General features: G+C 75.5%; 48 protein-coding genes, 1 tRNA gene, 1 other RNA gene and 1 pseudogene (1 of these 51 running past the window's edge). 33 read left to right on the forward strand and 18 right to left on the reverse strand.

Going from position 1 to position 57,671, the window contains the following annotated elements; all coding sequences use genetic code 11:
* Positions 1-370 (reverse strand): hypothetical protein (locus CUD01_RS06735; protein WP_141319741.1); only part of this gene is annotated, 370 nt, incomplete at its 3' end.
* Between the two features lie 219 nt (positions 371-589).
* On the opposite strand from CUD01_RS06735, the gene CUD01_RS06740 reads away from it, so the two are divergent.
* The 18 genes from CUD01_RS06740 to CUD01_RS06825 all read left to right on the forward strand — a co-directional run bounded on the left by CUD01_RS06740 (position 590) and on the right by CUD01_RS06825 (position 26,428).
* Entirely contained in the window at positions 590-1,738 is a 1,149-nt protein-coding gene (locus CUD01_RS06740) for an AI-2E family transporter (protein WP_141319743.1), read from the forward strand.
* Between the two features lie 185 nt (positions 1,739-1,923).
* Positions 1,924-3,618, forward strand: coding sequence for a hypothetical protein (locus CUD01_RS06745; RefSeq protein ID WP_141319745.1), 1,695 nt, complete (start codon positions 1,924-1,926; stop codon positions 3,616-3,618).
* A 10-nt stretch (positions 3,619-3,628) separates the two neighbouring features.
* A complete protein-coding gene (locus CUD01_RS06750; protein WP_094180266.1) occupies positions 3,629-4,009 on the forward strand; it encodes a hypothetical protein in 381 nt (126 codons plus the stop codon).
* A 12-nt stretch (positions 4,010-4,021) separates the two neighbouring features.
* Entirely contained in the window at positions 4,022-5,389 is a 1,368-nt protein-coding gene (locus CUD01_RS06755) for a hypothetical protein (RefSeq protein WP_141319747.1), read from the forward strand.
* Positions 5,386-6,090 (forward strand): hypothetical protein, encoded by a 705-nt coding sequence (locus tag CUD01_RS16465; RefSeq protein WP_166771987.1) that lies wholly within the window; start codon positions 5,386-5,388, stop codon positions 6,088-6,090. Before CUD01_RS06755 ends, CUD01_RS16465 begins: the two co-directional genes overlap by 4 nt.
* On the forward strand, positions 6,087-7,097 hold the full coding sequence (locus CUD01_RS06765; protein WP_141319749.1) for a hypothetical protein: 1,011 nt from the start codon (positions 6,087-6,089) through the stop codon (positions 7,095-7,097). The genes CUD01_RS16465 and CUD01_RS06765 overlap by 4 nt, the downstream gene beginning before the upstream one ends.
* Positions 7,094-7,744, forward strand: a complete 651-nt coding sequence (locus CUD01_RS06770) for a phage baseplate assembly protein V (protein WP_141319751.1) — start codon at positions 7,094-7,096, stop codon at positions 7,742-7,744. The genes CUD01_RS06765 and CUD01_RS06770 overlap by 4 nt, the downstream gene beginning before the upstream one ends.
* Complete coding sequence (locus tag CUD01_RS06775) at positions 7,744-8,145, forward strand: PAAR domain-containing protein (RefSeq protein WP_094180270.1); 402 nt, start codon at positions 7,744-7,746, stop codon at positions 8,143-8,145. The genes CUD01_RS06770 and CUD01_RS06775 overlap by 1 nt, the downstream gene beginning before the upstream one ends.
* The gene (locus tag CUD01_RS06780) at positions 8,142-8,594 is read left to right on the forward strand and encodes a DUF2634 domain-containing protein (RefSeq protein WP_141319753.1); all 453 of its coding nucleotides are present in this window, start codon (positions 8,142-8,144) and stop codon (positions 8,592-8,594) included. The genes CUD01_RS06775 and CUD01_RS06780 overlap by 4 nt, the downstream gene beginning before the upstream one ends.
* On the forward strand, positions 8,591-10,378 hold the full coding sequence (locus tag CUD01_RS06785; RefSeq protein WP_141319755.1) for a baseplate J/gp47 family protein: 1,788 nt from the start codon (positions 8,591-8,593) through the stop codon (positions 10,376-10,378). The genes CUD01_RS06780 and CUD01_RS06785 overlap by 4 nt, the downstream gene beginning before the upstream one ends.
* Positions 10,375-11,649, forward strand: coding sequence for a hypothetical protein (locus CUD01_RS06790; RefSeq protein WP_141319757.1), 1,275 nt, complete (start codon positions 10,375-10,377; stop codon positions 11,647-11,649). The genes CUD01_RS06785 and CUD01_RS06790 overlap by 4 nt, the downstream gene beginning before the upstream one ends.
* Before the next feature lie 9 nt (positions 11,650-11,658).
* Positions 11,659-12,156, forward strand: coding sequence for a hypothetical protein (locus CUD01_RS06795; protein WP_141319759.1), 498 nt, complete (start codon positions 11,659-11,661; stop codon positions 12,154-12,156).
* 17 nt (positions 12,157-12,173) lie between these two features.
* A complete protein-coding gene (locus tag CUD01_RS06800; protein ID WP_141319761.1) occupies positions 12,174-13,121 on the forward strand; it encodes a hypothetical protein in 948 nt (315 codons plus the stop codon).
* 27 nt (positions 13,122-13,148) lie between these two features.
* Positions 13,149-14,831: a hypothetical protein gene (locus CUD01_RS06805; RefSeq protein ID WP_094180275.1), complete on the forward strand. Its 1,683-nt coding sequence runs from the start codon at positions 13,149-13,151 to the stop codon at positions 14,829-14,831.
* Between the two features lie 3 nt (positions 14,832-14,834).
* Positions 14,835-15,728: a hypothetical protein gene (locus CUD01_RS06810; RefSeq protein WP_141319763.1), complete on the forward strand. Its 894-nt coding sequence runs from the start codon at positions 14,835-14,837 to the stop codon at positions 15,726-15,728.
* Positions 15,725-17,215, forward strand: coding sequence for a hypothetical protein (locus tag CUD01_RS06815; protein ID WP_141319765.1), 1,491 nt, complete (start codon positions 15,725-15,727; stop codon positions 17,213-17,215). Before CUD01_RS06810 ends, CUD01_RS06815 begins: the two co-directional genes overlap by 4 nt.
* 19 nt (positions 17,216-17,234) lie before the next feature.
* Positions 17,235-20,468, forward strand: coding sequence for a hypothetical protein (locus CUD01_RS16470; RefSeq protein WP_166771986.1), 3,234 nt, complete (start codon positions 17,235-17,237; stop codon positions 20,466-20,468).
* A 5-nt stretch (positions 20,469-20,473) separates the two neighbouring features.
* Positions 20,474-26,428: a DUF4157 domain-containing protein gene (locus CUD01_RS06825; protein ID WP_141319767.1), complete on the forward strand. Its 5,955-nt coding sequence runs from the start codon at positions 20,474-20,476 to the stop codon at positions 26,426-26,428.
* Here CUD01_RS06825 and CUD01_RS06830 read toward each other — a convergent pair.
* The 3 genes from CUD01_RS06830 to CUD01_RS06840 all read right to left on the reverse strand — a co-directional run bounded on the left by CUD01_RS06830 (position 26,421) and on the right by CUD01_RS06840 (position 31,755).
* Positions 26,421-27,191 (reverse strand): AfsR/SARP family transcriptional regulator, encoded by a 771-nt coding sequence (locus tag CUD01_RS06830; protein WP_141319769.1) that lies wholly within the window; start codon positions 27,189-27,191, stop codon positions 26,421-26,423. The genes CUD01_RS06825 and CUD01_RS06830 overlap by 8 nt on opposite strands.
* Before the next feature lie 173 nt (positions 27,192-27,364).
* Entirely contained in the window at positions 27,365-30,412 is a 3,048-nt protein-coding gene (locus CUD01_RS06835) for a bifunctional [glutamine synthetase] adenylyltransferase/[glutamine synthetase]-adenylyl-L-tyrosine phosphorylase (protein ID WP_141319771.1), read from the reverse strand.
* A 5-nt stretch (positions 30,413-30,417) separates the two neighbouring features.
* Complete coding sequence (locus CUD01_RS06840) at positions 30,418-31,755, reverse strand: glutamine synthetase family protein (RefSeq protein WP_094180281.1); 1,338 nt, start codon at positions 31,753-31,755, stop codon at positions 30,418-30,420.
* A 270-nt stretch (positions 31,756-32,025) separates the two neighbouring features.
* On the opposite strand from CUD01_RS06840, the gene CUD01_RS06845 reads away from it, so the two are divergent.
* Positions 32,026-33,678, forward strand: coding sequence for an NAD+ synthase (locus CUD01_RS06845; RefSeq protein WP_141319773.1), 1,653 nt, complete (start codon positions 32,026-32,028; stop codon positions 33,676-33,678).
* A 65-nt stretch (positions 33,679-33,743) separates the two neighbouring features.
* A complete protein-coding gene (gene panB / locus CUD01_RS06850; RefSeq protein ID WP_094182210.1) occupies positions 33,744-34,556 on the forward strand; it encodes a 3-methyl-2-oxobutanoate hydroxymethyltransferase in 813 nt (270 codons plus the stop codon).
* Between the two features lie 57 nt (positions 34,557-34,613).
* Here panB and CUD01_RS06855 read toward each other — a convergent pair whose 3' ends face one another.
* A complete protein-coding gene (locus CUD01_RS06855) occupies positions 34,614-34,790 on the reverse strand; it encodes an SPOR domain-containing protein (RefSeq protein WP_141319775.1) in 177 nt (58 codons plus the stop codon).
* Positions 34,791-34,882: 92 nt separating this feature from the next.
* On the opposite strand from CUD01_RS06855, the gene map reads away from it, so the two are divergent.
* The 4 genes from map to CUD01_RS06875 all read left to right on the forward strand — a co-directional run bounded on the left by map (position 34,883) and on the right by CUD01_RS06875 (position 38,513).
* Complete coding sequence (gene map / locus CUD01_RS06860) at positions 34,883-35,746, forward strand: type I methionyl aminopeptidase (RefSeq protein WP_094180283.1); 864 nt, start codon at positions 34,883-34,885, stop codon at positions 35,744-35,746.
* A complete protein-coding gene (gene ppgK / locus CUD01_RS06865; protein ID WP_141319777.1) occupies positions 35,743-36,498 on the forward strand; it encodes a polyphosphate--glucose phosphotransferase in 756 nt (251 codons plus the stop codon). Before map ends, ppgK begins: the two co-directional genes overlap by 4 nt.
* 31 nt (positions 36,499-36,529) lie before the next feature.
* Positions 36,530-37,339 (forward strand): MBL fold metallo-hydrolase, encoded by an 810-nt coding sequence (locus CUD01_RS06870; protein WP_166771985.1) that lies wholly within the window; start codon positions 36,530-36,532, stop codon positions 37,337-37,339.
* A 103-nt stretch (positions 37,340-37,442) separates the two neighbouring features.
* Entirely contained in the window at positions 37,443-38,513 is a 1,071-nt protein-coding gene (locus CUD01_RS06875; protein WP_141319819.1) for a DUF817 domain-containing protein, read from the forward strand.
* 95 nt (positions 38,514-38,608) lie between these two features.
* Here CUD01_RS06875 and CUD01_RS17015 read toward each other — a convergent pair.
* The 3 genes and pseudogenes from CUD01_RS17015 to rnpB all read right to left on the reverse strand — a co-directional run.
* Positions 38,609-39,007: pseudogene (locus CUD01_RS17015) on the reverse strand (copper resistance CopC family protein); the annotation flags it as partial.
* Between the two features lie 77 nt (positions 39,008-39,084).
* Entirely contained in the window at positions 39,085-39,711 is a 627-nt protein-coding gene (locus tag CUD01_RS06885; protein WP_141319784.1) for a hypothetical protein, read from the reverse strand.
* A gap of 78 nt (positions 39,712-39,789) precedes the next feature.
* Positions 39,790-40,188, reverse strand: an RNA gene (gene rnpB / locus CUD01_RS06890) — RNase P RNA component class A.
* 49 nt (positions 40,189-40,237) lie between these two features.
* Between rnpB and CUD01_RS06895 the strand changes: the two genes are divergently transcribed.
* The 3 genes from CUD01_RS06895 to CUD01_RS06905 are packed head-to-tail and all read left to right on the forward strand — an operon-like array spanning position 40,238 to position 42,571.
* Positions 40,238-40,585, forward strand: coding sequence for a DUF6191 domain-containing protein (locus CUD01_RS06895; RefSeq protein ID WP_094180288.1), 348 nt, complete (start codon positions 40,238-40,240; stop codon positions 40,583-40,585).
* 37 nt (positions 40,586-40,622) lie between these two features.
* Positions 40,623-41,402 carry a YaaA family protein gene (locus CUD01_RS06900; protein WP_141319786.1) on the forward strand — a complete coding sequence of 260 codons (780 nt, stop codon included), beginning with the start codon at positions 40,623-40,625 and terminating at the stop codon, positions 41,400-41,402.
* The gene (locus CUD01_RS06905) at positions 41,399-42,571 is read left to right on the forward strand and encodes an SLC13 family permease (protein WP_141319788.1); all 1,173 of its coding nucleotides are present in this window, start codon (positions 41,399-41,401) and stop codon (positions 42,569-42,571) included. Before CUD01_RS06900 ends, CUD01_RS06905 begins: the two co-directional genes overlap by 4 nt.
* Here CUD01_RS06905 and CUD01_RS06910 read toward each other — a convergent pair.
* From CUD01_RS06910 to CUD01_RS06940, 7 genes are all read right to left on the reverse strand, one after another.
* On the reverse strand, positions 42,568-43,716 hold the full coding sequence (locus tag CUD01_RS06910) for a bifunctional RNase H/acid phosphatase (protein WP_141319790.1): 1,149 nt from the start codon (positions 43,714-43,716) through the stop codon (positions 42,568-42,570). The genes CUD01_RS06905 and CUD01_RS06910 overlap by 4 nt on opposite strands.
* Positions 43,716-44,456 carry a zinc ribbon domain-containing protein gene (locus tag CUD01_RS06915; RefSeq protein ID WP_141319792.1) on the reverse strand — a complete coding sequence of 247 codons (741 nt, stop codon included), beginning with the start codon at positions 44,454-44,456 and terminating at the stop codon, positions 43,716-43,718. The genes CUD01_RS06910 and CUD01_RS06915 overlap by 1 nt, the downstream gene beginning before the upstream one ends.
* A 64-nt stretch (positions 44,457-44,520) precedes the next feature.
* Positions 44,521-45,708 carry a Nif3-like dinuclear metal center hexameric protein gene (locus tag CUD01_RS06920; protein WP_141319794.1) on the reverse strand — a complete coding sequence of 396 codons (1,188 nt, stop codon included), beginning with the start codon at positions 45,706-45,708 and terminating at the stop codon, positions 44,521-44,523.
* 27 nt (positions 45,709-45,735) lie between these two features.
* Positions 45,736-46,566 carry an MOSC domain-containing protein gene (locus CUD01_RS06925; protein ID WP_141319796.1) on the reverse strand — a complete coding sequence of 277 codons (831 nt, stop codon included), beginning with the start codon at positions 46,564-46,566 and terminating at the stop codon, positions 45,736-45,738.
* Positions 46,567-46,608: 42 nt separating this feature from the next.
* Positions 46,609-46,685 (reverse strand) — tRNA-Val (locus tag CUD01_RS06930).
* Positions 46,686-46,780: 95 nt separating this feature from the next.
* The gene (locus CUD01_RS06935; RefSeq protein ID WP_141319798.1) at positions 46,781-47,254 is read right to left on the reverse strand and encodes a peroxiredoxin; all 474 of its coding nucleotides are present in this window, start codon (positions 47,252-47,254) and stop codon (positions 46,781-46,783) included.
* Complete coding sequence (locus tag CUD01_RS06940; protein ID WP_094180295.1) at positions 47,251-47,670, reverse strand: DUF3052 domain-containing protein; 420 nt, start codon at positions 47,668-47,670, stop codon at positions 47,251-47,253. Before CUD01_RS06940 ends, CUD01_RS06935 begins: the two co-directional genes overlap by 4 nt.
* Before the next feature lie 352 nt (positions 47,671-48,022).
* Between CUD01_RS06940 and aceE the strand changes: the two genes are divergently transcribed.
* Positions 48,023-50,770 (forward strand): pyruvate dehydrogenase (acetyl-transferring), homodimeric type, encoded by a 2,748-nt coding sequence (gene aceE / locus CUD01_RS06945; RefSeq protein WP_141319800.1) that lies wholly within the window; start codon positions 48,023-48,025, stop codon positions 50,768-50,770.
* Between the two features lie 101 nt (positions 50,771-50,871).
* Here aceE and CUD01_RS06950 read toward each other — a convergent pair whose 3' ends face one another.
* Positions 50,872-51,558, reverse strand: coding sequence for a hypothetical protein (locus CUD01_RS06950; protein WP_243860745.1), 687 nt, complete (start codon positions 51,556-51,558; stop codon positions 50,872-50,874).
* Positions 51,559-51,727: 169 nt separating this feature from the next.
* Here CUD01_RS06950 and CUD01_RS06955 point away from each other — a divergent pair, with 169 nt between their 5' ends.
* From CUD01_RS06955 to CUD01_RS06975, 5 genes are all read left to right on the forward strand, one after another.
* Positions 51,728-52,972 carry a PucR family transcriptional regulator gene (locus tag CUD01_RS06955; protein WP_141319802.1) on the forward strand — a complete coding sequence of 415 codons (1,245 nt, stop codon included), beginning with the start codon at positions 51,728-51,730 and terminating at the stop codon, positions 52,970-52,972.
* A 109-nt stretch (positions 52,973-53,081) separates the two neighbouring features.
* Positions 53,082-54,071: an ACP S-malonyltransferase gene (locus CUD01_RS06960; protein WP_094180298.1), complete on the forward strand. Its 990-nt coding sequence runs from the start codon at positions 53,082-53,084 to the stop codon at positions 54,069-54,071.
* Entirely contained in the window at positions 54,068-55,069 is a 1,002-nt protein-coding gene (locus tag CUD01_RS06965) for a beta-ketoacyl-ACP synthase III (protein WP_141319804.1), read from the forward strand. Before CUD01_RS06960 ends, CUD01_RS06965 begins: the two co-directional genes overlap by 4 nt.
* A 100-nt stretch (positions 55,070-55,169) precedes the next feature.
* A complete protein-coding gene (locus tag CUD01_RS06970; protein ID WP_094180300.1) occupies positions 55,170-55,418 on the forward strand; it encodes an acyl carrier protein in 249 nt (82 codons plus the stop codon).
* Positions 55,419-55,574: 156 nt separating this feature from the next.
* A complete protein-coding gene (locus tag CUD01_RS06975; RefSeq protein ID WP_141319806.1) occupies positions 55,575-56,819 on the forward strand; it encodes a beta-ketoacyl-[acyl-carrier-protein] synthase family protein in 1,245 nt (414 codons plus the stop codon).
* A 63-nt stretch (positions 56,820-56,882) separates the two neighbouring features.
* Here the strand turns inward: CUD01_RS06975 and CUD01_RS06980 are convergent, their stop codons facing one another.
* Together CUD01_RS06980 and def are read right to left on the reverse strand one after the other, a co-directional pair.
* Positions 56,883-57,383 (reverse strand): DUF3145 domain-containing protein, encoded by a 501-nt coding sequence (locus CUD01_RS06980; protein WP_094182214.1) that lies wholly within the window; start codon positions 57,381-57,383, stop codon positions 56,883-56,885.
* Positions 57,384-57,604: 221 nt separating this feature from the next.
* Positions 57,605-57,671, reverse strand: partial view of a peptide deformylase gene (gene def / locus CUD01_RS06985; protein ID WP_094182215.1) — the 3' portion only. It continues 422 nt past the right edge of the window; the window shows 67 of its 489 coding nt (coding positions 423-489); its start codon lies beyond the right edge, outside the window; its stop codon occupies positions 57,605-57,607.

A 57,671-nucleotide genomic window follows, 5' to 3' on the forward strand; every position in this document is an offset into this window, starting at 1 on the left:
CGGCGGGCACGGCAGCACGCGTGCCCGCCGGTCCCGCATCGCACCCGCGGGCCGAGCACCCCGCGGGTGCGGTCTGGCACGCCGCCGGCGCGTCTGCCACGCACGGGACATGAGCGCACCCGACGAGGGGTGGCGGGAACGTCGGGTGCTCGTCGGCGGGCACCGCGTGCTGGTGCGCCAGAGCGACGAGCACCCGGACCGGCTCCCGGTGGTCCACGTGCACGGACCGCCCGAGGTGCCGTCGCTCGCGCGCGACCGCGACGGGCGCGGTCGGTGCCACCGCGCCGGGCGAGGCGCTCAGCCGCTCCCGCAGGCGTGCGTTCTCGGCCTCGAGCGCGGCGAGCCGTGCGCGCAGCTCGTCGTCCGTCATCACGCACCTCCGTCGAGGGTCGGGTGGGACCGCAGCGCACCGACCATCGCAGCACCGCGCGCAGCGGCGCACCACCCGGCGTGGTCGATCCGCAGGTCCGCGCGCCGGTGCACCGCGCGGCGCACCGGTGCGCCTCGCGCCGGGTTGCGCCCGCGCCGGTCACGGTCCCGGTACGGTCGTCGCGACATGCACCGCCCCGCCTGGACGTGACGAGGTCCGATGCCGAAGCCCCGCACCGCGATGGACGCCCGCCGGCCCCCGGCCTGGCTGCCGCGCGCGCTGCTCATGTGCGTGCTCGCGGTGTTCGCCGCCGTTCTCGTGTGGCGCTCGCTCGGGCTCCTGACGAACGTCATCACGATCGTCGTGTGGTCGTGGTTCATCGCGCTCGCGATGGAGCCGCCGATCCGCTGGCTCGTGCGGCACGGGCTGCGGCGCACGCGTGCCACGGGGCTCGTCATGCTCGGCGCGGGCGTGGTCGTGACCGTCGTGGTGGCGCTGTTCGGCAGCCTGTTCGTGCAGCAGGTCGTCGACTTCGTCACGCACCTGCCCGACTACTACGCGGACCTCGCGGAGTGGCTCGACGACCGGTTCGGCGCGCAGATCCCGACGGCCGACGAGGCGCTCGACACGCTCGGGACGCACTGGCAGTCGCTCGCGCCCGGCATCATCGGGGCCGGGGCCTCGCTCATCGGCGGCATCTTCAACGCCACGTCGATCCTGCTCGTGACGTACTACATGGCGAGCGCCGGCCCGCGGTTCCGGGCCGCGGTCCTGGCGTACCTCGAGCCGAGCCGCCAGCGCGAGGTGCTGCGCGTGTGGGAGGTCTCGCAGGAGAAGGTCGCGGACTTCATCAACTCCCGGCTCGTGCTCGCCGCGCTGTCCACGGCGTTCACCTGGGTGTTCTTCATGCTGATCCACGTCCCGTACGCGCTCCCGCTCGCGGCGTTCACGGGCGTGGTGTCGCAGTTCGTGCCCACGATCGGTACGTACATCGGCGGCGCCCTGCCGGTCGCCGTGGCGCTGACCGTCTCGCCGGTCAAGGCGCTGCTCGTGATCGCGTGGATCATCGCCTACCAGCAGGTGGAGAACTACCTGTTCTCGCCGAAGATCTCGGCGCGGGCGCTGCTGCTCAACCCCGCGGTGTCGTTCCTCGGGGTCATCGGGTTCGGCGCCGTGTTCGGTGCCATGGGCGCGTTCCTCGCGCTGCCCGTGATGGCCACGATCCAGGCGGTCGCCTCCACCTACGTGCGGCGGCACGAGATCGTCGACGACCCGCTCCTGCGGGAGGACGCCGAGGCCATGCGGCGCGACCACGGCTGGGAGGACCTCGAGCCCGAGGACGCGCCGGCCGACCGCACGGACGACTGACCCGGGTTTCACCCGCTCCTCCCCCGCCCCGACGCCGTCGCGAGCGGTCCCTGTGACGCGCGCGTGACGCGCGTGAGGCGCGCGGCGGCGCACGCTCCCTGCCAGGGGCTGTGACGCAGGCGTCCGACCTGCGGGCTCCCGTCGCCGGTGCACCGTGCCGGTGGTCGTCGCGCGAGGAGGAAGCCATGGCGACGCTCGTCGTACCCGGGGTACAGGTCGAGACACGGTTCGACGTGCTGCCGCCGCTGCCCGCCTCGTCGGGCGTGGTCGGCATCGCCGGCATCGTCGACCGGCCGCCCGCCCCCGCCGCGCTGGTCGGCCTCTCACGAGCCGCGGAGATCACCGGCGCCCTCGGGCCCGGGACCGTCGCGTCCGCGCCCGAGATCGTGCACGCCCTGGCCAACGGCGCGTCCGAGGTGCTCGTCGCGCCCGTCGGGGGCGGCGGTGCCGCGTCGCTCGTGCTGCGCAACGCGGTGTCCACCGACGCGGTGCTGCTGCGCGCGCGGTCGGTCGGCACGTGGGCGCACCAGGTCGCGGTGGACGTGCGCACCGTGACGAACGCCGCGGGCGAGACCGTCCGCGTGAGCCTGCGCGTGTTCCGCGCCGGGCAGGTCGTCGAGGAGTTCACGGACCTCGTGGTCGAGCCCGGCTCGCACCAGGACCTGTTCGACACGATCAACACCCGCTCGCTGTACCTCGTCGCGCTCGACCCGTCGCTCGCGGACGCGCTGCCCGCCGCGGGGACGTACGTGATCCCGGCGGACGGGACCGGCGTCGTCGTGCCCCGCTCGGGCGCCGCGCAGACCCTGCTCACGCTGTTCGCGGAGCCCGGAGTCGACCCGGAGGGCCTCACGGTCGAGCTCCTGTCGCCCTCGGCGGACAACGTGCGCGTGCGCGTGCTGCGCGACGGTGCGCAGGCCGAGGAGTTCACGCGCCTGACGATGAACCCCGACTCGGCGAACTACCTGCCCGCCGTCGTGCTGCGCGAGAGCGCGCTGATCCACGTGCGGCAGGCCTCGTCCCTGGCCGGGCCGGACCGGCTCCCCGTGGCGATCGCGCCCACCCCGCTCGCCGGGGCGACGTCCCCGAGCGCCGCCGACTACCAGGCGGCGATCGACCTGCTGGCGACCGACCCGCGCATCAGCCTCGTCGCCGCGTCCATCGAGCCGACGCGCGGCGAGACGTTCGTCGCGACCGTGCACCAGGCCCTCGTCGCGCACGCCGTGGCGCAGGCCGACGCCGGCGCGCCGCGCATCGCGTTCGGCTCCGTGACCCCCGCCGAGCAGGGCAGCCTCGACCGGATCCGCGACCACGCCGCCGGCGTGCGCAACCGCCGGTTCGTGCTCGTCACACCCGCGGGCGCGGCGGGCGCCGTGCTGGGCGCGGTCGCGCGCACCGGGCCGTCCGTCTCCCCGACGTTCAAGCCCGTGCCGCTGTTCGGCATCCCGCCCGCCCGCTACACCGACAGCGAGCTCAACCGGCTGCTCGGCCCGACACACAACGCGCTCGTCGTCGCCGACCGGTCGGGCCGCGGCGTGATCGTGCTGCGCGGGCTGGACACCAGCGGCGACCAGATCTCCGTCACCCGCGTCGCGGACGCGTGCGTGCGCGAGGTCAAGGCCATCGCGGAGAACTTCATCGGCCAGCTCAACACCGTCGACGCCCGCACGGCCCTGCGCCAGCAGATCGTCGCGACGTTCACGCGCATGGAGCGCGCGGGCGAGCTCGTGCCGTCGACCGACGGGACCGACCCCGCGTTCCTCGTCGACGTGTACTCCACGCAGCTCGACTTCGCGCAGGGCAACGTCCGCATCGACATCGCGGTCCGCCCCGTGCGCGCCATCGACTTCGTCTACGCCACCATCCGCGTGAAGAACTGAGAGGCGTGCCATGCCCACCGTGTACGCAGCCAACGAGAGCTCCGTCCTGGTCAACGGGACGCCCGTCGAGGGGGTGCGCTCCGTCGAGCACCGCTCGCTCGTGGCCCGCTCCGACCTGTACGCGATCGGCTCGTCCGAGCGCATCGGCGTCATCACCGGCGGTCGCAGCGTCGAGGGCCGGATCCGCGTCGCGTCGTCGGCCCCCGACCTGGACGCGCTCGTCGGCGACGCGTTCTTCCAGATCACCGCGCCGCTGCGGCAGGGCGAGACCACCGTCACGGTGAGCTTCGACGAGTGCCTGCTCACCGAGAAGTCGTTCGCGATGAGTGCGGGCGGGCACGGCGAGACGGTCTACGCGTTCACCGCGACACGCGTGCGCGAGGAGCGGTGAGGTCGGACGGTCATGGGTGCTGCGGTCCAGCTCGTCGCCGGGCAGGTGCGGGTCGGCGACGCGACGTTCCCCGGAGGGCTGCTGCCCGACGGGCGCGTCGCCGTGCTGGGCGCACGCCTGCGCCGGTTGCGGCTGCGTGAGCGCGACGACCTCGTCGCGCTCGCCGCGGAGCTGACCGGTCCCGACGCGGTGCGCACGCTCGCGCGCCTCGTGCTCGCGGCCGCCTGCGGGACGGGCAGCACGGGCGACGACGAGACGCGCGCCGCGCTCGAGGCCGTGGCGCTGCACCTGGCCGGTGCGGAGCACGAGGGCGCTCTGGTCCGCACACGTCTGCTCGCGACCCGGGCAGCGGGGGCTGCGGGCGGCGACCTCGCCGCCGCGGACGCCGACGACCTCGCGGGCCGCCTCGCGCACGCGGTGACGGACGACGACGGGTGGACCAGGATCGCGCTGGACCCCGAGGCCCACGTGGCGCCGCGGACGCCCGACGACGTGCGCGACCACCTGGCGGCAGGGCTCCTCGCCCGCGCGGGTGAGGCGCTGGACCCCGGCCTCGCGCGTGTGCTGGTGCTGGCCGCACCGGACGGCCCCGCCGACGCCGGCACGTGGGTACCCGACGCTGCGCCCGCCGCGGGCGGTTTGACGCCGCCGGCCGACCCTGACGACCCGCCCGGTCCGACCGGCTCTCCGGCGGCCGTTCGCGCTCCGCTCGGCACGCCGGACGACCGCACGTGTCCGCCCGCGGACGCCCGCGACGCCGTCCCGTGCGACGGCGCGTCCCCGCTCCGGCCGGGACCGGTCGGCGGACGAGCGTCGACGGACGGGCGCTGGTCCGCCGTGCGGTCGGCTTCCCGGCAGCAGGCCGAGCAGGCTGGACATGACGACGGTGCGTCGGCGCTCACCTCGACGCCGGGCGGTGCCGCGGCGGTCCGCCCCGCGTCCGCCCCCGCCGAGCGGCACGGCGCGGCGCTCCACGCGCGCCCGGACGCCGCGCACGGCCGGGCGGCGACGGCGACGGGAGCCCCGCTGCCGGTGCCGCACGCGACGCTCGACCGGTGGGGCGCGCCGGACGGTCACGCGTGGCCGACCGCGCCCGGACCGTCCACCGCGTCCGACGCGACGGTCCGCGGGCCAGGACGGGCGACCACGCAGCCCCGCGCGGCCGCCGCACCCGGGGCTCCCGGCCCCGGCACCCTCGTCCCCGGCTCCCTCGTGACGACGGGGCGCGCGCCGGGCCGGCCGCTCGACGACCGCTCGCCCGCCCCCGCGCGGCCCGCCTGGACCTCCGACGTCGCCGCCCCGGGCGGTGAGCCCGTCGACACCGACGCCCTCGCCCGCGCGCTGCACCGCGCGGCCGACCTGCGCGGGGTGCGGCGATGAGCATCCCGACCCTGCCGTCCGCCCCCGCACCCGGTCCGGAGCAGGGTGCCCGCCCCATGCCGGTGATCGGCGACGTCACCCTCACGGCCGCGCAGCGCGTCGACCACGCGCTCGACGGCGGCTTCGTCGACGTCCCCGTCCTCGGCCTGCCGGGGCACGCGCAGCAGCGCTCGGGTCGCCCGAGCCACCGGGTCGCGATCGCGGCGGTGCTCGCGGGGCCCACCGCGCTGGCCGACCTCGGCGCGCTCCAGACGCTCGCCGCGTCGGGCGAGCCGACGACCTTCACCGCGGACATCGTCACGGCGCTCGAGCTGCAGCAGGTGGTGGTCACGCGGCTCGCGGCGAGCGAGGTCGCCGGGCGGCCCGGCGTGGTCGAGGTGCTGGTCGAGCTGGCCGAGGACCCGCCCCTGCCCCCGCCCGCGCAGCTCGCGGGGTTCGGCGGGCTCGACGACTTCGGGCTGGGCGACCTCGGCTTCGACACGGACCTGCTCGACGACCTGTCCGGTCTCGCGGACGACGTCGCCGGCGCTGTCGAGGGCGCGCTCGCCGCCGTCGACGCGCTGTCCGCCCTGTCCGGGCTCGCGTCGTTCGACTTCGACGGCGTCCTGGCGCCGGTGCAGGACCTGCAGCGCTCGATCGAGACCGCGGGCGACCAGCTCGGCACCGCGCTCGACGCGCTCGGGCAGGTGTTCGGCTCATGACCCTCGCGACCGGCGCCACCGTCACGCTCGACGACCTGCGCTACACCGTCCAGATCCGCTCGGTCGCGGCCGAGCTCGTGCTGCTGCCCGGCGTGAACCGCGCCGAGGTCGCGATCGCGGCGGGGGTCGACGTGCCCGCGGCCGCCGGCGCGCGCGCGAGCGTCGAGCTCGACGGCGGCGACGGTACGGCCGTCGTGCTCACCGGCACCGTCGACCACGTCGAGCGCACGACGAGCGGCGCGGTCGTCGTCGTGACCGACGCGGGTGCCGCGCTCGCCGCGACCCGGCCCTCCGAGACGTACAACGGGCTCACCGGCGTGCAGGTGGTCGGCAAGCTCGCCGACCTCGCGTCGGCCGACACCGGGCAGGTCGCGGCGCTCACGCAGACCGCCGCGTACGTCGCGGACGCGCGGCGCACCGCTGCCGAGCACGTCGCGGCGATCGCGCGGCGGTCCGACGCGGTCGCCGCCGTGGACGCCGAGGGGCGCGTCACCGTGGTCGCGTGGCCGGTCGGCGTCGCCACCGCCGCGATGCGGCTCGACCGCGAGTTCACGTCGTTCACCACGTCCGCGCACACGCCCGCGCACGAGTTCACGCCTGTGGGCGCGGGCGGGTCCGGCGCCGCCCAGGCACCCGACGCGTGGGTGCCCAGCACGGACCCCCTGACCGGCGCCGACGAGCCCGACGGGACGCGGACCTGGTCCCCCGCCCCCGTCCTGCGCACCCGCAGCGACGTGGACCTCGCGGCCCGCGGCGAGTCCTCCCGGCGCGGTGCCGCGACGGCGCGCATGCGCGGGACGTGCTGGCTGCAGCCCGCGCGCCGACCCGGCGACGTCGTGCGCATCGACGAGACCACCGACCCCGCGCAGTCCGGCCCGTGGCTCCTGACCACCGTGCGGCACGAGCTGGCACCGGGCGTCGCGCGCACCACGCTCGCGGGCGTCGCGGCCGGCGCGTCGGACGACCTGCTCGGCGGGCTCGCGGGAGCGCTCGGGGGGCTGCTGTGACCGACGTGCTGTACGACGCCGTCGCGCGCATCGCGCGCCACGAGGCCGACGCGCGCTCGTGGGTCAGCGTCGCCGTCGTCACCGAGGTGCACACGACCGCCGCCGGCTCGCCCGACCACAGCGTGAGCGTGCGGCTGCGGGACACCGCGGTCGTCGTCCCGCGGGTCCCGGTCGCGGTGGGCGCGCTCGGGTTCGTCGCCACGCCCGCGGTCGACGACCTCGTCGTCGTCGCGTTCGCCGACGGGGACCCGCACGCGGGCGTCGTCGTCGGGCGGCTGTACCACCGCGACCTCGCACCGCCCGAGCACGGCGACGGCAAGGTCGTCCTGCAGCTGCCACCCGGCGGGAAGGACGTCGACCTGCAGGTCGACGCGAGCGCACCGCAGGTCACGCTCGTCGTCGGCGACACGAGCATCGAGCTCGCCAAGGACCGCGCGTCGCTCACGATCGGCGACTGCGAGGTCGTCGTCGACGGCGCCTCCCCGGGCAGCGTGACGCTCACCGCGAAGGACAGCACGCTCACGCTCGGCGGGAACGGCGAGGTGAGCCTCGAGGCGTCGACCCGGCTGACGCTCAAGGCGCCCGAGGTCGTGATCGACGGGTCGAGCAAGGTCACCGTCTCCGGCGGCCTGGTGGAGGTGAACTGATGGGCACCCCCGCCGTGGGCACCGACGCGATGGTCGTCGCGGTCGACACGCACGTCGTGCTCGTCCCGACGCCCGGCGGGACCGTGCCCACCCCGCTGCCGCACGTGTTCTCCGGCACGATCACCAGCGCCACGTCGTCCACCGTGACGATCGGCGGCAAGGCCGCCGCGACGCTCGACTCGGTCGCCAGGAACAAGCCCCCGCACGTCGCCACGCCCCCCGGCACCACGTTCCAGTCGCCGCCCTCCGACGAGGGCACCGTCACGCAGGCCTCGAGCACCGTGACGATCGGCGGCAAGGGCGTCGCCCGTGTCGGCGACCAGGTGACCACGTGCAACGACCCGAGCGACCAGCCCGTGGGCACGCTCGTCGGACCCGTCGGGACGGTGATGGTCGGATGAGCGACGTCCTGGGCACCGACCTGCGCGTGCTGCTCGGCCCGCCCGGCATGGCCGCGCACGACGCGGCCGCACTCGACCTGCGGCTCGGCGCAGGCCTCGTCGACCGCGCCGCGGACGGCCCGCAGCTCGTCTCGGACCGCCACAACCTGGGTCAGGCACTTGTGCTGCGGCTGCTCACGCCGCGCGGCACCCTCGCCGGGCTCGGGCACGCCGCGTACGGGTCGCGTCTGCACGAGCTGGTCGGCGAGCGCAAGGACGAGTCGAGCCGCGCACGGTGCAAGGCGTTCGTCCTCGAGGCGGTCGCCGCCGAGCCGCGCGTGCTCGACGAGGTCGTCGACCTGACGTTCGACATTCCGTCGGAGGGACCGTCCGAGCTGCGGTTCCTGCTCACGGTCCAGCCCGTCGAGGGCGGGCAGCCCGTGTCGGTCGACCTGGGGGTGGAGCTGTGAACGGCCTGCCGGACGGCTTCTCGCCGCGCCCGTACCCGGAGATCGTGCGGGACACGCTCACCACGCTCACGGGCGGCACGGTGCGCGAGGTCGTCACCGTGCCCGCTGGCGACCTCGTCGTGCTCGACTCGCTGCGCGACCGCCCGATCCGGCGCGTGAGCCACCTGCAGGGCGTCGTCGAGGTCACCCGACCGCTGCGGGACGTCAACGGCGACCTCGTGCGCGACGCGCAGGGCCGCACCGTCGAGGAGCAGGTGCCCGTGCCCTACCGCTTCACGGATGCCGACTTCGAGGTCGTCGCGACGGGCCGCGAGGGCGTCGAGCGCGACGCGATCCGGTTCCGGCCCACGGGCCGTCGGCCGCCGACCGGCTCGACCGTCGTCGTCAACTACTACCCCTCGCAGTCCCGTCCGGCGCCGGTCACGGACCTGAGCGTCGGGTCGGTCGCGCGCACGCTGCTCGAGTCCGTGGCGCGCGAGCTCGCGCTGGTCGAGCTGGGGCTCGACGCGGTGTACCGCTCGGCGTTCCTCGAGACCGCGCAGGGGACCTCGCTCGACAAGGTTGTCGCGCTCGTCGGGGTCGCCCGACGACCCGGGGGCGTGCCGACCGCGCGCGTGCGGTTCACGCGCGCCGCCGGCTCGACCGGACGCATCACGGTGCCCGTCGGCACGGTCGTCTCCGACGCGCAGGCCAACCGCTACGCGACGACCGTCCCGCTGGTCCTCGAGATCGGCGAGGACTCGCGCGAGGTGCTCGCGGCCGCGCTCTCCCCCGCGACCGCGGCGGTCGAGGCGGGTGCGCTCGACCGGCTCGAGGTGCTCATCGCGGGGGTCGGCGCGGTGACGAACGAGTCCCCCGCGGCGGCGGCGGGCGGACCCGAGCCCGACGACGACCTGCGTCGACGCGCGCGCGGAGCGCTCGCGGTCGCGGCGCGCGGGACGCTCGACGCGCTGCGGCACGGCGTGGCGAACCTCGAGGGCGTGCAGGACGTCACGGTCACGGAGTTCCCGCACGGCCTGCCGGGCGAGGTCCTGCTGTCGGTCTCGTACGACGGGGAGCCCACGCCGGACCTGCTGGCGCGCGTCGTGGCACGGGTCGACGACCTGCGGCCCGCGGGCGTGCGGGTCACCCTCGGGCGCACGCAGCCGCAGCCCGTGCAGGTGACCGCCACGCTCGTGCTCGCCGGCTCGGGCGTCGGCGGGGCCGAGCTGCAGTCGCTGCAGAGCGCGCTCGAGGAGCGCGTCGCCGCGATCGTCGGCGCGCTGCCGCCGGGCGGCACCGCGCGTGCGGCCCAGCTCTCGGCCGCCGCACTGTCCGACCCGCGCATCGTCGACGCGACGTTCGGGCTCGACACGGGAGCCGGCCCGCAGCCGAGCGTGACGGCCCCGACGGGGCACGTGCTGTCGGCCGTCCGGCCGTTCACGCACCTCGTGAGCACGGAGTCCGGCACGGGCCCGGGTGCGACCGTCGAGGTCGACGCGCTCGTCCCCGTGCACCTCGCCCCCGGCGTCACGGCGGGCCAGGCGGAGCAGGCGATGAGCCTGGCCGCGCGGTCGTGGGCCGCGGGCCTCGGCCCCGGCACGCAGATCTCGGTCGACGCGTTCGTCGCGGCGGTGCGTGACGACACGCGGTACGCGGTGGTGCGCGCGCACGTCGCGCTGACCACCGAGGCCGAGGGCCGGTTCCTGCGCCTCGCCGACGGCCTCGGCACGCACGCGCTCGGTGCGCAGGACTCCGCCCGGATCCGCTCCGTGTCGCTCGACGTGCGCGAGGGGGGTGCGTGATGCGGACGGACGCGGTGCTGTCCCACCTGCCCACGCTGTACCGCGAGGGCGAGCTGCTCGGCGCGTTCGCCGGGACGTGGGGCGTGCAGCTCGACGGCCTCGACGAGGCGGGCGTGAGCGTGCAGCGTGCGCACTGGTTCGACGCGACACCCGACCTCGACGAGGCCGCGGCGCTCGCCGCGCTGCTCGACATCCCGCCCGAGCCGTTCCACGCGGGGCTCGGCGAGTACCGCGCGTGGGTGCACGCGGTCGTGCGCGCCCGCCTGCAGCTCGGGGCGGTCACGCGCGAGGCGCTGCGGGTGCTCGTGAGCGACTACGCGGACGGCTTCCAGCGGGCGGCGGGCATCCGCACCGTCGGCCGCGTCGACGCGTGGTCGACCGAGCCCGCCGGCCCGCAGCTCGTCGACAACCCGACGCGCGTGCGGGAGACCCGGCTGCCCCAGGTGGGCGGGTGGGAACCGCTCGCGCACCTCGAGGTCGACAACCGCGGCATGGATCCCGCGCCGTGGGCGGTGGTGCTGCGGGGCACGGGCGAGCAGCCCGAGCACTCGCCCGTCGTCGTGAACCGCACCACCGGTCACGCGGTGCTGTTCCGCGGCTCGCTCGCGCCCGGCCAGCGCCTGACGATCGCGCCGTCCGCCGCCGACCGCTCGCTGCTGCGCGCCGACCTCGACGGGCGCGACGTGACGAGCCGGCTCACGGTCTGGACCGACCTGCGGGCGGGCGCCGACGGCCCCGGCGAGCCGGCCGGCACGCTCGTCGCGGGCGCGCTCGCACGCGGCACCAACGTCCTGTGGTTCCTGCCGCTGGCCACCTACGACGCCCCGGGCCTCGACCGGTACCTGCTCGCGATGGCCGACGACTCGCTCACCCAGGCCCGGTTCGACTCGACGGCGTTCGACCGCTCGCTGTTCGCGCAGCCCGCGCTCGTGGCCGCACGCGTCGCGTGGGTCGAGGCGCAGCCGGCGACGCTCGAGGTCCGCCTGCCCGCGAGCACGCTGGTCAGCGACGCGGGCGCCGCCGACCAGGCCGTCCTGGCGCGTGACCGGCTCGAGGCGGGCCTCGACGCCGCGGTGGAGCGCACCGCGGGCGCGGGGATCGCGGCGGACGTGGTGCTGCGCGCGTTCACCGAGCGGCAGCCGGGCGAGGCGCACCTCGTCGGCGTCTGGCCGCGCACGTTCCGCGAGGCCGGACCCACCGGCGCCGACGCGCTGCCCGACTCGGGCGCGGCGTTCGACGTCACCGACTTCGACGACTCGGTCCTTGCCTGAGGAGGCGCCATGAAGGCCACGTTGCACCTGGTGCTGAGCGACCACGACGGGTCCGTCGTCGACGAGCGACGCGCCCACAACACCGTGATGGCGAGCGGCGCGCGGATCATCGCGGACCTGTTCGCGGGGGTCGGCAACCCCATCACCCACATGGGCGTGGGCACCAACGACGACTCGCCCGAGGACGTCTCGGTGACCGCGCTGACGAACGGGGGCGGGGACGACGCCGCGCTGGTGGGCGCGACGACGACGCCCGTCGCCGCGTCGGCGTTCACGGCCACGCTCGTGCCGGAGCGGCGCGTCGTGCGGGTGCGGGTGCGCGCGACGCTCCCGGACGACGCCGCCGTCGGGCGCATCCGCGAGGCGGGGCTCGTCTCGCAGGGCGACACGGACGCCGTCCTCTACAACCGCGTGGTCTTCGCGCCCGTCGACAAGGGCGACGACCACGAGCTGACGCTGTTCTGGGAAGTCGAGTTCCCGTACGGCGACCTCCAGTGGCTCACCTGAGTCGAAGGGAACCGACCATGGCCAAGGCAGCGTTCGACATCCGCCTCGAGGGCTTCGTGCCCGCGAACCGCGACGCCGTCGTCAAGCTCGTCAACCAGTCCACGGGGCAGCAGGTGGAGCGCAAGCCGTTCCTCGACGGCTCGTTGCTGGTGCGCGACCTCGACCCGGGCAGCTGGGAGATGACGGTCACGCACCCCAACCTCGTGAACGTCATCGACCGACGCGTCGTGCGGCTCTTCCCGCAGGACATCCCCACGCGTGTGCCGGTGGTCGTGCCGCCCGACCTGTTCCGGGACTCGCCGATCCGTGACATCCAGGACGCCGACCTGGCCCCGGTGCAGCAGCAGGCGGGCGCGGTCACGACGAACGTGGGACGGCTCGCGAACAAGGCGCCCGGCGAGGTCATCCGCGCCGAGGACTGGAACGTCCTCGCGGCGGCGGTCGCCGACCTCGCGCGCGCCGTCGGCGAGCTGACGCGGCTCGTGTCCCCCGTGGGCCACGACCACCCCGAGATCGCGGAGAAGTTCGCGGAGGTGCAGGGCAACATCGTGCGATTCAGCGAGTCGTTCGGGCGGAGCCTGCTCGAGCTGCGACGCGAGGTCGAGAGCCAGAACCTGCGCGGCCGCCTGACGGCCGTGCTCGACAAGGGGGCGGCGACCAGCGCGGTGCGCGACCGGGTGCTCGGCCGCGTCGCCGAGCTGCAGCAGTCGACGCTCGTCACGACCGCGCAGTGGACCCCGCTCATCGCGAACCACTCCAACGCGGCGATCCGCGAGGTCCTCGAGCTCGCGAACGAGCAGGGCACGGGGGCCGACGAGTTCCTCGCGTCGCCCGAGGTCAGCGGCGCGCTGACGCTGCTGCAGACGTTCTCCTCCGCGGGCGGCGCGAGCCGTCCCGAGGAGGAGCTCGAGACGTACCGACGCGGCGTCGCGGCCACCGGCCCGTCGCTGTTCCGGGCCCTGTGACGGCCCACCCGCGCGAGGAGGACGACCATGGCAACAGCCGTCGAGATCGAGCGGCTGCAGGCGCTCGTCGAACGCCTGCGCCCGCTGGCGGGCAAGACGCGCGGCGAGCTCATCGCGGCCGACGACTGGAACACGCTCGTGTCCGCGATCGTCGAGATCGGCCGGGCCACGGTCGCGACCGGCCAGGCGGGCGTGCCGCAGCACGAGCACCCGGACCAGGTGGGCATCGGCTGGCTCGACCCGCAGCTGCGGCAGATCGTCACGGGCGGCGGGCTCAAGGACCCGGCGCTGGACTCGACGCTCGTGAGGCTGCGCCGTGACGTGAGCCTGCTCGACACCCGCATCGGCCGGGTGGGCGACGACCTGGCCGCGACGCGCACGCGCGTCGACGTGGTCGCGACGAACGACCTGACGCGGTCCGCGACGCTCGACCGCCTGAACCGCAAGGTCCTCGGCGCGGCCGACGACCGCGGTGACATCGCCGACCTGCGCTCGACCCTGCGCACCCTCCAGACCGAGGTGGGGCGCGCGGTCGAGGTGGGCAGCATGCTCGAGGTCGACGGTGCTCCGCTGGACGTGCCGGGGCTCGTGGAGCGGCTCGGGTCCGTCGAGCAGCTGCGGGACCGGCTCACGCGCCCGGACGGCTCGCTGCTGGACGCGTCCGGGCTGGAGATCCGGCTGTCGGAGCTGCAGTCCGCGCTCGTCACGCAGGACCAGCTGACCGAGGCGATCGACGAGGTGCGCGGCAGCGGCGGCCCGGGCGACCTGGACCAGGTGCTCGACGCGGCACGGCAGGCCGGTCGCGCCGAGGCGACGTCCGCTGTCGAGACGCTCGGCACGGACCTGCGCTCGGTGCTGTCCGCCCGGCTCGCGGAGGTCGGCGAGGAGGTCGAGGCGCGGGTGCGGCGGGCGACCGCCGGGTTGGTCGACGAGGTCCTCACCACGTCCCGCGCGGACCTCGCCGCGGGTCTCGACTCGATGGCGGCACGGGTGCGGGAGGCCGTCGGCGCGGACGTCGACGCGCGGCTGCGCGCGGCCGACGAGGCGACGCGCGAGGCGCTGGCGAACATCGACGCGAGCCTCGGCGCGCTCGTCGAGAAGACCGTCGAGGGCCGCCTGGCGGACGTGCTGGGCGAGCTCACCGCGCGGGTCGGCGGCGTGGACGAGCGCATGTCCGGGCTGGAGGGCGTGCTCAAGGAGATGGGTGTGCGGGTGGACCGGCTCGAGGAGCGCATCGAGGTCAACCGCCGCGTCGGGGTCGACGAGCGCGACACGCTGCGCCAGGAGCTGCTCACCGAGGTCGAGCGGCTCGACCGGGAGACCGCGACGCGCATCGGGCGCGACGTCCAGGACGCGCGCACGCAGCTCGGGCTCGACCTGCAGGCCGAGGTCACCGCGGCCCAGCGCGACCTCGAGGTGCGCCTCGCCGAGGTCGCCCGGCAGGCCGCGGCGACCGAGGTGCAGGTGCTCGGCACCGGCCTGCGCACCGACGTCACCGGCGTCGTCCGCTCGGCGGTCGCGAGCGAGACGGCGGGCGTGCGGGACACGGTCGCGGCCGAGCTCGCCGGGTTCCAGGTGCAGGTCGCGGGGCTGGTCACCAACGAGGTCGCGCGGCAGACCCAGGACATCCCGACGATCGTCGAGAAGCAGCTCGCGACGCTGCGCCCCGAGCTCGAACGGATCGTCGACGTGCGGGTCGGACGGGGGTGACGGGTGCTCACCGAGCTCGAGTCCCGCCTCGCGGACGTCCTCGGAGCGGCGCTGCCGGCGCCGTTCGGCGGACGTGTGCGCAGGCGGGGCGCCGCGCCACCGAACGGTGCCGGACCGGTGGTCCGGCTCGGGGTCGAGGCGTACTCGCCGCTCGAGCCCGACCTGTTCTCCGCACGCCCGGAGACCGGCGCCGGGGCACCGTCGCTGCGGCGCGTCGTGCGGCTGCGGGTGCGGCTCGGCGTCGACGTCACGACCGACCCGCCCGGCGACCGGCTGGGCCTGCTCGCGGGCACCGACGCGCTGCTGTTCGCGCTGCAGGCGCCCGAGGTGCGGTCCGGGCGCGCGCTCCTGGCGCCCGGTGACCAGGGGTTCCGCCTCGACTCCCTCGAGCTGCTCGACGTGGGCGACGACGACCCGGCGGTGTTGCTCGAGGCGGTCGGCTGGTTCTGGCCGGTCGGCGTCGCGGGCCAGGACGGGCGCGCGATCGTCCGGGCCCTCGTGCGTGAGGTCCGGCTCCCGGTGCGCCTGACGCTCGGCGGTCCGCTCGTCGCGGGCGGTGCGGGCGTCGCGTGCGACCTGGTGCTCGGCGCGACCGGGACCGCGGACGTGACCGCGGGCGCGACGACGAGCGCACCGTTCGGCGAGCTCGCGCTGCACCTGCTCGACGCGGGCGGTGGCCCGGGCGCCGGGTCGCTGGACACACCCGCCTCGCCCGCCGGGACGCAGGTCGTCGCGAGCGTCGACGCGCGGGACGCGGGTGCGGGCACGACGTTCACGTACGTCCCACCGGCGACCGTCGCGCGCGAGCAGCTCGTCGTGCTGGCGCGCGCGGGCGAGGGCGCCGACGCGCGCACCGGCATGGAGCTCGCACGGTTCGACCTGGTGGTGACGCCGTGACCGGGGTCTCCCTGCTCGGGGTCCAGGCCGCCGCGGTCCAGGCCGTCGCCGTGACCGGGTACACGACCGGGTACACGACCGGGTACACCGTCCTGCTCCCGGCCCCCGTCACCGTGCCGCCCGCCGGTCACGTGCTGAGCACGCCGTGGCGGGCCGTCGTCGGCGCGACGGGCGCGCGCGTCGGCCGCGCGCTGCTCACCCTCGACCCGGTGACCGCGGGCGACGGGCGCGACCTGGGCGTCGTCGCGCCCGGGAAGCGACCGACGACCTCGATCACCGTCCGGCCCCCGGACCCGCGCGTCCCCACCCGCGCGCTGACCGTCCCGCAGTGGGTGACCGCACCCGACGGCGAGACGTTCCCCTGGTCCGACGACCTGCACGTGATGGTGCGGCAGGACGGGCGACCGGTGGTCGCGGCTCCCCCGCTGCCGGCGGTCGGCTACGTGCCGGCGCAGCTGCCGGGCGGGACGGTCTCGGGCTCACGCGTGACGCTGCCGGACCTCCTGGGCGACCTCACGCTCACGGTCGTGTCCGGCCGGACGCTCGACGCGCTCACCGAGCTCCCGTTCGCGCACGGCGACGTGCGCCTGCGCGCCGCCCCGATGCCCGTGGGGCTGCACGTCCTGGGGCCCGACGGCGACGAGCAGCTCGCGGTCGCGGGGCCGGTGCGCGGCCGGGTGTCGCACGACCTGGCGCCCGCGCTGGCACGCCACCTCGCCGCCGCGGTGCGCACCGAGCCGGGCGGGACCGCTCCGGTGACGGTGCGCTCGGACGTCGTGGGCGAGGCGCACGTGCGGCTCGACGTGCAGGACGTCGTCATCGAGCGCGCGCTCGACGGGCGGCTCACCGTGGGCTGCGACGGGACGGCGACCACGCTGCCCCGGCCGGGCGTCGCACCCGGACGCGCCCCGACCCGCACCCGGGCGGACCTGACGGTGACCCACCACGGCGCCGCGCTGCACCCGGCCTCCGACCCGGTGCCCGCCGTCGACGCGGGCCTGGGCGGTCCCACGGTGCGCGACGAGCCCGTCACGCGGCGGGTCGCGGCAGCGACGCTCGCCGACGCGCGGCTCGTGCGGGTCGGCGTCGTCGGGTGGCCGTCCGCCGGGACGGACCTGTCGCTCGTCGTGCTGGGTCGCACGGTGACGGCGACCGGCCTCGTCGGGCCCGTCGGGCGCTCGACGCCCCAGGTCGTGTGGTTCGACCTGGGCGACGCGGTGGCGGTCGACCGTCCGCTCGAGGTGACGCTGCGCGCGACGCGCGGCACGTTCGCGTGGCTCGCGGCGCCCGAGCCCGCGGTGCGCCTCGCGGTCGAGGCACCCGCGGCGGGCGCGCACGTCACCGTCGGCGGGCTCACGGTCACGCTCACCGGGCCCGAGACGCACGTGCCCGGGGTGTCGCTCGCCGGCACCGACGGGTGGGACGTGACGACCGACCAGCTCGTCACCGTCGCGCTCTCGAGCGCGGTCATGGAGTTCGCGCCATGACCGCGGTGAGGAGGCTCGCATGACGCTGCTGGACGACCTGCAGGCGCTCGACCTGTCCGCCGTGGTCGGCGGGAAGCTCGACATCGCCGCGGCGCTCGACGTGTCCGATCTCCAGGCGCTGCTCGGCGACGGCGCGGTCGCGACCGTGCTCGGCGACCTGGGCACCGCGGTGAGCACCGCCGTGGCGGCCGTCGAGGACCCGTCCACGCTCGTCGAGCCGCTCGCCGCCGCGCTGCTCGAGCTGCTCGACTCGATCGGCGCGGACCTGCCGCTCGCGCAGTACGCGAGCGCCGTCGCGGACGGCGCACGCATCGTCGCCGGGCTGGTCGGCGCGCTCTCGGGTGACCCGCTGCGCCTGAGCATGCCCGGCACCGGCGACGCGGGCGACGCGTTGGCACGCGTCGCCGACGGGTTCGGCGACCAGGCGAGCGCCGTCGCGGGCGGTGCGGAGCAGCTCCGGTCGCTCGTGCAGCTGGTGGACCGCGGGCTGCCGCGCGACCCCGCCGCGCTCGTCGGCGTCGCCATGCAGATCCTGCTCCCGTTCGGCACGGCGGCGGTCGACCCCGTTCGGGGCTGGGCGCGCACCGTGGACGCGCAGCTCGACCGGGTGCGCATCGACCCGCGGCTCGGCGAGGGTCTCGTCGTCGCCCTGGGCCGCCTCCGGGCGGCGGCGGACGCGGGTGACGTCGCCGCGGTGCGCACGGCGCTCGCGACGCTCGCCGAGGTCCGCGCCGCGACGGTCACCCAGCTCGCCGCGGCGCTGCGCACGGTCGCCGGCGTGCTGTCCGCGACGCGCGTCGGCGACCTCGCCGCTCCCGTGCGGGCCCTGCGCGGCGCGCTGCACACGGTCGAGAAGGGCGCGCTCGACCAGCTCGACGAGTGGCGCGGGATGCTCGCCGACGCGCGCGGGTTCGTCGACGGCATCGACCCGCAGGCCGCCCTCGACGCGGCGCGCGACCTGCTCGACGACGTCGAGCGCGCGGCGCGCGAGACCGTGCTCGGCGTGGTCGACCAGTCGGTCGAGGTGATCAAGGGCTGGGTGCGCGACCTGCTGCGCGAGCTGCCGCTGCGTCCGCTGCGCCAGGAGCTGTCGGAGGCGATCGCCCGGCTCGCGCGGGTGATCGACGACGCGGACCTCGACGCACCCGTCGCGGTCGTGCGGGACACCCTCACGCAGGTCGCGCAGACGCTCGCGGAGGCGGACCCCGCGGCGCTCGTCGCGTCCGCCGTCGAGCGGCTCGAGGGCGTCGTGCGGGACCTCGTGGACGCGGTGCGCGACGCGCTGGGCGGGATCGCCGAGGGTGTCGAGGCCGTCGCGGACGAGGCGAGCGAGGTGCTCGGGCGTGCGGTCGACGGGCTGCGCGCGTTCTCCGAGGCGGCGCACGCGATCGCCGACGCGGTGGGCGGCACGCAGATCGCCGACACGGCGGCCGCGATCGCCGCCGAGCTGCGAGAGCTGCGCGAGGAGGTCGGCGAGGTGGTCTCGTCCGTCGAGCTGCCCGAGCCGTTGCGCGCGGGCGTCGACCAGCTCGTCGGGCTGCTCGACTCGATCGACCTCGACGAGGCCGTGCGCCGCCCGCTCGAGGACGCCGCGTCCCGGCTCACCGTCCCGCCGGCTGTCGGCCAGACCGTGCGCGACGGTCTGCAGGCCGTGAGCGACGCGATCTCCTCGCTCGTCCCCGCCGACCTGACGGCCGAGCTCGACGCGCTGCTCGCGGACGCGTTCGACCAGCTGCGGTCGATCGACGTCTCGTCGCTCACCTCGGGCGTCACGCAGCTCCTCGACGACGCGGCCGGTGCCGTCGAGGGCGTCCACCTGACCGAGCTCGTCGCGCCCGCGAGCGACGTGTTCGCCCAGGTCCTCGGCGCGGTCGACCGCGTCCACCCGCGCACGCTGCTCAGCCCGGCGATCGACCTGTACCGCCAGCTCACCGGCGCGATCCCGGTGCCCGCACCGGACGCGATCGGTGCGCGCGTCGGCTCGGTCACCGCGCAGGCCGGGGAGGCCGCGGCGCGAGCGGTCGTCGAGCCCACGCTGAGCGCGGTGGGCGCGGGCGGCTCGGCACCCACCACGGACCGGCCCCAGCCGACTCCCCCACCGGACCTGCGGCTCGGCGACGTCGTGCGGCTCGTCGGCTACCTGCCCGCGCGCCTGCGCGAGGCGCTCGAGGACCTGGGTACCGGTCCGGTCGGCGAGGTGCTCGCGACGATCGACGACACGCTCACGGGCACCGCCGCCGCGCTGCGTGCGACGCGTGACCGGCTGCTCGGGCTGCAGGCGCAGGTCGAGGCCGGTCTCGCCGCGGCGCTCGCGCCCGTCGGCGCCGCGCAGCTCGACGCGCAGCTCGCGCTGCGCGGGTCGGCCGCGCTGAGCGCGGGCGGGCTCGACGTCGCGGTGTCCGTCGAGCTCGTCGGCGGCGTCTCGCCCGGTGCGCTGCTGCGCGCCGTGGACGGTGAGCGCGCGATCGTCCTCGACGGCACGCGCGGGCTCGCCGGCGCGCTCGTCGGACCCGTGGCCGACGACCTCGAGAGCGTGGCCGCGCTGCTCGAGGCCGCGCTCCCGGCGGGCGTGCTCGCGGACGCCGACGGCCTGCTCGCGGCACTCGACCCGGAACCGCTCGCCGCCGAGCTCGACGCGCTGTTCGCCTCGATCGTCGCGGCGGTCCCCGGGTTCCTCACGGTGGCCGGGTCCGCCGTGACGGAGCTGGCCGACCGCGTGCGCGCGCTCGTCGAGGAGTTCAACCCCGGCTCGCTCGCGCAGCGGTACCTCGCGGTCGTCGAGGTGCTGCGCGACGAGCTCGCGCTGCTCGACCCCGCGCGGCTGGCCGACGAGCTCGGTGAGGTGCACGCGGTCGTGCGCGCGACGATCGCGGCGTACGACCCCGCGGTGCTCGCCGCGCAGCTCGACGCGCTGCTCGGCCAGGTGGCGGGTGCGATCCGTGGGCTCGACCCGGCGCACCTGATGCCGGACCTGTCGGGCGTCGAGGCGCAGATTGCACGCATCGCGCAGGTGCTGCCGCTGGAGGCCCTGGACGGCGTGGGCACCCAGCTCGAGGCCGTCGGCGACCAGCTGCGCGCGCTCGACGTCGAGGGGATGCTCGCGATCGTCGACGCGATCCCGCCGCAGGTCGCGGACGGTGTCTCGACGCTCGTCGAGGCGATCCGTGACGAGCTCGTCGCGCTGCTCGAGTCCATCCGGTACGCGGGCGCCTCGGCGTCGGCGTCCGTGTCCGTGTCCGCCTCCGTGGGGTGACGACGATGACGACGACGACCGACCGGCCCGCGCACGTCGCGGGCGTCACCGACCGGGTGGACCTGGGCGACGCGGGCGTGCTCGAGGTCGAGCGCGACGCGGAGTCCGGCGTGCTCGTCGCGCTGCGCGGCGGTGGCCGCGACTACCTCACGGTCGGCCACGACGGCACGCGCGTCTGGCACGGGGTCTGCACGACGAGCGAGCGCGTCGCCGAGGGCACGCTGGACCGCCGGGTGCGGCCCGTGACGGGCGCGGTGTGGACCGAGCACTACCGCTGGTCGGGCGACCACCTGGTGCTCGTCGACGGCGTCGAGGTACGCCGCGACGCGAGCGGCCGCGTCGTCGCGTGCCTGCCCGGCGGCCCGGACCCGGCACCGGCCGGGCACCGCTGGCTCTACACGCACGACGAGCGCGGGCTCGTCGAGGTGCGCGGCCCCGGCCGCGAGCGCCGCGTCGTCCTCGGGCCGGACGGTCGTGCGCGCGAGGTGCACGACGAGTCCGGGGCCACGGTGCTCGCGCACGACGCGCGCGGCCACCGGCTCCTGGCGGCGCGGCCGGCGGGCGACACGGTGGACGACGAGGGCCGCACCTGGGTCACGCGTGCGCCCGACGGACGCGTGCGCTGCGTGTTCCTGTGGGACGGCATGCGCTGCCTCGCACGGGTGGACGGCCCGCTCGGCAGCCCGCTGGCCGCGGTCCTGAGCCTGGACCCGTCGGGCACCCCGGTGCGCGTCGTGACGGCCGACGGTGCGCGGCGGCTGCCGCGTGACGCGTACGGCGAGGGGCTGCTCGACGTGCCCGACGTGCCGGGGCTGTTCGGGGGGCGCGTGCACGCCGGCGTCGTGCACCTCCCGCTGCGGCGGCTGGACCCGCGCACGGGCGCGTTCTGCGAGCCGGACCCGTGGCACGGCGGCGACGACGACCCGCGCCGGCCCGCCGGGTACACCGGCCCCGTGCCGGTCGAGAAGGAGCCGCGCTCGGCGTTCGAGGTGTGCCGCGGCGACCCGGTGGGTCGCTCCGACCCGACGGGCGGGGTCTCGGCGGGTCTCGTGCTGTCGACGCTGACGTGGTCGTTCCAGAACAACATCATGACGTTCTTCGGGATCGACTGGTGGTTCAACCTGTTCCTCAGCCTGCTCGCGGCACCGTTCGCGGGCGACAGGTACGACTTCTTCTCCTCGACCGGGCTGTCGTCGACCGACCGGCTGGGGTCGTTCGGCGTGCGCCGCGACGGGTTCATGAACGTCATCACGGGTGGCCGCGCGTTCACCACGCAGCACATCGTGTGGTCCCCGGACAGCGAGTTCGCGCTCCTGCAGCGCGGCGAGGTGGTCGACCCGCGCGGCGCGTACGAGCCCACGCACTACGGCACGGTCCTGTCGCTCGCGCCGACGGGGGCGCCGACGTCGTTCCTGGCGTGCGGCCCGACGACGATGCCCGGGCTCCCGGGCAACCTGACCTCCTGGTCCCGCCACGGCGGGCTGGGCGTGCCGGCCGCACCCGGCACGCTCACGCCGTGGTTCCCGTCCGGCGGGCTGCACCTGGACACGCCCCGCATGGACACGCGGCACGACGTCGACGCGACGCTCACCGAGCTGCGACCGGGCCCGGTGGGGGTCGGCGACTTCGAGCAGCGGTCGGTGCTCACGTCGAGTGCCGCCACGGGGCTCGCGGCAGGGGCGCTCGTGCTGGTCGACGACGGCACCGCGCTCGCGATCGCGACCGTGGTGGGCGTCGTCCCGGTGCCCGGTGGCGAGCGCGTGCAGCTCGCCGAGGAGCTCACGCTCACCGGCCCGTCGCTGCGCGTGACGCCGCTGGAGGCCGCGCCCGCGTCGTCGGAGTCCCGTCCCGCGGGAGCGCCCGCGGCGTCCCTCGACGCGCGCGGCACGACGACGACGTACGCGCCGGGCGACCTGGTGCGCGTCCGGGCCGCGGGCGGGCAGGTGCTCGTCGCGCGCGTCGCGCACCTGGAGGTGCGGGTGCCGCTCGAACGCGCGCTGCCCGCAGCGCTCGCGGGGCCGATCGCGGTCGCGACCGGCGTCGTGGGTCCCACCGCGACCGTCACGGCGACCGGCACGACGCTCGACTTCGCTCCCGCCACGCCGCCGGGCCGCGGCACCACGGGGCTGCTCGTCGGCGGTACGACGACGGGCGCGCGGGTCGAGACGGACCCGACCGGCTCCACCACCACGGTCGACGTGGCGGCACCCGCGGGCACCACCGGCTTCCAGACCGTGACCGCGAGCACGGTCCTCGGCACCCGGACCGGCGCGGCCGAGACGGACCCCGCGCTCACGTACACCCCGCTCACGGCGGGCTCGGCACCCGACGGCTCCGCCGGTCTCGTCGTCCTGCGTGTCGAGTCCGGGGGCACCGCGCACGCCCGCGTGGTGCCCGCTGCGCCGACGCACGACGTCGTCGTCCTCGACCGGCCGCTCGTCGGCGCCGGGCCGTTCACCGTCGAGCGGTGGCGCACGCGAGGCACCGCGCTCACGTCGTTCACGCTCGCGCAGGTCCTGTCCGTCGTCGTGCCCTCGCCCGAACGGTTCGAGGGCATGCCCCTGCTGCTCACGCGGGTCGCCGGGGAGCCGCCCACCGTCACCGGCGCGCTCACGGGCGTCGACGTCACGGCGGGCACGACGACCCTGACGACGCCGACGGCCGCGGCGGGGCTGCGCGCGGGCTTCCCGGTCCGCGTCGGCACCGAGCACACCGCGGTGCGCGACCTGCGGTGCGACGTGACGTTCACGCCCGCGGTCGACCTCGGTGCGGGCGACCTGCGCCTCGTGCGGCTCGAGCCGACGGGCTTCGCGTACGACGCGGTCGTCGCCGCCGCGGACGCGCTCGACCTGCGTGCGACGGTGACGGTCGCCGGGACGCCGGTCGACGCGCCGTTCCCGCGGCTGCGCCCCGGCGACCTGGTCGAGGTCACGTCCGGCGGCGCGACGACGTGGCACCGGGTCACCGCCGAGGCCGCCGGGCGCGTCACGGTGACGGTCGCGACGACCGCGCTGACCCCCGGCGCGGCCGCGACCGTGCGCCAGGCCGCCGTCGGCGACCCGGACACCGGGTGCCCCTCCCTCGGGATCAGGGGCACGCGCACGGGAAGCGGCGCGACGACGACGGCGACGTTCTCGCTGTGGCGGTCCGACGACCTCCCCGCGGGGACCGCGGCGCTCGGCATCGTCGACGGCGACGTCACGCACCCCGTGCAGCAGAACGGCGGCGCGCTCGTGCGGTCCGTGACGTTCTCGACGACGTTCACCGCGTCGGCGGTCGACGTGGAGGTGTTCACGCACGTGACGACGGCGGTCCTGGCGTCCGTGACGCGCGACGGGGGCGTGCTGCTCGCCGAGACGCCGCCGGGTGCCGGCACCATCACGACCGCGCCCGGCCAGTCGGTCGTCGCGGTGGCGCTCGAGGCGGTGGGCGACGCCCGCACCGTCACGCTCGGCCCCGGGACGCTGCTCGTCCCCGAGGAGGAGACCACCGAGATCGACCGCGGCCAGTCCCTGTCGAACCACGAGCTCACGCACACCGTCCAGTACGCGCGGTGGGGGCCCCTGTGGTTCTGCGCGTTCCCGATGATCGCCCTCGAGCTGCCGGCGATCCTCACGTCCGACACCGAGCTGCCGGAGTTCTCCGCGTTCCTCGACGCGAGCGTCGCGGCGGGCGCGGACGCGCTGTGGGACGTCACGATCCCGCAGCGCGGCGGGGTGTCCCTCGCGGAGGGCGACACGCTCCAGGTGGTGCAGGGCGCACGGATCGTCGAGGCCGAGGTCCGCTCGTCGTCGGGCGACGTGGTGCGCGTGCGCGTCTCGTCGGGCACGGTGCCGACCGGCCGCGTCGCGGTCCGCAAGAAGCAGAGCGCCGCGGGGTGGGACGTGTCGATCGCGATCCTCGACCTCATGACGCACGGCGGTCTGGTGAACCTGCTCGCCGGGTCCACGTGGGGCGGGATCTTCTGGCTCGTCGGCAAGGCGTTCTACGGGCTCGGACGCGCGATCGGGGGCACCGGGGACCTGTACGCGGGGACCGTGACGGTCGGGGGCACGACGATCACGCTCGCCCGGGCCGGCGACGCCGAGAAGATCCCGGTGACCGGGCGCGTCACCGTCCGGCAGGGCGAGGACACCGTCATCCGCTCCGCGACCCGCGCCGGGCAGACGCTCTCGCTCGGCGAGCCGGTCACGTTCACGGGCGACGTGCGCGTGGCCGCGTACGACTCGCACGAGCCCGGCAGCGCGTTCGACTGGTACGACTACCGCGCGGGGACGGTCGACGCCGCGAACCACTTCGCGGTGGACCTGGGCGCGGGTCACGGCCTCGAGCCCGAGGACCGGGTCGTCGTGCGGTACCGGTCGGGACGCCCGTTCCGCACCGACGTCCTCGCGGTGGCGGGCGGGCGCGTCGAGCTCGCGACCCGGGTCCCCGTCACCGGCGACGAGCTGTCGGTGCGCATCGCGCGCGTCGGCGCGAGCGACCCGCTCGGCAACGCCGACTCCGCGGCGATGGTCGAGATGGGCATGGGGTGGATGAAGTGGCTCTTCGACCCGTACGGGCAGGTCGAGCCCGCGGTCGCACCGGGCGACTGGACGCGCTGGCTGCTGCGCGTGATGCGCTGGCTGCTCGGCACGCAGAACTTCTCGCTGCTGCCGTTCGGGTACGTGTGGTGGGGGCGGCTGTTCGGCCTCCAGAAGGAGCACGAGGCACCGATCGAGCAGGAGGCGTCGAGCGAGTCCGGTGACGTGTACTCGCCGCTCGCCCGGCTCACCGGCGAGGTCGAGCGCGGCGGCGCGATCGCGGACCGGCGCGCGACCGTGGGCGACGTCATGCGGTACCGCTTCACGCCCGGGGACCGCTCGCGCACGTTCGTGACGCGCGACCGGCTCGACACGCCCGGCGTGCACCTGTCGCGGACCCTGCGCGTGATGCCCACCCGCTCATCCACGGGCACGTCCGCCGACCCGAACGGCGCGGTCCGCGCCGACGCCGCCACGCCCGACCCCGGCCGGTTCGTCTCCGCGGTCCTCACGGACCACGAGGGCGACACCGACCCCCGCGCCCTCCCCCTCAACGGCGGCGGGACGCCGGACGCGCTCGGGTACCGAGCGTCCGCGCTCGGCTCGGTCCCGGTCAGCGCGCGGCTCGAGCGCAACGAGAGCGTCTACGCCGCGTTCACCCGCCCCGGCGACCACCGGGTCACCACCCGCAACGGGATCGCCGGCGCCACCGAGGCCGTCGAGGCGCACGCCAAGGACCTGCAGACGCTGTGGTTCGACGTCACGGTCGCGGACGTCACCGTCACCGCCGCAGGCCGCGCGCTGGACGCGACGGCACCCGGCACGAGCGACCGTCTCGTGCTCGTCCCCACGCAGTCCGTGGACGTCACGACGACGCCCGGGGCGCCCCGCGTCCACCGGGTCACCGCGCTCGACCCGGCCGGCTCCGTGACCGTGCGCGACGCGCGGCTGACCGCGGTGTCGGCCACCACCGCGCCCGTCCCCGTCGAGGTGAGCCGGCACTACGCCGCGACCGACGGGCGGTACACCGGCGGGCTCGCGTTCGCGGGCATGCACCTGTCGCGCGACCTCGACGTGCCCGTGCGGACGTTCACCGTCGAGGTCGTCACGACCGTGCCCCTGCGCGCCGCCGCACGCGCGGACGCGGCCGAGGTCACCACGCTCGCCCGCGGCACCGAGGCGTTCCTGCTGGTCCCCGCGAACGTGACCGTGCCGCCAGCCGTCGCGACGATCGGGGGCGCACCGCCGCCCGCCGGCACCCCGGACCCGGTCGCTCGCGCCGACGCACCCGACGCGGCGGCGTTCCTCGGGCCGACCGGTTCCGCGTGGCGCGTCCTGTTCCCCGCCGCCGCCACCCCCGGCGCCTACGTGCTCACCGTGAGCGTGGGCGACGGGACGACGTCGCACACCCTGACGTGCGCTGTGACCGTCAGCTGACCGTCAGCGCTCGCACGGGCGTCGCGACGAGGGCCGCGGTGGCGGCCGACGGCTCGACACCCAGCTCGGCGTGCAGCAGCGCGCGGCACGCCGCGAACGCCCGCCGCGCCTCGGCGACGTTGCCCTCCGCGAGGTGCACCGCGATCACGGTGCGGTGCGCGCTCTCGCGCAGCGGGTCGGCGCGCAGCGCGGTGAGCGCCAGGTCGACCGCCGCCGCGAACCGGTCCCGCCCGGCGAGCGTGCGCGCGACGGCCTCGAGCAGGTGCAGCCGCAGCTGCCGGACCCGCTCGCGGTCCTCCGCGACCCACTCGTCGTCCCAGTCGGGCAGCAGGTCCGCGTCCGCGAGCCGCGGCAGGTCCGCGACGTCGTCGGCGCTGTCCTGCGCGCGCAGCGCGCGCTGCGCGACGTCCCGCACGTCCACCGACACCCCGGGCCCGAGCTCCAGCCAGCCGCGCTCCACGCGCAGCACCTGCGGCGCGACCGCGCCGACGCGCCACAGCGCGGTCCGCAGGTTCGCGCCCGCGCGCCGGTCGGCCACCGCGGGCCACAGCGTCCCCGCCGCCCGCGCGCGCGGCACCGCGCCGCGCAGGCACACGAGCGCCACGACCCGCCGGCACGACGTCCCGAGCTCGACCGAGCGACCCGCCACCTGCAGCCGGAAGTCGCCCAGGAGCGTCACGTGCGCCTGCGCGCCCCGCTCGACCGACGCGGCACCGGGTACCCCCGCCGCGTCCGACGCCGTCTCCCCCGCACGGGATGACATCGCCCGTCGCCGCCCGTCACCGACCGGCCGCCGCGGGCCGGCCACGCTCACCCGACATCGTCGTCACCGCGCCCCTCCGCAGGTTCGACCGCCATGGTCGTCGGGAAGGAGCGCGCGGCACCGCGCCCAGATACCCCTGGCGCGCCACGGGCACCGGGGGTGCGCCGCGCCCGTCAGCCGTAGAACACGCGCTCGACCACGGCCCGCGCCCGCCGGGCGGTCCGCAGGTACGTCTCCTCGAGCTCGCCACCCGAGCCGGGCGGCATCCCGATCACGCGCGCGAGCCCCGCGAGCGTGTGGTGGTCGTGCGGCAGCACGTCCGTGTGCGCACCCTCCGCGCGCCCCGTCCACAGCACGTTCGCGTCCCGCAGCCGCGACGCGAGCTCCCACGCCTGCACCAGCACCGGCAGGTCGTCGTCCTCGAGCAGCCCCGCCTCGTGCGCGGCGGCGAGCGCGTCGAGCGTGCTCGTCGTGCGCAGTCCCGGCACGGCGTGGGCGTGCTGCAGCTGCAGCAGCTGCGCGGTCCACTCCACGTCCGCGATCCCGCCGCGCCCGAGCTTGAGGTGCCGGGCCGGGTCCTGACCGCGCGGCAGCCGCTCGGCCTCGACGCGCGCCTTGATCCGGCGCACCTCGCGCACCGCCGCCGGGTCGAGGCCGTCGGCCGGGTAGCGCAGCGGGTCGACGAGCGCGACGAACCGCTCGCCCAGCTCGCAGTCGCCCGCCACGGGACGCGCGCGCAGCAGCGCCTGGCTCTCCCACGGCGACGACCAGCGGCCGTAGTACTCCACGAACGCGTCGAACGACCGCGCGAGGGGCCCGTTGCGACCCTCGGGGCGCAGGTCCGCGTCGACCGGCAGCGGCGGCTCGGCGCCCACCGCACCGAGCAGCTGACGCATCGCGGTGGCCACCGCGACCGCGAACGCCTGGGCCTCGCGCGGGTCCGCGCCCGGGACCGGGTCGTGCACGAACAGCACGTCCGCGTCCGAGGCGTACCCCATCTCCCCGCCCCCGAGCCGGCCCATCGCGACGACGAGCATGCGCGTCGGGTCCTGCGCGAGCCCGCGCGCCTCGCGGACCTCCCACCGCGCCACGCGCAGCGCACCCGCGAGGACGACGTCGGCGGCGACCGTCATGCTCTGCGCGGCCCGGAAGCCCGTCACGACGCCCAGCACGTCCGCGACCGCGGTCCGGGCGAGCTCGCGGCGACGCAAGCCCCGCAGCAGCGTGACCGCCGGCACGGGCTCGTCCGCGCGCGTGAGCATCGCGTCCGCCTCGGCGGCGAGGCGCTCGCGCGTGCGCGGCTCGAGCTCGTCGTCGTCCGCGAGCCACGGCACCGACTCGGGCGAGCGCATGAGCGCGTCCGCGACGTACCGCGACGTCGACAGCGCGCGCGCGAGCCGCTGCGCGGCCGTGCCCGAGTCGCGCAGCAGCTTGAGGTACCAGTGCGTGCGCCCGAGCGCGTCGGACAACCGGCGGAACGCCAGCAGGCCGCCGTCCGGGTCGGGCCCGTCCGCGAACCAGCCGAGCATCACCGGCAGGAGCTGGCGCTGGATCGACGCGCGGCGCGAGACACCCTCGGTGAGCGCCGCGATGTGCCGGACCGCGCCCGCCGGGTCGCGGTAGCCGATCGCCGCGAGCCGGGCCTTGGCGGCGTCCGGCGCGAGGCTCGCCTCCTCGTCGGACAGGCGCGCGGTCGCGGGCAGCAGCGGGCGGTAGAACAGCTCCTCGTGCAGGTGCCGCACGTCGCGCCGCACCTGCCGCCACCGCTCGAGCAGACCCTCGGCGCCCTCCGCGCGCATCCCGACCGACCGCGCGAGCCGGCGCAGGTCGGCGTCCGCGGTCGGCAGCAGGTGCGTGCGCCGCAGCCGGTGCAGCTGGATGCGGTGCTCGAGCAGGCGCAGGAACCGGTAGCAGACCGCGAGCCGCGCGGCGTGGTCCCGGCCCACGTACCCGGCGGCCGCGAGCGCCCCGAGCGCGGTGAGCGTGCTGCCCGAGCGGATCTCGTCGTCGGAGCGGCCGTGCACCAGCTGCAGCAGCTGGACCGTGAACTCCACGTCCCGCAGGCCGCCGCGCCCGAGCTTGAGCTGGCGGTCCGCCTCCGCGGCCGGGATGTTGTCCTCGACCCTGCGGCGCATGCGCTGCGAGTCCTCGACGAAGTGCTCGCGCTGCACCGCGGACCACACGAACGGCTGGGTCATCTCCACGTACGCGCGCCCGAGGTCCCGGTCGCCCGCGAGCGGACGCGCCTTGAGCAACGCCTGGAACTCCCACGTCTTGGCCCAGCGCTCGTAGTACGCGCGGTGGCTCGCGAGCGTGCGGACCAGCGGGCCGTCCTTGCCCTCGGGCCGCAGCGCCGCGTCCACCGGCCACAGCGCGGGCTCACCCGACGGTGTCGCGCACGCGCGCGCCAGACCCGTCGCCAGCCGCGTGCCCGTGGCCAGCGCGTCCGCCTCGCTGACGCCCGCGCCCTCGTCGGGCTCGCACACGTACACGACGTCCACGTCGGAGACGTAGTTGAGCTCGCGGCCGCCGGCCTTGCCCATCCCGATCACCGCGAGCCGCACGCCCGCGCCGTGGTCAGGCAGGTCGGCGCGCGCCAGCGCGAGCGCCGCCTCCAGCGCGGCCGACGCGAGGTCCGCGAGCGCCGCGGCGACCCCCGGCATCCGGTTCAGCGGGTCGACGACCGTGAGGTCCGTCGCGGCGATGCGCAGCAGCCGTGTGCGGTACGCGCGCCGCATCGCGTCCACGCCCGCGGTGCCGACGAGCGTCGCGACCGGCACCGCCGCGTCGGGGTCCGCGCCCACGGCCGCGAGCAGCTCCGCTCGCACCTGCGCCACCGGGACGCCCGTGCCCGGGGTCGGGTCGGCCAGCACGCGCAGGTTCGCCGGGTGCGCGCCGAGCGTGTCGCCCAGCGCCACCGAGGCCCCGAGCACGGCGAGCAGCCGCTGACGCCGTTCGTCGTCGTGCGTGAGCACGTCCCTGAGCAGAGCGCTCAGCTCCGCGTCCGGACGGACGACGCCGGCGAGCTTCGCCAACGCGAGCAGGGCCGCGTCCGGGTCGGCGACCTCCGCGAGCGGCCCGACGAGCACCTCCGTCGCGTCGGGCAGCACCTCGAGCAGCGCGGCGTCCTCGAGCAGGCGCTGCGCGCGCGGGACGTCGTCGACCCCGGCCCGCGTGAGCCGGCCCGCCAGCGACGTGCCGCGCTCGCTCCGGTCGCTCATCGCGGTCACAGGACCGGCAGGAACCGCTTCAGCTCGTACGGGGTCACCTGCGAGCGGTACTCCTCCCACTCCTGGCGCTTGTTGCGCAGGAAGAAGTCGAACACGTGCTCACCGAGCGTCTCCGCGACCAGCTCGGAACGCTCCATGACCTCGATCGCCGCGTCGAGCGACGTGGGCAGCGGCTCGATGCCGAGCGCACGGCGCTCCGCGTCGGTGAGCTCCCACACGTCGTCCTCGGCACCGTCGGGCATCTCGTAGCCCTCCTCGATGCCCTTGAGGCCCGCCGCGAGCAGGACCGCGAACGCCAGGTACGGGTTGGTGGCCGAGTCCACCGCGCGGTACTCCACGCGTGCCGAGTTGCCCTTGCCGGGCTTGTACATCGGGATGCGGACCAGCGCCGAGCGGTTGTTGTGGCCCCAGCAGATGTAGCTCGGCGCCTCGGAGCCGCCCCACAGGCGCTTGTACGAGTTCACGAACTGGTTGGTCACCGCGGTGATCTCCGCCGCGTGCCTGAGCAGACCCGCGATGAAGCTGCGCGCGACCTTCGACTGCTCGAGGTGCGCACCCGGCTCGTGGAACGCGTTGCGGTCCCCCTCGAACAGCGACAGGTGCGTGTGCATGCCCGAGCCCGGCTTGTCGGCCAGCGGCTTGGGCATGAAGCTCGCGAACACGCCCTGCTCCAGCGCGACCTCCTTGACGACCTGGCGGAACGTCATGATGTTGTCCGCGGTCGTCAGCGCGTCGGCGTAGCGCAGGTCGATCTCGTTCTGGCCCGGGCCGGCCTCGTGGTGCGAGAACTCCACCGAGATGCCCATGGACTCGAGCATCGTGATCGCCGCACGGCGGAAGTCGTGCGCGGTGCCGCGCGGCACGTGGTCGAAGTAGCCGCCCTGGTCCACCGGGACCAGCGGCTGCGACGGGTCGGCCGGCGCGTCGAACAGGTAGAACTCGACCTCGGGGTGCGTGTAGAACGTGAACCCCTTGTCGCTCGCCCGGCTCAGCGCACGCTTGAGCACGTTGCGCGAGTCCGCGAGGCTCGGCTCGCCCTCGGGCGTGAGCAGGTCGCAGAACATCCGCGCGGTGCCGTGCCGCTCACCGCGCCACGGCAGGACCTGGAACGTGGACGGGTCGGGCCGGGCGATCATGTCGGCCTCGTACACGCGCGTCAGGCCCTCGATCGCGCTGCCGTCGAACCCGATGCCCTCGGAGAAGGCGGCCTCGAGCTCGGCCGGGGCCACCGCCACCGACTTCAGGATGCCGAGCACGTCGGTGAACCAGAGGCGGATGAAGCGGATGTCCCGCTCCTCGACCGTGCGGAGCACGAACTCCTGCTGCCTGTCCATGGCGCATATCCTGCCCGATCCCGCGCCCCGCGCCGCCCCCATCCCACCCACCGGCGCGCCCCCCCTTCCCGCCCCGGCCCGAGCTCGGGCCCCCGCCGACCGCACACCACTCACGCACCACCACCGACCCCGCACCGCCGAGTGCGCACGTACCGGCGCGAGCGCGCCCGCTCTGCGTGCGCAGTGGGGTCGGAACGTGCGCGGTCGGCGGTGGGTGAGGGTGGGCGTGGTGGGTGCGGTGGTGGGGGGCGTGCTGGGTAGGGTCGGGGGGTGAGCCGGGTGAGGATCGCTGCAGCGCAGGTCGACACGTGCGTCGGGGACCTCGAGGGGAACGCGCGTCTGGTGCTCGAGTGGACCCGCCGCGCGGCGGACGCGGGCGCCGACCTCGTCGTCTTCCCCGAGATGACGCTCACCGGCTACCCCATCGAGGACCTCGCGCTGCGCGCGTCGTTCCGACGTGCCGCGGAGGCGACGCTCGACCGGCTCGCGCAGGACCTGGCCGCGGCCGGGCTCGGCGCGGTGGCGGTGCTCGTCGGGTCGGTCGGCGAGCGCACGAGCGCGACGGGCGTGCGGCGCCCGACGAACGACGCGGTCCTGCTGCGTGACGGTCGCGTCGAGACCCGGTACGCGAAGCACCATCTGCCCAACTACGGCGTGTTCGACGAGTTCCGCATCTTCACCTCGGGCGACGAGATCTGCGTCGTCGAGGTCGCGGGCCGCCGCCTGGGCGTGGTGATCTGCGAGGACATCTGGCAGGACGGCGGTCCGGTGTCCCAGATGGACGCGAACGAGGTGGCCGCGCTCGTCGTGCTCAACGGCTCGCCGTTCGAGGAGGGCAAGGGGCACGTGCGCGCGGAGCTCGCGGCCCGACGCGCCGCGGAGGTGGACGCCCCCGTCGTCTACGTCAACCTCGTCGGCGGCCAGGACGACCTGGTGTTCGACGGCGGGTCGTTCGTGGTGGACCGCGACGGGACGACGCTGGCGACCGCGCCGCAGTTCGTCGAGCACCTGCTCGTGTGGGACCTCGCCGACGAGGGCGAGCCGTCGCTGCCCGGCCCGCAGGTGCCACCGCTGGGCGCGGACGAGGAGACCTACCGCGCGGTGGTGCTGGGCCTGGCCGGCTACGTGCGCAAGAACGGCTTCCGCTCGGTGGTGCTGGGCGTCTCCGGCGGGATCGACTCGGCCCTGACCGCGGCGATCGCAGCGGACGCGATCGGCGGCGAGAACGTCGTCGGCGTCTCCATGCCGTCGTCGTTCTCGTCCCAGCACTCGAAGGACGACGCGGCGGACCTCGCCGCGCGCCTCGGCGCCGACTACCGCGTCCAGCCGATCGCGTCGATGGTGGACGCGTTCCAGGAGCAGCTCGCGCTCGAGGGCGTCGCGGAGGAGAACCTGCAGGCGCGCGTGCGCGGCGTGATCCTCATGGCGATCTCCAACCGCGAGGGGCACCTCGTGATCGCACCGGGCAACAAGTCCGAGCTCGCGACCGGCTACGCGACGATCTACGACGCGGGCAGCATCGGCGGCTTCGCGCCCCTCAAGGACGTCGACAAGTCGCGCGTGTGGGCGCTCGCGCGGTGGCGCAACGACCACGCGCTGGACCGGGGCGAGATCCCGCCCATCCCGGAGTCCTCGATCACCAAGCCGCCCAGCGCCGAGCTGCGGCCGGGCCAGACCGACCAGGACTCCCTGCCGCCGTACGACCTGCTCGACGAGGTGCTCGACGCGTACGTCGAGCACGCCGAGGGCCGTGCCGAGCTGCTGGCCCGCGGGTACGACGAGGCCGTCGTCGACCGGGTGCTGCAGCTGGTCGACCGCGCGGAGTGGAAGCGCCGTCAGTACCCGCTCGGCCCGAAGGTCACGGCCCTCGCGTTCGGCCGCGACCGCCGCCTGCCCGTGACCTCGCGGTGGCGCGAGCCCTGACCGAGCAGCACCACCGACGCAGCACCACCGACCCCACGTCCGCGGGACGTACGAACGGAGCGACGATGAGCGAGACCATCAAGCGCGTGCGGGTGCACCACCTGCGAGCGGCGAAGGAGCGCGGTGAGCGGCTCACGATGCTCACGGCGTACGACGCGGTCACCGCGCGGATCTTCGACGAGGCGGGCGTCGACATGCTGCTCGTCGGCGACTCCATCGGGAACACGATGCACGGGCACGCCACCACGCTGCCCGTGACGATCGAGGACATGATCCCGCCGGCGCGGGCCGTCGCGGGCGCGGCCACGCGCGCCTTCGTCGTGGTGGACCTGCCGTTCGGCTCGTACGAGGCGGGCCCGCAGCAGGCGCTCGAGTCGGCGGTGCGGGTCATGAAGGCCACCGGCGCGGACGCGGTGAAGTTCGAGGGCGGCAAGCGCTCGGCGGCGCAGATCCGGGCGATCACGTCGGCGGGCATCCCCGTGGTCGGCCACCTGGGCTACACGCCGCAGTCCGAGAACCTGCTGGGCGGCCCGCGCGTCCAGGGCCGCGGCGACGTGGCCGCCGAGGAGCTGTCCGAGGACGCGCTCGCGGTCGCGGACGCCGGTGCGGTCGCGGTGGTCCTCGAGATGGTCCCGGCGCCGGTCGCGGCACGCATCACGGAGATCGTCGCGATCCCGACGATCGGCATCGGCGCGGGCGCGGAGTGCGACGGCCAGGTGCTGGTCTGGGTCGACATGGCGGGCATGGGCGACTGGTCGCCGCGGTTCGCCAAGCGGTTCGGCGAGGTCGGTGCCGCGCTGCGCGCCGCGGCGACGGCGTACGTCGACGAGGTCCGCTCGGGGTCCTTCCCCGACGCGGCGCACAGCTTCGAGAAGTGAGCGACCGGGGCCGCCCGCGCGGGAGCGGGCGGCCCGGTCGCGCGGCTCAGGGCGTCGTCAGCGGTCCGCCTCGTCCTGCGCGTCCCACGCGGCGGAGCGCGCCCGCGCCTGCTCGAGCGCGTGCTGCGCGGCGTCCCGCGTGGGGTACGGCCCCATGACCTTGCTCCAGTCGCTCTGCCGGCCCTCCTCGACCTGGCCGGTCTCGGTGTTGTACCAGTACTGGGTCTCGCTCACGTGCGCTCCTTCGCTCGTCGGTCCGCGTCTCTCGGGTCGCGCGTCGGCCCGGACCTGGGGCTTCGTCCGGCGTGGTCCGTAGACTGCCAGGCATGTCGCCCGTCCGCTCCCCGCTCGTCCCGGGGACGATCAGCCCTCGTCGTGCCGTCCCCGCCACCATCGCGCGCCCCGAGTACGTGGACAAGCCGGCGCCGACGCCGTACCGCGGACCCGACGTGCTGGACGACGAGACGGTCGCGCGGGTCCGGGTCGCGGCGCGTCTCGCCGCGCAGGCGCTCGCCGAGGTCGGCGCGCACGTGCGGCCGGGTGTGACGACGGACGAGCTCGACCGCATCGGCCACGAGTTCCTGCTCGACCACGGTGCGTACCCCTCGACACTCGGCTACCGCGGCTTCCCCAAGTCGCTGTGCACGAGCCTCAACGAGGTCGTCTGCCACGGCATCCCGGACTCCACGGTGGTGCAGGACGGCGACATCGTGAACGTCGACGTCACGGCGTACGTCGGCGGGGTGCACGGGGACAACAACGCGACGTTCCTCGCGGGAGACGTCGACGAGGAGTCGCGCCTGCTCGTCGAGCGCACGCGCGAGGCGCTGGAGCGCGCGATCAAGGCGGTCCGGCCGGGGCGCGAGATCAACGTCATCGGTCGCGTGATCGAGAAGTACGCAGCACGATTCGGGTACGGAGTCGTGCGCGACTACACCGGGCACGGCGTGGGACCGGCGTTCCACACGGGCCTCGTGGTCCCGCACTACGACGCGGCACCGCAGTACGACACGGTCATCGAGCCCGGCATGGTGTTCACGATCGAGCCCATGCTCAACCTCGGCACGCCGGACTGGGTCATGTGGGACGACGACTGGACGGTCCTGACGGCCGACGGTCGTCGCTCCGCGCAGTTCGAGCACACCCTGCTGGTCACGGACGACGGAGCGGAGATCCTGACACTGCCATGAGCAAGCGAGCGTTCGGCATCGACATCGGCGGCAGCGGCATCAAGGGCGCCCCCGTGGACCTCAAGAAGGGGGAGTTCACCGACGACCGGCTGCGCATCCCCACCCCGCAGCCGGCCACGCCGGACGCGGTCGCACGGACGGTCGGCGAGATCGTCGACTCGTTCGACCTGGACAAGCACGTCCCGATCGGCGTGACGTTCCCGGCCGTGATGCTGCACGGCGTCGCGCAGTCGGCCGCGAACGTGGACGACTCGTGGATCGGCACGGACGCGCAGACGTTGTTCGCGGAGGCGACCGGCCGGCACGTGGTGGCGGTGAACGACGCGGACGCGGCGGGCTTCGCCGAGGCGAGGTACGGCGCGGCGAAGGACGTCTCGGGCGTCGTGCTCGTGGTGACGCTCGGGACCGGGATCGGCTCGGCGCTCGTCGTGGACGGCCGCCTCGTGCCGAACACCGAGCTCGGGCACCTGGAGATCGACGGGCACGACGCGGAGTCGCGCGCCTCGGACGCGGCGCGCGACCGTGACGGCCTGGACTTCGAGCAGTGGGCGCAGCGGCTCCAGCGGTACTTCTCGGTCGTCGAGAACCTGTTCTGGCCCGACCTCATCGTCGTGGGCGGCGGGGTCAGCAAGCACCACGAGAAGTTCCTGCCGCTGCTGGACCTGCGCACGCGCATCGTCCCGGCGCAGCTGCGCAACGCGGCGGGCATCGTGGGCGCGGCGGCCCTCGCGGCGGTCACGGACGAGGACTGACGCCCTGGCCCTCGCGCAGGTCGCGCCGGGCGTGCTCGTCACGACGAGCGCGGTGTACGCGACCACGACGACCGTGCTCGTCGGGTCCGGCGGCGCGTGTCTCGTCGTGGACCCGGGTGTGACGGCCGACGAGGTCGCGGCGCTGGGTGCCCAGCTCGAGGCGGCCGGGTGGCGCGCGGCGGCCGTGTGGTCGACGCACCCGCACTGGGACCACCGGCTGGACGGGCCGGCGTTCGCGGGTGTGCCGCGCTGGGCGGTCGCGGCCCGCGACGACGAGCACGCGACCCTGGCCGCCGAGCGGGACGCGGACGACGAGCTCGCACGCGTCCTGCGGTCCCGGCCCGGGGACGGCCCCGCCGCGATGGCGCCGGTCCCCGCGGTCGCCCCGACGCACCCGGCCCCGGCCGGTGCACCGCCCGGCTGGCGCTCGCTCGACACGGCCGCGCTCGGCTGGGCGGGCCCACGGGTCCTGGTCCTCGCGCACCGCGCGCACGCCCCGGGGCACGGTGCGCTGCTCGTGGCGGACGTGGGCGTGCTCGTCGCGGGCGACATGCTGAGCGACGTCGAGGTCCCGCTGCTCGACGAGGCGGCGGGCGACCCGCTCGGCGACTACGTCCTGGCGCTCGACGCCCTGGCCGCCTCGGGCGCCGGGCTCGTCGTGCCCGGGCACGGCTCGCCCGGGCCGCTCGCCCCGCGCGTCGCGGCGGACCGCGCGTACCTCGCCGGTCTCACGGACGCGGACTCCACGGACCGGGGCGTCGCGGGCGCGCGCGACCCGCGCCTGGCCTCCGCGTGGCAGCGTGCCGCCGACGACCGTCAGCGGCGGCTCCTGCACCGCTGACCTGCCCGGTCCCCACCCCGAACCTCCACATGCACGACCGCCCGCGGGCGGCGCGTCGTGGTGAGGTGGTGGCGTGCTGCTCCCCCGGCGCGTCGTCGCCCCGCTGGCTCACGCCCGCTCCGCCGTCGAGCGCGGCCTCACCTCGGTCGAGCAGCGCGTCGACGCGTGGGCGCACCGCCGCCTCGACGGGCTCCCGACGGACGGTCCGCGGGCGTGGCTGGTCACGCTCGTGGTGTTCGTCCTGAAGCAGGCGTGGGCGTGCCTGTTCGGTGCGCTGCTGCTCGCGGTGATCCTCGCGACCCGGCTCTGGTACCCCGACGACGCGCCGCTGGCACGCAACGACCTCCTGACGCTCGCCGCGCTGGCGTTGCAGGTGCTGATGCTCGTCACGCGCCTCGAGACGGTCGCGGAGCTGCGGGTCGTGGGGGTCTTCCACGTGGTCGGGACCGTGATGGAGCTGTTCAAGACGGACGTGGGCTCGTGGTCGTACGCCGCGGACGGCGTCCTGCGGGTGGGCGCCGTCCCGCTGTTCTCGGGCTTCATGTACGCGGCGGTCGGCTCCTACCTGGTGCGCGTGATGCGGATCTTCGACCTGCGGTTCGAGCGCTACCCGCGGCGGTGGGTCACGGCGCTCGTCGCCGCCGCGGTGTACGTCAACTTCTTCACCCACCACTGGTGGTGGGACGCGCGCTGGCTGCTGGTGGCCGCGGTGCTGACCGTGTGGGCGCGCTGCGTGATGCACGTGCGGGTGCTGACGCGCGTGGTGCGCATGCCCGTCCTGGTGGCGTTCGGCCTCGTGTCCGCGGTGATCTGGGTGGCCGAGAACCTCGCGACGTTCGCCGGCGCGTGGCTGTACCCGGCGCAGGCCGCCGGCTGGCACCCGGTGTCGCCGCACAAGCTCGTCGCGTGGTTCCTGCTGCTGGTCATCTCGGTCGTGCTCGTCACGTGGGTGCACGTCCCGCGCCCGCCGGCCGGCGCGGTGACCTCCGGCGGGACGCGGGACGTGCCCGCGCGTCAGGGGCGACGACGACGGGCGGCGAGGAGCGCGGCGACGGCGACGGCCGCGACGACGACGAACAGCGCCCCCACGACGAACGACGCGGGCCCACCGCTGCGCGGGCCGGGGTCGATCGTCGGCAGCGCCGACGGCGTCGGGGACGGCGCGGCGGTCTGACCCGCACCCGAGGTGGGCGACGGCGCCTGCGTCGGGGTGGGCGTGGGGGTGGGCGTCGGCTCGGGCGTGCCGGTGCCGCTCGCCGCCGTGAACGCGAACGTCCCGTCGACGGGGTGGCCGTCCGCGGAGGTCACGCGCCACTGCACGGTGTACCGGCCGGGCGGCAGCTCACCCGACAGCGGCTGGGTCACGGCGGCGCCGTCGAGCAGCGGCTCACCGGCCGCGGCGTCCCGGCCGTCGGGCGTCAGCACGACGACGCGCGTGCCGAGCGCCATCGCGGGCGACGAGAACGTGAGCGTCACCGCCTCGGGTGCGACCGGGACGGTCGAGCCGTCGGCCGGGTCGGTCGACAGGAGCGTGTCGTGCGCGTACGTGGCACTCGCCCCGGCCACGAGCAGCACCCCCGTCGCGACGAGCGCCGCGAGGGACCGCAGCGTGCGTCGGGTGGTCGGGGGCGCGTCGCGCAGCGCCGGGGTGGGGTCGGTGCGGTGCATGGGTCAGGGATCCTTCACGGGCGGGCCGCGGGGCGGCGGGGTCGGTGCGGCGCACCGGGCCGCGCGCGGTCGGCGCGTCAGGTCCGCGGTGTGCCGGTGGGCGGGGCCGCCAGCGGCGGGGGTCCGCGGCGCGCCGGCATGCCCCGCAGGTGCAGCGTCGCGACGCGCGCGTCGGGCTCGCCGGCGGGCAGGAGCCGCGCCAGCACGGGTGCGACGAGTGCGGCGGGCGCGCGGAACAGGGCCGCGAGCACCCCGGCGACGAGCGGGAAGCCGCGCTCGACCCCCGCGACGAGGAGCGCGGTGACGACCGTCGCGACGACGTGCCACGCGACCATCGCACCGGCGGAGGAACCGGCGATCGACTCGGCACCCGTGGCGCACACGTGCTGCAGGTGCGCACCCCCGTGGTGCGCGTGCGCCCCCACGGCGGGTCCGGACGTCGCGCACGAGCCGACGACGGTGAACGCACCGTGCAGCGCCAGCTGCCCCACGGCGAGGACCGCGAGCGCGACCCCGCGCGTCACGCGCCGGCCGCACAGCAGCACGGTGACGGGTGAGGACACCGCGACGAGCGCCACCAGCAGACCGGGCTGCGGCGCGGCTCCCCCGCCGAGCGCGTGCCCGACCGCGGCCAGCGCGACCACCAGGACCGACAGCGCCGCCGCACGCGCGAGACGCGCCGGTGCGGTGGACGCCCTGGTCATGAGCCGACGCTAGCCCGCGTACGGGACCAAGGTCCTCACCGTGAGGTGTGAGAATCCCCGCACCTCAACGGTTCGGCACGGATGAGTCAGCCGGTACGCCGGGTTCTGTCCCCGTGCGCGGTCGCCCACGCACGGGTGGCGGCCATCCATCTACGACGTACGTTGCCGCACGCCTCCAGCGACCTACCCGGGAGCTCGGGCGGGCCGCCCTCGAACGCTCCCTGTCTGGTCTTGCTCCGGGTGGGGTTTGCCGAGCCGCACCGGTCACCCGGTGCGCTGGTGGTCTCTTGCACCACCGTTTCACCCTTACCCCGGCCGGGCCGGCGGACCGGCACGTCGGGGCGGTCTGTTCTCTGTGGCACTGTCCCGCGGGTCACCCCGGGTGGGTGTTACCCACCACCCTGCCCTACGGAGCCCGGACGTTCCTCGGCGGTGGGGCCCCGAGGACCTCACCGACGCGGCCGCCTGGCTGACTCATCCGCGCGACGAGTCTACGCACGTCGCGGGCGCGTGCCAGCATGGGCGCATGGGCTGGCTCGCCTGGGTCGTCGGGGTCGCGGTGGTCGGCGGGCTGCTCGTCGTCGCCGACCGGCTGGTGGCGAGCGGGCGGCTCGACCGGTTCCTCGACCGGCCGCGCGCGGTGCGCACGGACGTCGGGAGCGCGGCCGGCGGGCTGTTCGACTCGCTCGGCGACCTGTTCCAGCCCAACCGGGAGCACCTGACGGCCGAGAAGGAGCGTCAGCGGCTCGACATCCACTACGCGGGTGACGACGCACCGCCGTTCGACCTCGACTCCGGGACCGTCGTGCTGCGACCGCGGGCCCGGCCCGGCGACGAGGACGACGCATCTCACGTCGCGCCGCACCCGGACTGACGCGGCCCGCGCGGTGCGGGCGTCCTACAGTCGTGCGGTGCTCCTGCTGCTCCCCCCGTCCGAGGGCAAGACCGCGCCGCGCCGCGGCGCCCCGGTCGACCTCGACGCGCTGTCCTCCCCCGCGCTGAACCCGCTGCGCGCCAAGGTGCTCGACGCGCTCGTCGAGGTCTCGGCCCGGCCGGACGCGGCGCAGGTGCTCGGCGTGTCCCCCGGCCTGGCCGACGAGGTCACGCGCAACACCCGGCTGCGCGAGGCGCCCGCCGCGCCCGCGCGCGGCGTCTACACGGGCGTGCTGTACGCGGCGGCGGGGCTCGCCGGGCTGACACCCGCGCAGCGGCGACGAGCGGCGGCGTGCGTGCGGATCTTCTCGGGGCTGTGGGGCGTCGTGACCCCCGACGACGCGGTGCCGGCGTACCGGCTGTCGGGCGGGGTCGACCTGCCCGGCATCGGTCCGCTCGCGGCGGCCTGGCGCGCGGCGCTGCCGGACGTGCTCGACGCCGAGGCGCAGGGTGCGCTCGTCGTCGACGGCCGCTCGGCGGACTACGTCGCGATGTGGCGCCCGCCCGCGGGAGCGGACTGGGTGGCCGTGCGGGTCGAGCGCGAGCTCGCGGGGCGGCGGTCGGTCGTGTCGCACCACGCGAAGCACACGCGGGGCGTCCTCGCGCGTCACCTGCTGACGCGTCGCGCGCAGCCGCCGCGGGACGCCGAGGCGCTGGCGCACGCGGCCGGCGAGCTCGTCGGCACGGCCCTCCTGGGTGTCGAGCTGGGCGACGCACGTGCCCGGGGGCCGCGCACGCTCACGCTCGTGGTGGGGTGAGCACGCCCGCTCGCGGCCGCCCGTGGTGGGTGGTCGCGCTCGTCGTGTCGGTGCTCGTGGTGGCCACCGGGGTGCTGCCGCGCGACGGCGCCGTCGCGCTCGCCGAGCGCACCGGCCCCGTCCTGCTGTTCGTCGCCGCGCTCACGGTCGTGTCCGAGCTCTGCGCCGGCGCCGGCCTGTTCGCGGCCGCGGCAGCGCTCGCGGCGCGCGCCGCCCGCGGCCGACGCTGGGTCCTGTGGGCCGGTGTCGTCGTGCTCGCGACCGTCGTGACCGCGGTGCTCTCGCTGGACACCACGGCGGTGCTGCTCACGCCCGTCGTGATCGCCCTCGCGCGCCGCACGCACACGCCTCCCCTGCCGATGGCGCTCGCCGTCGTGGCGCTCGCGAACACGGCCTCGCTCGTGCTCCCCGTCTCGAACCTGACGAACCTGCTCGCGGACCACGAGATCCGGCGCTCGGGCACCGACTACCTGTCGCTGATGTGGGCGCCGGCGCTCGCGGCGGTCGTCGTGACGGTCGTCGTGCTGGCCGTGCGCGACCGGGGCGCGATCCGCGGCCGGTACGCACCCGTCGCGACGCCCGACGCCCCCGACCCCGTCCTGCTGCGCGTCACCGGCGTCGCCGTCGCCGCGATGGCCGTCGCGTTCGTCGTCGGCGTCACGCCCGAGCTCGCCGCGGGCGTGACGGCGCTCGTGCTGCTCGCCGTGACGCTCGCGCGGCGCCGACCGCTGCCGGTCGCGCCCGGCGACATGGTCCCGTGGCGCACGCTGCTCGTCGTCGCCGCGCTGTTCGTGCTCGTCGCGGCCGCGCACGCGCACGGCCTCGCGGGCGTGCTGCACCGCGCGGCGGGCGACGGGCACGGCCCGCTGGACCTGCTGCGGCTCGCGGGCGTCGGGGCGCTCGCGTCGAACGGGATCAACAACCTGCCCGCGTTCCTGGCGCTCGACCCGGCGACGGCGGGCGACCCGCTGCGCATCGCCGCGCTGCTCGTCGGGACGGGCGTCGCACCCATCCTCACGCCGTGGGGCTCGCTCGCGACCGTCCTGTGGTGGCAGCGGTGCCGTCAGGTGCTGCTCGACGTGCCGGCCGCGACGATCGTCCGGCAGGGCCTGCTGCTCGCGCCGCTCGCGCTCGTGGCGTCGGTCGCGGCCCTGGTCGCCGCGACCTAGGACCAGCCCTCGCTCGGTGCTCCCGCCACGGCGATCTCGTGGCGCCGGTCGGAGTACAGGCGCACGATGCTGACGGACGCGGGCGAGACGCGCAGCTGGCTCCACGTCCCGGGGTGCGCACCCATCGCGAGGCCGAGCGCCGCGCGGATGGCGACGGCGTGCGAGACGACGACCACGGTGCGTCCCCCGCCCGCCGCGAGGAGGTCGTCGTACACCGACCGCAGGCGCTCCCCGACGTCGGCGATCGACTCCCCGCCCGGCGGTCGCACCGTCGCGAGGGTGTGCCACGGCTCGAGCATGCCCGGCCAGCGCTCCTCGATCTGCTCCGACGTCAGACCCTGCCACTCACCGAAGTCCGCCTCCTTGACGCGGTCGTCGGTCCGCACCGGCAGCCCGAGCCGCTCCGCCACGATCCCGGCGGTCTCCTGCGTGCGCACCATGGGCGACGCGAGGAGCTCGCTCGGGTACTCGATGTCCCCCCACAGGTCGCGGCCCACACGGTCCACGAGCGCGGCCGCGGCACGCGCCTGCGCGCGGCCGTGGTCGTTGAGCGGCGGGCCGGGCTCGCCCGAGCCCGAGTAGCCGCGCGAGACCGTCATGGCGGTCTCACCGTGCCGCACGAGCACGACCGTGACGGGCTGCTCGTCGTCGAACCGCACGCCCGCCCCGGACGGGCCGGGCTGCCGCCGCCGCACGACCTCCGCCACGGACGACGACGCGGCCGCGTCGGTCACGACCGGGCCTCGCGTGTCCATCGCGCGGTTCGCGAGCCGGTCCGCGGCGGCGTTCTCGGCGCGCGGCACCCACGTCCACGTGACCGTCGTGGGGTCGACGAGCGCGCGGGCCTGCGCCGCGAGCCGGCGCATGTCGTCGTGCTTGACCTGCCACTCACCGCTCATCTGGCGGATGACCAGCTGGGAGTCCATCCGGACCTCGATCGCCGCGTCGGGGTCGATGCCGACCGCGGCGCGCAGACCCGCGACGAGGCCCGAGTACTCCGCGACGTTGTTCGTCGTGATCCCGACGTAGTCGGCCCGCTCGGCGAGCACCTCGCCCGTGGCCGCGTCACGCACGAGCGCGCCGTACCCGGCGGGACCGGGGTTGCCGCGCGAGCCCCCGTCGGCCTCGACGACGAGCCGCCGCATCACTGTCCCTCGGGCAGCCGGACCAGGATCCGCCCGCACTCCTCGCAGCGGACCACCGCGTCGTCCGGCTTCGCCTTGATGACGTCCACGTCGGACGGGTTGAGGTCGAGGTGGCAGCCCTCGCAGCGTCGGCCGCGCAGCGCTGCCGCGCCCTGCCCCCCGAGCTGCGCGCGGATCCGGTCGTACAGCGTGACCAGGCCCGCGTCGAGACCGCTCGCGGCGCCCGCCCGCTCGGCCTGCACGGTGGCGGCCTCGGCGTCGAGCTGCGCGTACGCCGCGTCCCGCTCGGAGACGACCTGCGCCTTGCTCTCGACGAGCTGCGAGTGCGCCGCGGTGACCTCGGCGAGCGCTGCCTCGTGCGCCTCGAGACGCTCCATCACCTCGAGCTCGACCTCCTCGAGGTCGCCCTGGCGCCGCGCGAGCGACTCGAGCTCGTGCTGCAGCGCCTGCAGGTCCTTGGCCGTGCCCTGACCCGCGTCGAGACGCGCCTGGTTGCGCGCCGCGCGGTCCCGCACCTGCTGCACGTCCGCCTCGGCCTTCGCGAGCTCGCGGCGCAGGTCCGCGACCGCCGTCTGCGACGTGACCAGCGCGGTGTGCAGGTCCGCGACCTGCGAGTCCAGCTCGGCGATGCGCGCGATCTCGGGCAGCGTCCGGCGCCGGTGCGCGAGCTGGTCGAGGCGCGTGTCGAGCGCCTGGACGTCGAGGAGTCGTCGCTGGTCCGCTGCGGGGGCGTTGGCCACGGGCAGTCCTTTCCGTACGCGGCGGCGCGCGTGGGTCGTCGTCGGCTCTCGCCGGATGGCGGGGCTAGCTGCTGCGGGAGTCCGTGCGGCCGACGCGACCCGTCCACGGGTCGGTGCACCGTACGCTCACGCGGGTCTCCACCGTAGTGCCCTGCGCGTGCAGGTCCGCCGCCAGGTCGCGCGCGGCGAGCGGCAGCCAGGGCCACTCGGACGCGAAGTGCGCGAGGTCCACCAGGTACGGCGTCGCGGCCCTGCCCGCGCGCGCGTCGAACGCCGCACGCTCGCGCTGCTCGGACGCGGGGTGGTGGCGCAGGTCCGCCGTGACGTACACGTCGGCACCCGCCGCACGCGCCGCGTCGAAGAACGGGTCGCCCGACCCGCCGACGACCGCGACCCGCTCGACGCGACCGTCCGGGTCGCCCGCGAACCGCACGCCCTGCGCGGTGGCCGGCGTCGCGTCCGCGGCGCGCTGCGCGAACGCGCGCAGCGTCGTGGGCTCCGCGAGCCTGCCGACGCGTCCCGTGCCCGTGCTCCCGGGCAGGCTCGCGGCCTCCAGCACGTCGAACGCGGGCTCCTCGTACGGATGCGCGCCGCGCATCGCCGTCACGACCGCGGTCCGGGCACCCCGCGGCGCGACCATCTCGACACGGGCCTCGACGACGACCTCGCGGGTACCGACCGAGCCGATCGTGGGCGACGCGCCCGGCAGCGGCGTGAACGTCCCCTCGCCGGTCGTCGTCCACGCGCACCGCTCGTACGCCCCGAGGGCACCGGCTCCGGCCGCGGCCATGGCGTCGACCACGCGCGGCGCGTCGGCGACCGGCACGAAGACGACGTGCTTGTCGAGCGCCGGGCCCGCGTCCGCCAGCAGCGGCTCGACGTCGACGAGCCCGAGCACCTGGGCGAGCGCGTCCGCGACGCCGTCGGTCGCGGCGTCCGCGTTGGTGTGCGCGGCCAGCAGCGCGCAGCCGCCGCGCACCAGCCGGTGCAGCACCGCCCCCTTGAACGTCGTCGCAGCCACCGACGTCACGCCCTTGAGCAGGAGCGGGTGGTGGGTCACGACGAGGTCCGCACCCCACTCGAGCGCCTCGTCGACGACCGTGGCGACGGGGTCCACCGCGAACAGCACGCGCCGTACCGGCTGGTCCGGGTCACCGGTGACCAGGCCGACGGCGTCCCACGACTCGGCGGTCGACGGCGGGTAGCGCCGTTCGAGGACCCGGGCGACGTCGGCCAGACGAGGAGCGCTCACAGACGAGCACGCTACCCGGCGGGCGGGTCAGGTCAGCGGGACGACGGGCGCGCCGACGACGAGCTCGCCCACCTGCTCGGGCACGAGCCGCACCCCGAACCACACCTTGCCGTCCTCGCGGCGGTGCCGTGCGAGCGTGCGCGTCGGCTCGGTGCCGGTGCGCAGCGTGTCGAGGTCGACCGTCGTCATGACGCACCGGTCGCACCGCTCGGCGAAGCGCAGCACGGCGTCCCCGACGCGCACACGCGCCCACCGGTCCTCCGCGAACGGCTCGAGGTCACCGTCGACCACGAGCGTCGGGCGGAACCGCTCCATCGGGAGCGGCGGGTGCCCCCGCTCGTGCGCGAGCCAGCCGTTGAGCGCGTCGAGCGACGCGGTCGTCGTCAGGAGCACGGGCGCGGCGTCCGCGAACGACAGCGGGTCGCCGGGGCGCCCGCCGTGGTCGGGCGAGACCGACCGTCGCGCCGGGTCGTCGAGCCACACGAGCCGCACCGCGAGCGCGAGCGCCTCGGAGAGCCACGCGTCCGCCTCCGCCGCGCACGCGGTCGCCTCGCCCACCCGGGACAGCGTCACGGGGACCCGCCGGCCCGCGCGTGGCTCGTGCACGACGAGCGGCACGCGCCCGGGGGCCGTGAGCTCCACACCCCCGTCGACGGGGCGCGCGGTGAGGCCGAGCATCGCCGGCACCTGCCGTGCGGTGACGGTCGCGCCGTCCGGGCCCACCACCATCCACCGCCGGTCCCCGCGGGGCCCGAGCCGGTCGAGCGCGACCCGCTCGACCTCGACGCCGCGCAGCGACTTCACGGGCCGTACGGCGAGCGACGCGAGACGCGGCGGCCGCGAGGGGGCGTCGCTCATGACGGGCGACCTCCTCGTGCGCGCGTCGTCGCGGCGTCCGCCTGGTGGGCCCGGCCGGGTTCGAACCGGCGACCCCCGCGGTGTAAGCGCGGTGCTCTGACCAGCTGAGCTACAGGCCCCTGCTGCCGTGCGCCCGGGCGCCCGACGGCGGCACAGCCTACCGGCAGCGCCCGGCGCCCGGCGCGGTGGCCCGCCAGCGGGCGGCCGCGCAGGTTCACAGCGCCGCGAGCGCCTCGCGGTACGCGCCGAGCGGACGCGCCTGGCCGCGCGCGTTGACGACGCTCCACCGCAGCACGCCCTGCGCGTCCACGAGGAACGAGCCGCGCAGCGCGTGCCCGGTGCTCTCGTCGAACACGCCGAACGCGCGCGCGGCCTCGCCGTGCGGCCAGAAGTCGGAGAGGAGGTCGAACGTGTAGCCCTCGTGCTCCGCCCACGCCCGCAGCGTGAACATCGGGTCGCACGAGACGACGAGCAGCCGCACACCGGCCTCGTCGAACGCCTCGAGGTTGTCCCGCAGCTCGCACAGCTCGCTCGTGCAGATCCCGGAGAACGCGAACGGGACGAACACGACGGCCACGGCGCCACCGCGCAGCTGCGACAGCGTGACGGGCGTGCCGTGCGTGTCGGGCAGCGTCAGGTCCGGCGCGGGCTCGCCGACGACGAGCGCACGCGTGCCCGCTGCGGTCACTTCCCGCGGCCGCGCGTGCCGAGCCGCGTCGCCGACCAGTCCGGGGCGATCGCGAACGTCGACATCGCGTGCAGGCCCGACGTGGTCGCGGCCTCCTCGATGTCGGAGTGCGACACGTGGCCCGGCCGGCCCGACTTCGGCGACAGCACCCAGATCGGGCCGTTGTCCTCGAGCACCGTCATGGCGTCGACGAGGTAGTCGGTGAGGTCACCGTCGTCCTCACGGAACCAGATCACCGCACCGTCGGTGACGTCGTCGTACTCCTCGTCGACCATCTCGGCACCCGTGATCGCCTCGATCGACTCGCGCAGGCCCTCGTCGACGTCGTCGTCGTAGCCGAGCTCCTGGATCACCTGCCCCGCGGCGAATCCCAGTCGAGCAGCCTGCTGCTGCCCGGCGTCCGCACTCGCTGACACGTCCCGTCCGATCCCTTCGTCGCGGCCCCCACCCCTGCGGGCGCCTCCCGATGTGCGCACAACCTAGCCCACCGCAGCACGCGCCACCTGGCAAGAGTCGCCGCGGTGGACCGTGCCGGACGGGTCGGCGGCCGTGCGGTGGGCGTGCGGTGGGCGTGTGACGCAGGAGGCACTGTCACGGACGTCACGTGCACCAGAGATGACCCGCGTGTGACTTTCGGGCCGTCAGGGTCCGAGAATGGGGCGGACTACCCGCCCCGTGCACGCGGCAGCCAGCCACGCTCGGGCCCGGGCCGACGATGTGCGCCGTGGCCGATCCGGCCCGCGCGCCGACGAGAGGCGAGGAGCACTGGTGGCTCAGATCGACGAGACAGGCCCGCTCATCGGCGGCCTGCTCAGCCAGGTACCGGACATCGACCCCGACGAGACCGGGGAGTGGGTCGAGTCCCTCGACGGACTCATCGACGACAAGGGCGGCCCGCGCGCGCGGTACGTGCTCATGAGCCTGCTGCGGCACGCGCGTGAGCGGAACGTGGCGATCCCGTCGTCGATGAACACGCCGTACGTGAACACGATCGCGGTGCACAACGAGCCCTACTTCCCGGGCGACGAGGTCATCGAGCGGCGCTACCGCTCGTGGAACCGCTGGAACGCGGCCGTCATGGTCACGCGGGCGCAGCGCCCCGGCATCGGCGTCGGCGGCCACATCTCGTCGTACGCGTCGGTCGCGACGCTGTACGAGGTCGGCCTCAACCACTTCTTCCGCGGCAAGGACCACCCGGGCGGCGGCGACCAGGTGTACTTCCAGGGCCACGCCTCCCCCGGCGTGTACGCCCGCGGCTTCCTCGAGGGACGCCTGAGCGAGCACCAGCTCGACGGGTTCCGTCAGGAGCTGTCGCACCCCGGCGGCGGCCTGCCGTCCTACCCGCACCCGCGCCTCGCGCCGGACCTGTGGGAGTTCCCGACCGTGTCGATGGGCCTGGGCCCGTCGGGCGCGATCTACCAGGCGTGGACCAACCGCTACCTGCACAACCGCGGCATCAAGGACACCAGCCAGCAGGACGTGTGGGCGTTCCTCGGCGACGGCGAGATGGACGAGCCCGAGTCGCGTGGCCTCATCCACCTCGCGGCGCAGCAGAACCTCGACAACCTCACGTTCGTCGTGAACTGCAACCTGCAGCGCCTCGACGGTCCGGTACGCGGCAACGGCAAGATCATCCAGGAGCTCGAGGCCGAGTTCCGGGGCGCCGGCTGGAACGTCATCAAGGTGATCTGGGGCCGCGAGTGGGACGTCCTGCTCAACGCCGACAAGGACCGCGCGCTCGTCCACCTGATGAACATCACGCCGGACGGCGACTTCCAGACGTACCGGGCCGAGAACGGCGCGTTCATCCGCGAGCACTTCTTCGGGCGCGACCCGCGCACCAAGGCGCTCGTCGAGAAGATGACCGACGACGAGATCTGGGCGCTCAAGCGCGGCGGTCACGACTACCGGAAGATCTACGCGGCCTACAAGTCGGCGCGCGAGCACACCGGCCAGCCGACCGTCATCCTGGCGCACACGATCAAGGGCTACGGGCTCGGCTCGGGCTTCGCGGGGCGCAACGCGACCCACCAGATGAAGAAGCTCAAGATCGACGACCTCAAGACGCTGCGCGACACGCTGCACATCCCGTTCACGGACGCGCAGCTCGAGGAGAACCCCTACGTCCCGCCGTACTACCACCCGGGTGCCGACGACGAGGCGATCCAGTACATGCTGGAGCGCCGCCGTCAGCTCGGCGGGTTCGTGCCCGAGCGCCGCTCGACGCACAAGCCCGTCACGACGCCTGCGCCGGAGAAGTACGACGGCCTGGCGAAGGGCTCGGGCCAGCAGGAGGTCGCCACGACCATGGCGCTCGTGCGCCTGTTCAAGGACCTCCTGAAGGACAAGGAGTTCGGCCACCGGCTGGTGCCGATCATCCCCGACGAGGCCCGCACGTTCGGCCTGGACTCGATCTTCCCCAGCGCGAAGATCTTCAACACGGTGGGTCAGCACTACCTCGCGGTCGACCGCGACCTGATGCTGAGCTACAAGGAGTCCGAGTCCGGGCAGATCATGCACACCGGCATCAACGAGGCCGGGTCCGCGTCCGCGTTCCAGGCCGTCGGCACGTCGTACGCGACGCACGGTGAGCCCCTGGTCCCGTTCTACTTCTACTACTCGATGTTCGGGTTCCAGCGCACGGGCGACCAGTTCTGGGCGGCCGGCGACCAGATGGCGCGCGGCTTCCTCATCGGGGCGACCGCAGGCCGCACCACGCTCACCGGTGAGGGCCTGCAGCACGCCGACGGGCACTCGCCGCTCATCGCGGGCGCCATGCCGCACGTCGTGCACTACGACCCGGCGTACGGCTACGAGATCCGGCACATCGTGCGCGACGGCATCGACCGCATGTACGCGCCGGACAACGGCGGGCGTGACCGTGACGTCATCTACTACCTCACGGTCTACAACGAGCCGATCGTCCAGCCCGCCGAGCCGGAGGGTGTGGACGTCGAGGGGATCCTCAAGGGCATCCACCTGCTGGCCCCCGCCGAGGGTGACGGGCCGCGTGCCCAGATCCTCGCGTCGGGTGTCGCGGTGCCCTGGGCCCTCGAGGCGCGCGACCTGCTCGCCGAGGACTGGGGCGTGCGGGCCGCGGTGTGGTCCGTGACGTCGTGGAGCGAGCTGCGCCGCGACGGTCTCGAGGCCGACGCCCAGGCGTTCCTGCGCCCGGACGAGGAGCCGCGCACCGCGTACCTCACGCAGAAGCTCGCGGGGGCCGAGGGTCCGTTCGTCGCGACGACGGACTACGACCACCTCGTGGCGGACCAGGTCCGCGCGTGGGTGCCCGGCACGTACGCGACGCTCGGTGCCGACGGCTTCGGCTTCTCGGACACGCGCGCCGCCGCTCGCCGGCACTTCAAGATCGACGGCCCGTCGACCGCGGTGCGCGTGCTGCAGCAGCTCGCGCGCACGGGTGCGGTGGCCGCGGACGTCCCGGCGCAGGCGATCGAGCGCTACCGACTGCACGACGTCACGGCCGGCACGTCCGGCAACGCGGGCGGCGACTCCTGACGGTCCGCGCCTGACATGCGCGAAGGGGGCCGACGAGCGATCGTCGGCCCCCTTCGTCGTCCGCGCCGCGACGGCGCGGGAGTACTCAGGTACGGGAGCGCTCAGGTCCCCGGCATCGCCTGCTGCGCCTGCGCGACGACGTGCGCGAGCTCCTCACGCAGCTCGCGCACGGACGCCTGGTCCGGGTACAGGTCGAGGTTGGCGAGGTACTGCTTGGCGTCGAGCGGCCGGTCGGCCTCGACCGCCGCGAGGACGAGCTGGCGCGCGACCGCCGGGTCGTGCTCGCGCGGCCGCCAGTGCCCGACGCCGATCCCGAGCGCGTCGACCGGCTTGCCCGCCTCCCGCAGCAGGCTCAGCGCCTCCACGAGCGCCGTGCCCGACGGGTCGCGCTCCGCGGCGGTCGTCAGCCGGCGCAGCGTCCCCTCGTGGTCGTCGCGCACGGACAGGCGGGCGACCTCGATGAGCGGGTACCAGGCGCGCGGGTTGCCCGCGAGCTCCTCGCCGAGCGACCAGACCGCGAGGTCGGCCGCACGTTGCCGCTCGGCGTCGTCCTGGGGCGCGGTCAGCGGGTCGCCGTCGGGGCCGGTCTCGGCCGCGCGACGGCGCACGATCTCGGCGAGGGCCGCGAACGCGCGCACGTTGTTCGGGTCGTCGGACAACATCGACCGCAGGGCGTCCTCGTGGAGGGTGTCGCCGCGGCGCGCCGTGCTCGTGGGACGACGGGCGCCGACGCGCGAGGCGGACGAGGGCCGACGCATCAGCTGTCTCAGACGGGGCAGCAGAGCCATGCTGCGACACTAGCCCGTCGGCGTCCGTGGGACCGACCCGAGACGCCGCGAACCGGGCCAGACGGACGATCCGCCGGGGCTCCGAGCCGGTCCCGGGCGGCGCGAGCCTGGCCGCGACGCGCGCCGGGCTTTGTCGACTTCCCACAAGCCGTCCGCCTATGCTCGGCGCATGTCCCGCTCCTCCGAGCGCCCCGCGCGCTCCACGACGACGCCGCGGGCCGCGGCCGCGGGGGCGCTCACCCCGTCCCAGGCGGTGGCGCAGCACGTCCCGACGAGCGAGACGCAGCGGCGCGTGCGGGAGGGCGCAGGGCTGCTCGCGGCCGCCGCGATGCGCCGCCTCGACGAGGACCTGGACTGGTACCGGGCGCTGCCCGCCGAGGACCGCTCGTGGGTCGGCCTGGTCGCCCAGGCCGGCATCAGCGCGTTCATCACGTGGTTCGCGGACTCGACCCGCCCACCGCACGGTGTGAGCGACATCTTCGCGAGCGCGCCACCCGAGCTGACACGCTCGATCTCCCTGCAGCACACGCTGCACCTCGTGCGCGTGGTCGTCGACGTCGTCGAGACGCACGCCGAGCGCCTCGCGGCGCCGGGCGAGGAGCGCGAGCTGCGCGAGGCGGTGCTCCTGTACTCGCGGGAGGTCGCCTTCTCCGCTGCCGAGGTCTACGCGCGCGCCGCCGAGGTGCGCGGCGCGTGGGACGCCCGGCTCGAGGCGCTGGTGGTCGACGCGCTGGTCCGCGGCGACGTGGACGACTCGGTCCGCTCGCGCGTCGCCGCGCTCGGCTGGGGCGGGCGCGGTCCCACCCTCGTCGTGGTCGGGACGACCGCGGCGCCGATCGACGAGGTCCGCGCGGCGGACCTGCGGCGTGCGACCAGCCGCGCGGCCGACGACGCGCTCGTCGGGATCCAGGGCGACCGGCTCGTCATCTTCCTGGGCGGCGAGGGCGACCTGCGCGCGGCGGTGACGTCGCTGCTCCCGCGCTTCGGGCCGGGCCCCGTCGTCGTCGGGCCGCAGGTCGCGGACCTGACCGAGAGCGCACGCTCCGCCCGTGCGGCGCTCGCCGGGCTGCAGGCCGCGGCGGCATGGCCGCAGGCGCCGCGGCCCGTCGCGGCGGACGACCTGCTGCCCGAGCGCGTGCTCGTCGGCGACCCGCTCGCACGCCGCACGCTCGTCGCGCAGGCGTACGACCCGCTGTCCGCGAGCCAGGGCGCGCTCCTCGAGACGATCTCGGCGTACCTGGGGACGGGCCGTTCGCTCGAGGCGGCCGCACGCTCGCTCTACGTGCACCCCAACACGGTGCGGTACCGGCTCAAGCGCGTCGCGGACGTCACGGGGTGGGACCCGCTCGACCCGCGTGAGTCGTACGTGCTCCAGACGGCGCTCGCCGTGGGGCGGCTCGACGCGACCTCCTGACCGCCGGCGCACCGACAGGAGGGCTTTGTAGGACAGCCACAACGCCCCGCCACATTCTCGGTGCGCGCCGCGTACCGGTGCCCCGCCGTCGGGCAGGCACAGTTGACGGGTGCTCGTCGTCGTCTGCCCCGGACAGGGTGCCCAGTCCCCCGGCATGCTCGCCCCTTGGCTCGAGCTGCCCTCCGTCGCCGAGGCCGTGGGCCGTGCATCGCAGGCCACCGGCCTCGACCTCGTCGCGCACGGCACGACGTCGGACGCCGACACGATCCGCGACACCGCCGTGGCACAGCCGCTGCTGGTCGCCTCCGCGCTCGCGACGCTGCGCGCGGTCCTCGAGCTGGACGTGAGCGCCCCGCTGGGCGCGGCGGTCGCGGACCGCGTGGACGTGACCGCTGGCCACTCGGTGGGTGAGCTCGCCGCAGCGGCGGTCGCGGGCGTCCTGACCGACGACGAGGCGCTTCGGCTCGTCGCGGTGCGCGGTGCCGCCATGGCCCGCGCGGCCGCGGTGACGCCCACCGGCATGAGCGCGGTGCTCGGCGGGGACCCCGACGAGGTGCTCGCGGCCCTCGCGCGCCACGCGCTGGTGCCCGCGAACGTCAACGGGGGCGGCCAGGTCGTCGCCGCCGGCACGCTGGACGCCCTCGCCGCGCTCGCCGCCGAGCCCCCCGCCCGCGCACGCGTGGTGCCCCTGCAGGTCGCGGGCGCGTTCCACACCGAGCACATGGCGCCCGCGGTCGACGAGCTGCGCGCGGCGGCAGCCGAGGTGACGCCCGGCGAGCCCGGCGTCACGCTGCTGTCCAACGCCGACGGCGCCGCGGTCGCGAGCGGCGCGCAGGCCCTGGCGCGGGTCGTCGCGCAGGTCGCCAACCCGGTGCGGTGGGACCTGTGCTGCGCGACCCTCCTCGAGCTGGGCGTCACCGGCCTGCTCGAGGTCGCCCCCGGTGGTGTGCTCACGGGCCTCGCGCGCCGTACGCTGCCCGGGGTCGAGACCGTCGCCGTCAAGACCCCCGCCGACCTCGACGCCGCACGCGACCTCGTGCGCCGCCACGCGTCGTCGGCCGTCCCCACGTCCGCGAGCAGCCAGGAGCAGTCGTCGTGACCCGTCCCACCCTCACGCAGGCCACCGGCCCCGCGCACACCCGCATCCTCGGGATCGGCGGCGTCCGCGGCGAGAACCTCGTGACGAACGACGATATCGCCGGGCCGATCGACTCGTCCGACGAGTGGATCCGCCAGCGCACGGGGATCGTCACGCGCGCCCGCGCCGGCGAGGGCACCGACGTGCTCGACCTCGCCGAGGGCGCGGCCCGCAAGGCGCTCGAGCACGCCGGTCTGACCGGTGCGGACATCGACGCCGTCATCCTGTCGACCGTCACGTACTTCCACCAGACCCCTGCGGGGGCCGCGATCATCGCCGACCGGATCGGCGCGACGCCCGCCGCCGCGTTCGACATCTCGGCCGCGTGCGCGGGCTACTGCTACGGCATCGGCCAGGCGGACGCGCTCGTGCGCGCCGGCACCGCACGCCACGTGCTCGTCATCGGCGCCGAGAAGATGAGCGACTTCATCGACCCGACCGACCGCTCCATCTCGTTCCTGCTGGGCGACGGTGCGGGCGCGGTGGTCATCGGACCGTCGGACACGCCCGGCATCGGCCCGACGGTGTGGGGCTCGGACGGCGGCCAGGCGCAGGCCATCCGCCAGACGCACTCCTGGAAGGAGACGCAGACGGGCGCGGGCTGGCCCACGCTGCGCCAGGAGGGCCAGTCGGTCTTCAAGTGGGCCGTGTGGCAGATGGCGCCCGTCGCGCAGAAGGCGCTCGACGCCGCGGGCATCACCGCGGACCAGGTCGAGGCGTTCATCCCGCACCAGGCGAACATGCGGATCGTCGACCAGATGATCAAGCAGCTCAAGCTGCCCGAGTCGGTGGTGGTCGCACGCGACATCGTCGACACGGGCAACACCTCCGCGGCGTCGATCCCGCTCGCGACCGAGCGCCTGCTCCGTGAGGGCGAGGTGTCGTCGGGCGCGCTCGCACTGCAGATCGGCTTCGGTGCGGGGCTCGTCTACGCCGCCCAGGTCGTCGTCCTGCCCTGACACCCCCGCGGGCCGCGACCGCGGTCCGCACTCCCCCGTCGGTCCGGCCGCCCGGCTGTACCGTTCGTCCGACCCCTAACGTCCCACGAAGGAGACACCCATGGCGTACAGCGAGCAGGACATCCTGGCCGGCCTGGCCGAGATCGTGAGCGAGGAGACCGGCCTGCCGACCGACGCGGTGCAGCCGGAGAAGTCGTTCACCGACGACCTCGACATCGACTCGCTGTCGATGATGACGATCGTCACGCTCGCCGAGGAGAAGTTCGACGTGCGCATCCCCGACGACGAGGTCAAGAACCTCGCGACCGTCGGCGACGCCGTCAGCTTCATCGCGAACGCGCAGGCCTGACCCACCCGCGTCCGTCCTGCGCGCGTGCGCAGGACGGACGCGCCGGGCGTCGTCGGACACCGTCCGGCACCCGCCCGTCCGGCACCGGCCACCCGGCACCGCCGGAACCCCCGCACGACACCCGTGAGACCGGGACCCGACCTCTTGGGAGCAACGATGAGCCACACGACCGACGTCGTCGTCACCGGCCTGGGCGCCACCACGCCCCTCGGCGGCGACGTGAAGAGCACGTGGGCCGCGGCGCTCGCCGGCGAGTCCGGCGCCCGTCCCTTCGAGGAGGACTGGTCGGAGCGCTACAGCATCCCGGTGCAGTTCGCCGCGACGATCAAGGTCCGTCCCGAGGACGTCCTCGAGCGGCCCGAGCTCAAGCGCATGGACCCCTCCGCGCAGTACGCGATCATCGCGGCGCGTGAGGCGTGGTCCGACGCGGGCACCCCCGAGGTCGACGGCGAGCGCCTGGGCGCGGTCGTCTCGTCCGGCATCGGCGGCATCTGGACCACGCTCGACGGCTGGGACCTGCTGCGCGAGAAGGGCGCGCGCCGCGTGCTGCCCATGACCGTCCCCATGCTCATGCCCAACTCACCCGTGGCCTACGTGTCGCTGGAGTTCGGTGCCAAGGCGGGTGCGCACGCGCTCGTCTCGGCGTGCGCGTCGGGTGCCGAGGCGATCGGCTACGGCGTCGACATGATCCGCGCCGGGCGCGCCGACGTCGTCATCGCGGGCGGCACCGAGGCGACGATCCACCCCATGCCGATCGCCGCGTTCGCGGCGTCGCGCACGCTGTCGCTGCGCAACGACGACCCGCAGGGCGCGTCCCGGCCCTACGACGTCGACCGCGACGGGTTCGTGATCGGCGAGGGCGCGGGTGTCGTCGTGCTCGAGAGCGCGGAGCACGCCGCGGCCCGTGGGGCGCGCGTGTACGCCCGCATCGCGGGCGTCGGCCTGTCCGCCGACGGGTACCACATCACCTCCCCCGAGCCGAGCGGCGACGGCCAGGTCCGCGCCATGCGTGCCGCGCTCGCGGAGTCGGGCGTGTCCGCGCCCGAGGTCGTGCACGTCAACGCGCACGCGACCTCCACGGTGGTGGGCGACCTCATCGAGGCCCGCTCGATCCGCGGGGTGCTGGGCGACGACGCGGACCACGTCGCGCTGTCCGCGACGAAGTCGATGACCGGCCACCTGCTGGGCGGTGCGGGTGCGCTCGAGACGATCTTCACGGTCCTCGCGCTGCACGGACGTCAGGCCCCGCCGACGATCAACGTCAGCAACCCGGACCCGGAGCTCGTTCTCGACCTCGTGCGCGACACGCCGCGTGCGCTGCCCTCGGGCGACATCGCCGCGATCAACAACTCGTTCGGCTTCGGCGGTCACAACGTCGCTCTCGTGGTCACGAGCGCCTGACCCTCACGCACGACGAAGGGGCACCCCCGGTGGGGGCGCCCCTTCGTGCTGTCGGGTGCGAGCTCAGCCGACGCGGTGCAGCCAGCGCACGGGTGCGCCCGCTCCCGCGTAGCGGAAGGGCTCGAGCTCGTCGTCCCACGCCTGGCCGAGCGCGAGGTCCAGCTCGGCGCGCAGGCGCGCCGGGTCGCCCGCGTGCTCGAGCGCCGCACGGATGCGGTCCTCGGGGACGACGACGTTGCCGTGCACGTCCGTCTGCGCGTGGAAGATGCCGAGGTCGGGCGTGTGGCTCCAGCGGGAGCCGTCGGTGCCGTGGCTCGGCTCCTCGGTGACCTCGTAGCGCAGGTGTGCCCAGCCGCGCAGCGCGGACGCCAGCCGCGCGCCGGTGCCCGGCACGCCCTGCCACGAGTGCTCGGCACGGTAGAACGCCGGACCGGCCGGCTGCTCCGTCCAGTCCAGCGAGACGCGCTGACCCAGCACGTTGCCCGCCGCCCACTCGATGTGCGGGCACAGCGCACGCGGTGCCGAGTGCACGAAAAGCACACCGCGGGTGATCGCACCTGCCATGTCGTCCTCCATCAGCGGCTCGAGGTTCGCCTTCCCCAACGACCTCGTGACTGCTGCGGAGCACCCTGGGGCGCACGCGGCGTACGGCCTTCAGGATGCACGACGAGGCGACGAGACGCCAAGCGGAACCGCCGCACGTCCCCCGGATGCGTGACGCGGCCGGCCTGACCGGTTGCCGGGAGGGCGTATCGACGACGGCCGGACCGGGCCCGCGCGTCGGCTCAGAGCTGCTCGCGGATCGCGCGCATCGCCTTCTTGCGCACGGACCGCTCGAGTCTGTCGAGGTAC

The organism is Cellulomonas uda, assembly GCF_006538705.1.
Taxonomy (GTDB): Bacteria; Actinomycetota; Actinomycetes; order Actinomycetales; family Cellulomonadaceae; genus Cellulomonas; species Cellulomonas uda.

Excerpts from the sequence above, each read along its gene's own strand:
- CUD01_RS06740 (WP_141319743.1), top strand. The coding sequence starts at position 590 with ATGCCGAAGCCCCGCACCGCGATGGACGCCCGCCGGCCCCCGGCCTGG.
- CUD01_RS06745 (WP_141319745.1), top strand. The coding sequence starts at position 1,924 with ATGGCGACGCTCGTCGTACCCGGGGTACAGGTCGAGACACGGTTCGAC.
- CUD01_RS06750 (WP_094180266.1), top strand. The coding sequence starts at position 3,629 with ATGCCCACCGTGTACGCAGCCAACGAGAGCTCCGTCCTGGTCAACGGG.
- CUD01_RS06755 (WP_141319747.1), top strand. The coding sequence starts at position 4,022 with ATGGGTGCTGCGGTCCAGCTCGTCGCCGGGCAGGTGCGGGTCGGCGAC.
- CUD01_RS16465 (WP_166771987.1), top strand. The coding sequence starts at position 5,386 with ATGAGCATCCCGACCCTGCCGTCCGCCCCCGCACCCGGTCCGGAGCAG.
- CUD01_RS06765 (WP_141319749.1), top strand. The coding sequence starts at position 6,087 with ATGACCCTCGCGACCGGCGCCACCGTCACGCTCGACGACCTGCGCTAC.
- CUD01_RS06775 (WP_094180270.1), top strand. The coding sequence starts at position 7,744 with ATGGGCACCCCCGCCGTGGGCACCGACGCGATGGTCGTCGCGGTCGAC.
- CUD01_RS06780 (WP_141319753.1), top strand. The coding sequence starts at position 8,142 with ATGAGCGACGTCCTGGGCACCGACCTGCGCGTGCTGCTCGGCCCGCCC.
- CUD01_RS06795 (WP_141319759.1), top strand. The coding sequence starts at position 11,659 with ATGAAGGCCACGTTGCACCTGGTGCTGAGCGACCACGACGGGTCCGTC.
- CUD01_RS06800 (WP_141319761.1), top strand. The coding sequence starts at position 12,174 with ATGGCCAAGGCAGCGTTCGACATCCGCCTCGAGGGCTTCGTGCCCGCG.
- CUD01_RS06805 (WP_094180275.1), top strand. The coding sequence starts at position 13,149 with ATGGCAACAGCCGTCGAGATCGAGCGGCTGCAGGCGCTCGTCGAACGC.
- CUD01_RS16470 (WP_166771986.1), top strand. The coding sequence starts at position 17,235 with ATGACGCTGCTGGACGACCTGCAGGCGCTCGACCTGTCCGCCGTGGTC.
- CUD01_RS06825 (WP_141319767.1), top strand. The coding sequence starts at position 20,474 with ATGACGACGACGACCGACCGGCCCGCGCACGTCGCGGGCGTCACCGAC.
- CUD01_RS06830 (WP_141319769.1), bottom strand. The coding sequence starts at position 27,191 with ATGTCATCCCGTGCGGGGGAGACGGCGTCGGACGCGGCGGGGGTACCC.
- CUD01_RS06835 (WP_141319771.1), bottom strand. The coding sequence starts at position 30,412 with ATGAGCGACCGGAGCGAGCGCGGCACGTCGCTGGCGGGCCGGCTCACG.
- CUD01_RS06840 (WP_094180281.1), bottom strand. The coding sequence starts at position 31,755 with ATGGACAGGCAGCAGGAGTTCGTGCTCCGCACGGTCGAGGAGCGGGAC.
- panB (WP_094182210.1), top strand. The coding sequence starts at position 33,744 with ATGAGCGAGACCATCAAGCGCGTGCGGGTGCACCACCTGCGAGCGGCG.
- map (WP_094180283.1), top strand. The coding sequence starts at position 34,883 with ATGTCGCCCGTCCGCTCCCCGCTCGTCCCGGGGACGATCAGCCCTCGT.
- ppgK (WP_141319777.1), top strand. The coding sequence starts at position 35,743 with ATGAGCAAGCGAGCGTTCGGCATCGACATCGGCGGCAGCGGCATCAAG.
- CUD01_RS06885 (WP_141319784.1), bottom strand. The coding sequence starts at position 39,711 with ATGACCAGGGCGTCCACCGCACCGGCGCGTCTCGCGCGTGCGGCGGCG.
- CUD01_RS06895 (WP_094180288.1), top strand. The coding sequence starts at position 40,238 with ATGGGCTGGCTCGCCTGGGTCGTCGGGGTCGCGGTGGTCGGCGGGCTG.
- CUD01_RS06910 (WP_141319790.1), bottom strand. The coding sequence starts at position 43,716 with ATGCGGCGGCTCGTCGTCGAGGCCGACGGGGGCTCGCGCGGCAACCCC.
- CUD01_RS06925 (WP_141319796.1), bottom strand. The coding sequence starts at position 46,566 with ATGAGCGACGCCCCCTCGCGGCCGCCGCGTCTCGCGTCGCTCGCCGTA.
- CUD01_RS06950 (WP_243860745.1), bottom strand. The coding sequence starts at position 51,558 with ATGGCTCTGCTGCCCCGTCTGAGACAGCTGATGCGTCGGCCCTCGTCC.
- CUD01_RS06955 (WP_141319802.1), top strand. The coding sequence starts at position 51,728 with ATGTCCCGCTCCTCCGAGCGCCCCGCGCGCTCCACGACGACGCCGCGG.
- CUD01_RS06970 (WP_094180300.1), top strand. The coding sequence starts at position 55,170 with ATGGCGTACAGCGAGCAGGACATCCTGGCCGGCCTGGCCGAGATCGTG.
- CUD01_RS06975 (WP_141319806.1), top strand. The coding sequence starts at position 55,575 with ATGAGCCACACGACCGACGTCGTCGTCACCGGCCTGGGCGCCACCACG.
- CUD01_RS06980 (WP_094182214.1), bottom strand. The coding sequence starts at position 57,383 with ATGGCAGGTGCGATCACCCGCGGTGTGCTTTTCGTGCACTCGGCACCG.